At 51.5% G+C, this 51,583-nt stretch carries 40 protein-coding genes and 1 tRNA gene; 21 read left to right on the plus strand and 20 right to left on the minus strand.

Annotation, left to right across the window (positions count from 1 at the left end):
* Window positions 1–346 precede the first annotated feature (346 nt).
* Window positions 347–5,134: a hypothetical protein gene (locus JNJ77_21315; GenBank protein MBL8825141.1), complete on the plus strand. Its 4,788-nt coding sequence runs from the start codon at window positions 347–349 to the stop codon at window positions 5,132–5,134.
* Window positions 5,135–5,228: 94 nt separating this feature from the next.
* Here JNJ77_21315 and JNJ77_21320 read toward each other — a convergent pair whose 3' ends face one another.
* Genes JNJ77_21320 through xseA form a run of 3 tightly spaced genes read right to left on the minus strand, consistent with a single transcriptional unit; the run spans window position 5,229 to window position 7,625 of the window.
* Window positions 5,229–6,134: a polyprenyl synthetase family protein gene (locus JNJ77_21320; protein ID MBL8825142.1), complete on the minus strand. Its 906-nt coding sequence runs from the start codon at window positions 6,132–6,134 to the stop codon at window positions 5,229–5,231.
* Window positions 6,135–6,140: 6 nt separating this feature from the next.
* The gene (xseB, locus tag JNJ77_21325; GenBank protein ID MBL8825143.1) at window positions 6,141–6,392 is read right to left on the minus strand and encodes an exodeoxyribonuclease VII small subunit; all 252 of its coding nucleotides are present in this window, start codon (window positions 6,390–6,392) and stop codon (window positions 6,141–6,143) included.
* 9 nt (window positions 6,393–6,401) lie between these two features.
* Window positions 6,402–7,625: an exodeoxyribonuclease VII large subunit gene (gene xseA / locus JNJ77_21330; protein ID MBL8825144.1), complete on the minus strand. Its 1,224-nt coding sequence runs from the start codon at window positions 7,623–7,625 to the stop codon at window positions 6,402–6,404.
* A gap of 102 nt (window positions 7,626–7,727) precedes the next feature.
* On the opposite strand from xseA, the gene JNJ77_21335 reads away from it, so the two are divergent.
* Both JNJ77_21335 and JNJ77_21340 read left to right on the plus strand, forming a co-directional pair.
* Complete coding sequence (locus tag JNJ77_21335; GenBank protein ID MBL8825145.1) at window positions 7,728–8,033, plus strand: hypothetical protein; 306 nt, start codon at window positions 7,728–7,730, stop codon at window positions 8,031–8,033.
* Complete coding sequence (locus JNJ77_21340; protein ID MBL8825146.1) at window positions 8,033–8,449, plus strand: type II toxin-antitoxin system VapC family toxin; 417 nt, start codon at window positions 8,033–8,035, stop codon at window positions 8,447–8,449. The genes JNJ77_21335 and JNJ77_21340 overlap by 1 nt, the downstream gene beginning before the upstream one ends.
* Here JNJ77_21340 and JNJ77_21345 read toward each other — a convergent pair.
* Window positions 8,441–8,776: a hypothetical protein gene (locus JNJ77_21345; GenBank protein MBL8825147.1), complete on the minus strand. Its 336-nt coding sequence runs from the start codon at window positions 8,774–8,776 to the stop codon at window positions 8,441–8,443. The two genes, JNJ77_21340 and JNJ77_21345, sit on opposite strands and share 9 nt — an antisense overlap.
* The gene (gene pruA / locus JNJ77_21350) at window positions 8,773–11,847 is read right to left on the minus strand and encodes an L-glutamate gamma-semialdehyde dehydrogenase (protein MBL8825148.1); all 3,075 of its coding nucleotides are present in this window, start codon (window positions 11,845–11,847) and stop codon (window positions 8,773–8,775) included. Before pruA ends, JNJ77_21345 begins: the two co-directional genes overlap by 4 nt.
* A gap of 118 nt (window positions 11,848–11,965) precedes the next feature.
* Here pruA and JNJ77_21355 point away from each other — a divergent pair, with 118 nt between their 5' ends.
* The 3 genes from JNJ77_21355 (at window position 11,966) to JNJ77_21365 (ending at window position 14,826) form a co-directional block, all read left to right on the plus strand.
* The gene (locus JNJ77_21355; GenBank protein ID MBL8825149.1) at window positions 11,966–12,832 is read left to right on the plus strand and encodes a serine/threonine protein kinase; all 867 of its coding nucleotides are present in this window, start codon (window positions 11,966–11,968) and stop codon (window positions 12,830–12,832) included.
* Window positions 12,833–12,878: 46 nt separating this feature from the next.
* Complete coding sequence (locus JNJ77_21360; protein ID MBL8825150.1) at window positions 12,879–14,135, plus strand: DUF3754 domain-containing protein; 1,257 nt, start codon at window positions 12,879–12,881, stop codon at window positions 14,133–14,135.
* Between the two features lie 508 nt (window positions 14,136–14,643).
* The gene (locus tag JNJ77_21365) at window positions 14,644–14,826 is read left to right on the plus strand and encodes a hypothetical protein (GenBank protein ID MBL8825151.1); all 183 of its coding nucleotides are present in this window, start codon (window positions 14,644–14,646) and stop codon (window positions 14,824–14,826) included.
* Window positions 14,827–14,985: 159 nt separating this feature from the next.
* Here JNJ77_21365 and JNJ77_21370 read toward each other — a convergent pair whose 3' ends face one another.
* On the minus strand, window positions 14,986–15,165 hold the full coding sequence (locus JNJ77_21370; GenBank protein ID MBL8825152.1) for a hypothetical protein: 180 nt from the start codon (window positions 15,163–15,165) through the stop codon (window positions 14,986–14,988).
* A gap of 150 nt (window positions 15,166–15,315) precedes the next feature.
* Here JNJ77_21370 and JNJ77_21375 point away from each other — a divergent pair, with 150 nt between their 5' ends.
* Entirely contained in the window at window positions 15,316–16,314 is a 999-nt protein-coding gene (locus tag JNJ77_21375; GenBank protein ID MBL8825153.1) for a trypsin-like serine protease, read from the plus strand.
* Between the two features lie 3 nt (window positions 16,315–16,317).
* On the opposite strand, the gene JNJ77_21380 is transcribed toward JNJ77_21375, so the two are convergent.
* Entirely contained in the window at window positions 16,318–18,057 is a 1,740-nt protein-coding gene (locus JNJ77_21380; GenBank protein MBL8825154.1) for an FHA domain-containing protein, read from the minus strand.
* 167 nt (window positions 18,058–18,224) lie between these two features.
* Here JNJ77_21380 and JNJ77_21385 point away from each other — a divergent pair, with 167 nt between their 5' ends.
* The 4 genes from JNJ77_21385 (at window position 18,225) to JNJ77_21400 (ending at window position 21,118) form a co-directional block, all read left to right on the plus strand.
* Window positions 18,225–18,629, plus strand: coding sequence for a DUF4440 domain-containing protein (locus JNJ77_21385; protein ID MBL8825155.1), 405 nt, complete (start codon window positions 18,225–18,227; stop codon window positions 18,627–18,629).
* A gap of 100 nt (window positions 18,630–18,729) precedes the next feature.
* Window positions 18,730–18,816 (plus strand) — tRNA-Ser (locus JNJ77_21390).
* Between the two features lie 183 nt (window positions 18,817–18,999).
* Window positions 19,000–20,583, plus strand: a complete 1,584-nt coding sequence (locus tag JNJ77_21395) for a glycerol-3-phosphate dehydrogenase/oxidase (protein MBL8825156.1) — start codon at window positions 19,000–19,002, stop codon at window positions 20,581–20,583.
* Entirely contained in the window at window positions 20,567–21,118 is a 552-nt protein-coding gene (locus JNJ77_21400) for a DNA-3-methyladenine glycosylase (protein MBL8825157.1), read from the plus strand. Before JNJ77_21395 ends, JNJ77_21400 begins: the two co-directional genes overlap by 17 nt.
* Before the next feature lies 1 nt (window position 21,119).
* On the opposite strand, the gene JNJ77_21405 is transcribed toward JNJ77_21400, so the two are convergent.
* A complete protein-coding gene (locus tag JNJ77_21405; GenBank protein ID MBL8825158.1) occupies window positions 21,120–21,323 on the minus strand; it encodes a hypothetical protein in 204 nt (67 codons plus the stop codon).
* A 166-nt stretch (window positions 21,324–21,489) separates the two neighbouring features.
* On the opposite strand from JNJ77_21405, the gene JNJ77_21410 reads away from it, so the two are divergent.
* Window positions 21,490–22,332, plus strand: coding sequence for a sugar phosphate isomerase/epimerase (locus JNJ77_21410; protein MBL8825159.1), 843 nt, complete (start codon window positions 21,490–21,492; stop codon window positions 22,330–22,332).
* A gap of 32 nt (window positions 22,333–22,364) precedes the next feature.
* Window positions 22,365–23,369: an ATP-grasp domain-containing protein gene (locus JNJ77_21415; protein ID MBL8825160.1), complete on the plus strand. Its 1,005-nt coding sequence runs from the start codon at window positions 22,365–22,367 to the stop codon at window positions 23,367–23,369.
* Between the two features lie 83 nt (window positions 23,370–23,452).
* Here JNJ77_21415 and JNJ77_21420 read toward each other — a convergent pair whose 3' ends face one another.
* On the minus strand, window positions 23,453–24,325 hold the full coding sequence (locus JNJ77_21420; protein MBL8825161.1) for an alpha/beta hydrolase: 873 nt from the start codon (window positions 24,323–24,325) through the stop codon (window positions 23,453–23,455).
* A 219-nt stretch (window positions 24,326–24,544) separates the two neighbouring features.
* On the opposite strand from JNJ77_21420, the gene JNJ77_21425 reads away from it, so the two are divergent.
* Window positions 24,545–27,577, plus strand: a complete 3,033-nt coding sequence (locus JNJ77_21425) for a sigma 54-interacting transcriptional regulator (protein ID MBL8825162.1) — start codon at window positions 24,545–24,547, stop codon at window positions 27,575–27,577.
* Between the two features lie 109 nt (window positions 27,578–27,686).
* On the opposite strand, the gene tsf is transcribed toward JNJ77_21425, so the two are convergent.
* Together tsf and rpsB are read right to left on the minus strand one after the other, a co-directional pair.
* Entirely contained in the window at window positions 27,687–28,535 is an 849-nt protein-coding gene (gene tsf, locus JNJ77_21430; protein ID MBL8825163.1) for a translation elongation factor Ts, read from the minus strand.
* Between the two features lie 182 nt (window positions 28,536–28,717).
* Window positions 28,718–29,650, minus strand: coding sequence for a 30S ribosomal protein S2 (rpsB, locus tag JNJ77_21435; GenBank protein MBL8825164.1), 933 nt, complete (start codon window positions 29,648–29,650; stop codon window positions 28,718–28,720).
* Between the two features lie 210 nt (window positions 29,651–29,860).
* Here rpsB and ligA point away from each other — a divergent pair, with 210 nt between their 5' ends.
* Window positions 29,861–31,867 (plus strand): NAD-dependent DNA ligase LigA, encoded by a 2,007-nt coding sequence (ligA, locus tag JNJ77_21440; GenBank protein ID MBL8825165.1) that lies wholly within the window; start codon window positions 29,861–29,863, stop codon window positions 31,865–31,867.
* Between the two features lie 43 nt (window positions 31,868–31,910).
* Here the strand turns inward: ligA and JNJ77_21445 are convergent, their stop codons facing one another.
* The 3 genes from JNJ77_21445 to JNJ77_21455 all read right to left on the minus strand — a co-directional run bounded on the left by JNJ77_21445 (window position 31,911) and on the right by JNJ77_21455 (window position 34,751).
* On the minus strand, window positions 31,911–33,971 hold the full coding sequence (locus JNJ77_21445; protein MBL8825166.1) for a spermidine synthase: 2,061 nt from the start codon (window positions 33,969–33,971) through the stop codon (window positions 31,911–31,913).
* A gap of 150 nt (window positions 33,972–34,121) precedes the next feature.
* On the minus strand, window positions 34,122–34,403 hold the full coding sequence (locus tag JNJ77_21450; protein ID MBL8825167.1) for a hypothetical protein: 282 nt from the start codon (window positions 34,401–34,403) through the stop codon (window positions 34,122–34,124).
* Window positions 34,404–34,442: 39 nt separating this feature from the next.
* On the minus strand, window positions 34,443–34,751 hold the full coding sequence (locus JNJ77_21455) for a redoxin domain-containing protein (GenBank protein ID MBL8825168.1): 309 nt from the start codon (window positions 34,749–34,751) through the stop codon (window positions 34,443–34,445).
* A 125-nt stretch (window positions 34,752–34,876) separates the two neighbouring features.
* Here JNJ77_21455 and JNJ77_21460 point away from each other — a divergent pair, with 125 nt between their 5' ends.
* Window positions 34,877–35,824: an aldo/keto reductase gene (locus tag JNJ77_21460; GenBank protein ID MBL8825169.1), complete on the plus strand. Its 948-nt coding sequence runs from the start codon at window positions 34,877–34,879 to the stop codon at window positions 35,822–35,824.
* 272 nt (window positions 35,825–36,096) lie between these two features.
* Entirely contained in the window at window positions 36,097–36,516 is a 420-nt protein-coding gene (locus JNJ77_21465) for a hypothetical protein (protein ID MBL8825170.1), read from the plus strand.
* Between the two features lie 10 nt (window positions 36,517–36,526).
* Here JNJ77_21465 and JNJ77_21470 read toward each other — a convergent pair whose 3' ends face one another.
* Window positions 36,527–38,221 carry a helicase-associated domain-containing protein gene (locus JNJ77_21470; protein ID MBL8825171.1) on the minus strand — a complete coding sequence of 565 codons (1,695 nt, stop codon included), beginning with the start codon at window positions 38,219–38,221 and terminating at the stop codon, window positions 36,527–36,529.
* Between the two features lie 35 nt (window positions 38,222–38,256).
* Window positions 38,257–38,718 (minus strand): hypothetical protein, encoded by a 462-nt coding sequence (locus JNJ77_21475; GenBank protein ID MBL8825172.1) that lies wholly within the window; start codon window positions 38,716–38,718, stop codon window positions 38,257–38,259.
* 143 nt (window positions 38,719–38,861) lie between these two features.
* Between JNJ77_21475 and JNJ77_21480 the strand changes: the two genes are divergently transcribed.
* Complete coding sequence (locus tag JNJ77_21480; protein ID MBL8825173.1) at window positions 38,862–39,758, plus strand: HEAT repeat domain-containing protein; 897 nt, start codon at window positions 38,862–38,864, stop codon at window positions 39,756–39,758.
* 1 nt (window position 39,759) lies between these two features.
* On the opposite strand, the gene JNJ77_21485 is transcribed toward JNJ77_21480, so the two are convergent.
* Window positions 39,760–41,001 (minus strand): cysteine desulfurase-like protein, encoded by a 1,242-nt coding sequence (locus JNJ77_21485; protein ID MBL8825174.1) that lies wholly within the window; start codon window positions 40,999–41,001, stop codon window positions 39,760–39,762.
* Window positions 41,002–41,116: 115 nt separating this feature from the next.
* Here JNJ77_21485 and JNJ77_21490 point away from each other — a divergent pair, with 115 nt between their 5' ends.
* The 3 genes from JNJ77_21490 (at window position 41,117) to JNJ77_21500 (ending at window position 48,726) form a co-directional block, all read left to right on the plus strand.
* A complete protein-coding gene (locus tag JNJ77_21490; GenBank protein ID MBL8825175.1) occupies window positions 41,117–42,502 on the plus strand; it encodes a sulfatase in 1,386 nt (461 codons plus the stop codon).
* Window positions 42,503–42,697: 195 nt separating this feature from the next.
* Window positions 42,698–46,147 carry a PQQ-binding-like beta-propeller repeat protein gene (locus JNJ77_21495; GenBank protein MBL8825176.1) on the plus strand — a complete coding sequence of 1,150 codons (3,450 nt, stop codon included), beginning with the start codon at window positions 42,698–42,700 and terminating at the stop codon, window positions 46,145–46,147.
* Window positions 46,148–46,200: 53 nt separating this feature from the next.
* On the plus strand, window positions 46,201–48,726 hold the full coding sequence (locus JNJ77_21500) for an ABC transporter substrate-binding protein (GenBank protein ID MBL8825177.1): 2,526 nt from the start codon (window positions 46,201–46,203) through the stop codon (window positions 48,724–48,726).
* A 50-nt stretch (window positions 48,727–48,776) separates the two neighbouring features.
* Here JNJ77_21500 and nadA read toward each other — a convergent pair whose 3' ends face one another.
* The 3 genes from nadA to JNJ77_21515 all read right to left on the minus strand — a co-directional run.
* A complete protein-coding gene (gene nadA / locus JNJ77_21505; GenBank protein ID MBL8825178.1) occupies window positions 48,777–49,892 on the minus strand; it encodes a quinolinate synthase NadA in 1,116 nt (371 codons plus the stop codon).
* A 519-nt stretch (window positions 49,893–50,411) separates the two neighbouring features.
* A complete protein-coding gene (locus tag JNJ77_21510) occupies window positions 50,412–51,338 on the minus strand; it encodes a hypothetical protein (protein MBL8825179.1) in 927 nt (308 codons plus the stop codon).
* A 130-nt stretch (window positions 51,339–51,468) separates the two neighbouring features.
* The coding region (locus JNJ77_21515; GenBank protein ID MBL8825180.1) for an IS5/IS1182 family transposase at window positions 51,469–51,583 on the minus strand (115 nt) is incomplete at its 5' end.

Below are 51,583 nucleotides of genomic sequence, written 5' to 3' on the forward strand. Positions count from 1 at the left end.
CTCCCAACTGCCAGATTCTCTCGTCGCGTATCAACCCTCTCAACTGCCCGTGCTGGGCAGACGCTGCGATTTCGCCGCTTCGCCATGCCTCTCTCGCTTGCCAGACGATCTTGAGAAATACCGCGGGAAAACGCAGAAAAAGCGCCACTTGCCATTGACCGCCTTGTCAAAGCGGTTATCACCCTGACCCTTGAGTGGGGTTTCTGCGTACGTGTCCAACGGGGCCACTGGCTCGCCGGGGAACGCAACGGGACACCCAGTTTGCTCGGACCACAACTCCGCCTGGGGGAAGGCGACAGTTGCCGAGCGAAGGGAACCGGAAGGTTGGACACGAAAGGAGGCTGCAGTGATTCGGGCTAAATCCTTGGCATGGATCGGCGGAGTGGGCTTGCTGGGATTGACCCCGGCGGCAGTGTTCGCACAGGGGCTGCCCTTACCGCCTGCACCAGATAATACGGTGCCTGTACAAGTCGCGCCACCATCGGCTGATGTGGTGCAAACGGGCGGCGAGAGGTCAACTCGTCCTCGCGACATCCTCAAGGATGGCGTCGAGTATCATCGCAAGTTTGAATTTGAACTCGCGGATGTCTACCTCAAGAAAGCCCAGGAACTGCGCACCAGCCTCAGTGCTGCTGAGCAGAAGGAACTGGATACTTTTGTTCAGAATAATTCCAAAGCGCTGGCCATGCGCAAGCAAGGCCAGGAAATGATCAAGCGCGCCAGCGATTTCATCAATGCTGGCAAGTATCAGGAAGCTGATGCCTTGGTCAAAGGCCTGAAAGCCAACACCTATCTCTCCACGCAGGATCGTCAGAGCGTTGCAACGCTCAGCGATGCCTTGAGCAGATCAACAGGTTCTGTTGCCAATGCCAATCCTGTGGTTGTTGCCCAGCAACAGCCCAGCGTTACTCCTAAGGTTAACACTCCTGCTGACATGTTCGCTGCCGCCCAGGCTGCCTTCAAGCAGGGCAACTACGATGAAGCTCAAGCCTATGCTCTTAGCGCCAAGCAGGCAGGTTACAAGACTCGCTGGCCATGGGAACAGAATCCTGACAAGCTGATGAGCGAAATCGTTGTCGCTCGTTCACGTGCTGCCAAGTCTGGCACCATGACGGCCAGTGCTCCTGCAGACCAGAAGCAGGCTCAGGCCAAGCAGTTGTGCATGCAAGCAATGCAGGCTCTGCAAGCTGGCGATATCGTCACTGCCAAGAAGCTGACCAAGCAGGCGGAAGACCTCAAGGTCAACATGGCCTGGTTTGAAGATTACACTCCTGCCAAGCTGAATGAAGCCATTGCTCGTGCTGAACGGGCTGGTGCTGCCAGCACTAAGGTTGCCAGCAACGTTCCAAGCGATCCACGCGTTGCAGTCAAGGAAGCTCGTGTTGCTCTGGCTCAAGGCAACTTCGATCGCGCTCAGGAACTGTGCAATAGCGCTCGCCTGGCCAAGAAAGACTGGGGCCTCTTTGAAGACAATCCAGACAAGGTTCTGGCTGATGTCATGAAGAGCCGGGAAACTGTCAACGGCAAACGTGCTGGTGAACTCCTTGTTCAGGCTCGTCAGCATCTGAACACAGGCAATCTCGATGAAGCAGAAAAATGCTGTGCTCAATCGAAGATGCTCAAGAGTGAGTATGGCATGTTCGAGGACTTCGGTGGCGAACGTCCCGACAAGCTGATGGCTGAGATTCAGGCCAAGAAGGCAGTGGCAGTCAAGACTAAACCACTGGCTCCACTCAACGAAGTCGCCAAGACTCCAGATGTTAATTCCAAAGTGGTTGCCAGCAATATGACGGCTCCTGCTGTACCTCCAGTCAGCAAGCCGCCCGTCACGACGCCACCTGCTATGCCTCAGCAACCCGTTCCTCAGGTTGCAGCTAATAACGATTCAAAGGTCACTCAGGCTAACCGCCTGATGGCTGAAGCCCGTATGGACCTGAACAAGGGACAGTACGAGGCTGCTCTGCAGAAAGCTGCCACCGTCAAATCGATGGGTGTTGCCACAGCTGATAACCCCGACAGCATCCTGGCTGCAGTCAAAGCCATTGAAGCCACACGCGATGCCAAGGCTAATCCTGCCGTAGCTGATGTCAAGCGAACCAAGGCTCTGCAACTGCTGGCCAATGCCCGTGTGATGACCAAATCTGGTGATATCATGGGCGCCCGCAAGGCTGTCATGGAAGCCAAGGCGCTGGGTGTTGTCTATCAACAGGGCGATGAACTGCCTGAAACCATGCTGGCTGATCTTCAAGTCAAGGCTCGTCAGCAGGTGGATACCTACACTAAAGCTGCTGAGACTCTGGCTCAGCGAGGCAGAACAGGTGAAGCTCAGCAGTATCGCAATTACGTCACCAACCTGGCCATGACCTTTAATGTGCCTGCCCCTCAAATGGGCAACACTACCACAGTGCCTGGCACATTGACTGTCCCTGCTGCAACGGATGTTGCCAGCCAGGGTAAGAAACTCTGCAGCGACATTGAACAGTGCGTCCGCGAAGGACAACTAGTTCAGGCTCGCAAGCTGGCCAATGCACTGTACGAAGGCCCTTACGGCATGAAGACCCAGGCTGGTCAGTACCTGGCACAGCTCGATGCTGCTGACATGAAAGCTGCCATCAAGACTTCTGAGCAGTACTACGACCTGGTCGTCAAGGCCATGAACCGCAAGGAATTTGATCTGGCTAAGAGCTATGCCGAAAAAATCGACCGCAAACTGCTCGATGAAGCCAAGAGCAAACATCTGAACGAACTCCTCTCCAGCCCTGTGTTCCAGACTGAAAAAAGTCTGATCCAGATGGCAGGCGGAGTGCAGGATGTTCCCAATAAAGCCAGTGGTCAGAGTGCCTTGCTCGACGATGTCCGCAAGAAGCACGAAATTGAATCCCAGCGATTGAATGAACTCAAGAATACGAGCATTGCTCGTGCTCAGAAACTGTCCCAGCAGGGCAACTTCGATGGCGCCATTGTTGAACTGAAGAGCACGCTGGAAACCGTCAAGAAAGCCGATGTCGATGTTCCCAAGGCAGCTGAAATGGCTCGCCAGCTCGAGTTCAAGCTCAAGAACTATGAACGAGTCAACGAACAGGTTGCCTTCGAACGCGAAGCTCGCGAGAAGCTGGATTCCAAACAGAATGCCAAGCTCCGCAAGGTCGCTGACGAGGAAAACCGCCGTAACCAGGTCACTTCACTGATGACCGAGTACAGGAACTTCATGAAGGAAGGCAAGTTTGCCGAGGCGGAAGCCCGTGCAGAACGTGCCCTGGCTATTGATCCTGACAACGTCGCCATCGACGCTGCCCGTGAACAGGCCAGGACGATTCGTAATCTTTCAGAAGAAAAACGCATTGTTCGTACCGGACAGGATCAGTTCGTACGTGCAATGGATGACTTAGGCAGTAAAGCCGTGGTAAGTGATGATAATCCTGTTCAGTTCACCCCTGACTTCCAGTCAAAGTCCATGGGACGTATTCAAAAAGTCGTGGAACGCATGAACCGCGACAAGAAGGACGAACTGCCCAGTAACAGCAAGTTGTATTCCAATGTAAGCGTCGACTTCCGCAATAAGCCTCTGGTGGAAGTGGTTGATGAACTGCGAACTCTCAGCCAGACCAACATGCTGATTGAAGCTTTCGCCCTGGAATATGCTGGCATCGATCCCAAGATGCCCATCTCTGTGACACTGAACAACGTGCCACTGAAGACAGTTCTGAACGCTGTACTCAGCAACGCACAGTTGACCTACTACGTCAAGGATGGTGTGATCAACATCACCACCAGGGAAGCCCGTTCCAGCCATAAAATACGCCGCAGCTATGCGGTGCACGATATCATCGTCCCACGCGATGACATGGCGAATCTGCCTAACCTGAACAATCAGCAGGCAGTACCGGTTTCCACCACAGGTGTAAGTGATTTCAATGCCTTCGCTGGCCAGGGTGGCAATCGGGATAGCTACAACCCACCCGCGCAGAATCTCAACGGCGCTCAGTTGCAGCCTCGCCGTACAGGCCAGACGCTGGAAAAGCAGTTGATTCATCTCATCACCAGCAGTATCGAACCGGAAAGCTGGAAGGGTTCTGCTTCTGGTGGTACAGGCACCATTGAATACTATCCCATGGGTATGACTCTGGTGGTTTCTCAATCTTCCGACATACAGGAACAGATTGATGAACTGATCAAGCGTCTCCGTGAGCTGCAGGAAGTGCAGATCACCGTCGAAGTCCGTATCCTCACGCTGACGGATGATTTCTTCGAACGCATGGGTGTGGACTTCAATGTCTCCATACCGGACAAGCAGACCCAGTTTGATCAGCAGGTGGCTTCTGCCAACTTCGCCCCCAACGGCATGCTCAATTATCCTGATCATACCAGTGGTGTGGTGGTGGGTCTGACTCCTGCCGGTAACTTTACCAACAATCTGAACATCCCCATCTCCAATGACAGCTACCGTGCAGCTCGTCTGCCTACCGGTTTCGCTGGAATCGGTGCTCCGGGACAAACAGGTGGTCTGGATGTGGGTGTAGCGTTCCTCAGCAGTATCCAGGTGTTCCTGGTGATGGAAGCTGTTCAGGGTGATATCCGCAACAGTACGCTGCAGGCACCTAAGATCACCATGTTCAATGGGCAGGCTGCCTCGATCAGCACTGTCCAACAGGAACTGTTCGTGACTGCAGTCACTGCTACGCCTAATTTCTTCAACGGTATTCCAGTGTTCACTCCTGTTCAACAGGCGTTCAATTCTGGAATCACGCTGACAGTTCAGGCGGTTGTTACCAACGACCGTCGATATGTGCAGTTGACCATGCAGCCTGTCATTCAGCGTGTGACAGATGGTTCAAGAGTCTTTAATGCTGTGGCAGGCATTAGCGTACAACAGCCTGTTACAGAAACCATTACCCTGGCAACTACGGTCATGGTGCCTGATGGCGGTACGATTCTTGTTGGTGGATTGAAAACGATGCGTGAACAACGCCGCGAATTCGGTCCTCCTATCCTCAGCAAGATTCCATATGTCAATCGCCTATTCCGCAATCAGTCATATGGTAAGTCAGCTAACTCACTGATGTTCATGGTGACTCCACGCATCATCATCAATGAAGAAGAGGAAGAAAAGATCGGTAACACCTTTGTTCAGTAAGCTGAACAGAACCTGATAATTTGAAAGCCGGTAACTGAAAGTTACCGGCTTTTTTCGTGTCGTGGGTCACGATTGTATCGTGACAATTCACACTTTAACGATCTCTCTCTACCACAAACCGCAGCACCTCACGCAAGACAGCAGCCCGTTCCCCCAGTTGATCCACTGCCATCATTCCCCGTTCGTAAGCTGCTTGCAACTCTTGTCTGGTTCTTTCAATTCCCAAGAGTCCCGGATACGTCAGCTTGCCCTTGTCCGCATCCTTCTGAGTCGCTTTCCCCAGTTGTTCAGGCTGGCTTTGTACGTCGAGCAGATCGTCAGTAATCTGAAATGCCAAGCCCAGCGATTCTGCAAACCGGTTCAAATGAGCCAGTTTTTCGGAGTCGTATTTTCCCTGCCAGGCTGTAAGTGCCCCCAGCCGAACCGATACTCGCAACAGTGCCCCAGTCTTTCGCTCGTGGATTGACTGCAATTGTTGTAATGAACCCGCTTTGCCTTCCTGCAGGATGTCATCCATCTGCCCACCGATCATGCCAGTAAGGCCCGCAGCCTGGGACAACTCTTTGATGCAGTTCCGCGAAAGTTCAGACGAAGCCACTTCTTCAGCAAGCACCTGAAACGCGAGTGTCAGCAGGGCATCACCCGTCAGGATGGCCGTCGCTTCATCAAACTGCTTATGACAGGTGGGCCGGCCTCGCCGAAGGTCATCATCATCCATTGCAGGTAGATCATCATGGATGAGCGAATAGTTATGAATCATCTCCACCGCTGCTGCCGCTGGCAATGCTGTGATTCGTGTTCCGCCCATGGCTTCGCAGGTCATCAGCACCAGGGCAGGTCGGATGCGTTTGCCTGGCGCCAGCAGACAATACCGTATCGATTCGATCAATCGCTTCTGTACAACTTGCTGCTGTTCCAGTCGATCCACGTAAGCCGTCAGCCAGAAATCTATCTCGATCTGGAGTGTTTTCAGATATTGTGGAAACGAATCTACAGTCATGGCGACCTACATCCTGGAATCTGGATCGGAAAGGAAAGGTTCCAGGATTGGCTTGCCGGTTTCATCCGTACCAGTCAGTTTGATGATCTTCGCTTCACCAGTCTTCAGCAAGCCATGACAATGCTTAATCAGGCCGATGCCATCCTCATAAGCTTTCAGCGAATCCGCCAGAGGCAACTGGCCCGTTTCCATGCGGCGAACCAGTTCTTCCAGCTTGCCAATGGCATCTTCGAATGTGGTGTTTTTTTTGATTTCCATGCTGCTATCTTATTCCCTGCTGATGACCGTGCTTCTGATTTTTCCCTGATGAAGGACAGTTTCCAGTGTTTCCCCCGGCTCAACCTCATTACTCCGACTGACAGTATCGCCGTTTTCCAGTTTACGGGTCAGGCTGTAGCCTCGTGAGAGTACCTGTAGTGGAGACAAGGCTGCCAGCATCGATGCTTGCCGAGCCAGGTCTTTCTGCAGCTGAACCAGCCTCGTTGTCGTAGCTCGCACCAGTCGTTCGTTCCAATCGTCCACATTTTCCCTTGCATCGGTCAGTTGCTGCATAGGACGCGCAAACAGGCGATGTTGACGCAATCGCTGAAGTCTTTCCCATTCCCAGCGTAACTGATCCACGGTGTTGTGTCGCAAGGTTCGATAGAGTGCTGTCAGCCGCTCATGCCAATCTGATCTTGATGGAACAGCAAGGCCTGCTGCAGCGGTAGGTGTGGGGGCACGCAAGTCCGCCACCATATCTGCAATCGTCGTATCAGGCTCGTGGCCTATGCCGGTAATGATGGGAATGCTTGAACGATGGATGGCTTCAGCCAGCACTTCTTCGTTGAAAGCCCAGAGGTCTTCCAAACTGCCACCACCACGGGCGAGGATGAGCAGATCGGGCTGCGGATCAAGGCTGTTGAGCCGAGTAATAGTCTTGGCGATGTTTCCCGCTGCAGTTTCACCTTGCACAGGCACCGGCACCACCCAGATTTCTGTCAGCGCCCAGCGTTCCCGGATAATGCGTAACATATCCCGCAGCACAGCCCCGCTTTCGCTGGTGACCAGCCCCAACCGCTTGGGAAATGTTGGAATGGGCTTCTTGTGTTCGGGGCTAAACCACCCCTTGGCTTCGAGCTTTTCGTACAGTTGCCTGAACGCCAGTTCGAGTGGCCCGATGCCTTGCGGCACTATCGAGGAGGCAATCAGCGAGCATTCGCCGTACGGCGCATAGAAATCGAGCTGTCCTTTTACGATGATGGTCAAGCCATTCTTCATCTCGAACTTGAGACGCTTGACCGAGCTTGACCACATCTTGCACTTAAGCGTGGCAGAAGCATCTTTGATCGAAAAGTAATAGTGCCCGCTGATATGCTTGTTGAGGTTGGTCACTTCGCCAATGACCGAAACATCGGCATAGGTTTCGTTCAACAGATCCCGCAGTTCGCCTGTAATCTGGCTGACAGTGACCGGAGCATCGGTGAAGAGGGTGGGTTGCTTGGTTGGCATGGAAGTATGGTACGGATATCGCTTGCATATTTGAGATGGAATTGGTGTATACTAATATTGGCTGAGGCATGTATGTTTGACAGACGTTCTTGGAGCAGAGTGATGGAAATTCCAGTGCTGGTAGAACCTATCGCGGGGAGCAAGATCCGCTTTCGCGCCAAATCAGGGGAGCCTTGGGTAGTCAGCGCTGAAGGGGATACCGTGGACGAAGCGGTTTCTCACGTGCAGAGCATGGTGCGAGCCCGACTGGCAGCAGGCGCACGTATGATGATGATTCCCATCGATGAAAGCAGCAACCCCTGGGTGGAAATGGCGGGTACGTTGCCTAACAATGCCCTTACCCGATCATGGAAACAGTCGATGAAAGAATATCGAGATGAGGTCAATTGTCGGGAGTCATTGGATTAATGCTCTATTTGCTGGACACCGATACGTTAACGCTCTTGGCAGATGGGCATCCACGTGTTAAGCATCACGTCAAACAACATTCACCAACTGACCTTTGCATCTCAGTGATCAGTGTCGAAGAGCAATTGACTGGCTGGTATTCAGAAATCCGCCGTGCCAAAACCAAGTCAGATGTTGCCGAAGCTTATCTTCATCTGCAGCATACAACTCACTTCCTGGGTAGAATTAACATCATGCCTTATACGGAAAAGGCCATTGACCGATGGAATGATTTGCGGAAAGCCAAACTCAACGTCGGCTCCATGGATTTGAAAATTGCAGCAATTGCATTGGAACATCAAGCCGTGGTTGTTACCCGAAATCTCAGAGACTTCAAACGAGTGACTGGTCTTGAATTAGAAGATTGGTCAGTTTGAAAGGCAGGACTGAATCTTATCCACCATAGCTTTTGCATGGTCTGCACTCATATCAACTGGATCTCCAAAAACCGTGACACAAATCACTTGGACTGCCCCGTTGTCATTCCAGACATCAGCGCGCTGATAAGCTTCGATTGCTTTGGAATTCAGTTGCGTAAGGATTGATTGAAGAAATGCCCTAGTCACTCCAAGTCTTGTTCGGAACTCTGAGTCATCAATATGGACACCATTGCAAACTTCGTTCAAGGCATTGGAGATGCCCTTGAGTTCATCTCTGCCAAGGGAAAGCAGTAGACAATCACTTGTTTGAAGAACTTTATTCATAGATTTTTTCTGGTTGTGGTGACCAACTCCCCCTTCTCCACACTCGGCGCAAACCCATGCCGCATCGTATTCTCGGTAATGCAACGCGGATTGACAAACTGCAGCAAGTAATCAGGCCCGCCGGCTTTGGAGCCGATGCCGCTCATCTTGAAGCCGCCAAAGGGTTGGCGATCAACGATGGCGCCAGTGATCTTGCGATTGATGTAAAGGTTGCCAACACGGAATTCGCGACGAATGCGGGCGATGTTGGCTGGGCTGCGTGAGAAGAGACCGCCGGTCAGTGCGTACTCGGTACCGTTGGCGATCTTGAGCGCCTCGTCTATGTCTTTGGCCTTGATGATGGCAAGGACAGGTCCGAAGATTTCTTCTTGTGCAATCTTGGCGTTTGCAGGCACATCGGCAAAGATATGTGGCCCGACAAAGTAACCCTGTTCAGCCAGGTTGCCAATGTCGGTGGCATGCACCAGTCGGGCTTCTTGTTTGCCTATTTCAATGTACTTCAGAATCCGCTGTCGGCTTTCGTCATCGATCACCGGGCCAACGAAACTGCCTGGCTCTTCCGCAGGCATCACCCGAATCGCCTTGGCTGCTTCCACCAGGCGATTGAGGAAAGTGTCATAGACCGACTGCAGCACAATCACGCGTGACGCAGCAGAGCACTTCTGCCCCTGGAATCCGAAGGCTGCAGCCAGCGTGCCTGCCACTGCCTGATCGAGATCAGCATCATCATCAACAATGATGGCATTCTTGCCACCCATTTCCGTAATCACCTTCTTCACAAAAGGCTGGCCTGGAGGTGTCTCAGCAGCCTGGCGATTGATCATTAACCCGACGGCTCGTGAACCGGTAAAGACAATCAGTGCCACTTCAGGATGACTGACTAGCACAGGCCCAATCTCTTCACCAACACCGGGTAGATAGTGCAATACATCTTTAGGTACACCAGCTTCATGCAGAATGTTAACCATGTGTGCTGCGATGACTGACGTTTGTTCCGCAGGCTTGTAGATCACCGGGTTGCCAGTGACCAGTGCTGCCACGGTCATGCCACATGGAATGGCCAGCGGGAAATTCCACGGGCCAATAACCGTGGTAACTCCACGTGGCTCGTAGAAATATTCATTCTCTTCGCCCATCAGATCGCGACGTTGTGGCTTGGCCAGCTTGCGCATCTCGGCTGCATAATAGCGGCAGAAATCAATCGCTTCACACAGTTCACCATCAGCCTCCCGCCATTGCTTTCCTGCTTCCAGAATAAACCAGGCACAGAGTTCGAAGCGACGTTCGTGCATCAGGTCTGCCGCTCGATCCATGATGGCACAACGTTCTTCAACAGAAGTATCACGCCAGGCGGCAAAGGCTTTACTGGCAGCAGCCACCGCTTGCTTCGCTTGTTCTGGCGATGCCTTGGCAACCTTGCCAACAACTTGAGAGGTGTTCCCCGGATTCAGGGAAGCAATAGTCTCTTTGGTTTCAATCGCTTTGCCTGCAATGAGTAGAGGGTAAGTCTTTCCCAGTTGCGTTTTCACGCGGGCGAGTGCTTCCCGTTGCTTTGCTCGGCCTGCTTCCTGGCTGAAATCTATCGGGGCTTCGTTTTTGAACATGGGGTCAACATTCTTGGGGGATGAGTTAGTCGAAGGAGTCACATGATGATTTTGCAATGATGCACCATAGTCTGCAGGATTCTGAAGAAGTTCCGATTCGGAAACATGCTCGATGAAGCTGGCCCGCAGGAAGGACTGGTTCGCGGTGTTCTCCAGAAGTCGGCGAACAAGGTAAGCCATACCCGGCAATAGTTGGCCGTAAGGTGTATACACCCGAACCCGGTGCCCCATTTCCACCAGAGCATCCTTGATCTGATCTGCCATGCCATACAGCAATTGAAACTCAATGCACTGCTTGGGCAGACCGAGCGTGTCAGCTACCGCCAGTGCGTGCGAAATGCTGCGGATGTTATGGCTGCCAAAAGCAGGGCGAAGAAGTTGATAGTTTTCGAGCAGAAACCGTGTCTGCTTCTCGTAATTGACATCGCTTTCCCACTTGTTCATGAAGACCGGCGGTTCCCAGTCATTCTGATCTGCGATGGCTGTTTCGTAATCCCAATAAGCGCCTTTCACCAGTCGCACCCAGAACGGTGTGCCTCGCCGCTGGGAAAAATCACGCAGTCGAGCCAGGTCTTCCGTGCATGATTTCAGATATGCCTGTATTGCAATTCCAACATGAGGCCAGTTGCGGAATTCCGGTTCATTGAACACTTCTTCGAAGATGCGTAGCGTGGTTTCCTTATAGGAAAACTGCTCCATATCAATGTTAACGAATGCACCACGATCACGAATCATTCGCAGGATAGGCAGCAGCCTGACTTTCACTGCCGCTGCAGATGCATCCGGATCAATCGGATCAAACTGGCTGTACAGACTCGAAATCTTGATGGAGATATTGACCTTGGGCATTGGCCCCAGGTGATCGCAATCCATTTGTGGATCGGTTCGCCATTGTGCAGCGTTGGTTAACCCTTCCACCAGTTCCAGGTATTGATGCTGGTAATGATCCGCCTCAGCTTCGGTCAGCACCGCTTCACCAAGCAAATCAATCGTGAAGGCACAATCCTTCTTGCGAAGTGCTTCAATAGCCACGAGGGCTTCAGGAACATTGCTCCCGGCTATGAACCGTTTGGCCAGGCGAATAGCATTGGTCTTGGCAGTGCTGGCAACCAACCCGGCAATGGGTCCACGCTTGGGGAGTACATTCAGCCCCCAACGGGCCACCATGGGTAAACGGTGCTTGGCCAGGCCGAAGTATTCCTTGACATGCTGCACGATATTGGCATTGGATCCCAACAACGCTGGCAACACATCAATAAACCGGAAGAGCTGGACTTTCACCAGTTCATCTTCCATGCTCCACGCCATGAGCTGGTCGTCAAACCATTTCGGTGAAAACACCGTGGGCTTGCCGCCTTCGAGCCTGGCAAAGAGATCCTGGCCGATGCGCCGGGTCAGGCGTTCTTCAGTTACATGTTCCTGGGCTTGCTTCGTGTATCGAGCAACACCAGCTTGGAGGAGAGGCATTACTGGTCCTGGTTGAAAATCTTGATGTTCTGCGAAATTGCCGCCTCACAGCATTACTCTGATTTGTTATAATCCCCTATCGCATCGACTGCCAATTGCTTCTGCCGGATTCCCGATAATGTCTGAAAAAATTGGTACATTTCAGGTACTGAACAAATTGGGGGTAGGCGCTCACAGTTCGATTCTGCAAATACGACGAAACAGCGATGGCCGACAATATGCCCTTAAAATCGTTAAGATCGAATCAGAAGACGATTTGAAATTCCTCGATCAGGCAGAACATGAATTTGAAGTAGCCAAAAAACTCGATCACCCCAACCTGATCAAAATACATGCTCTGGAAAAACAGAAATCGTTTGGTTTCTTCGGCGGTGTCAAGGAAGTCAAGCAACTCATCGAGTTTGTCAATGGTAAGACACTCGACCAGTTTAAAATCATTCCACCGCCCGTTCAGTTACAGATTTTCCGGGATATCGCCTCAGCACTTGAGATGATGCATCGCCGCAACATCTGCCATGGTGATATCAAACCTAACAACATCATGCTCAGTCGCAGTGGTCAGGTGAAAGTCATTGATTATGGCCTGGCTTGGATTAAAGGGCAGGATAAACATCGTATCCAGGGCACGCCAGAATACATGGCTCCCGAACAAGTCAAAATGCAGGTCAGTGAAAAGTCTGACATGTTCAATTTCGGCGCTACCATGTACCGTTTGCTGACATGGCAACATATTCCACTGGTATTACCTCAAGGCGACAATTCTGTTCCCCTTGATGAGGATGGATGGAAACGGCATTACAAACCGGTAGCTGCACGCAATCCACAATGCATACCCGCCCTGGCGCAACTGGTTGACAGGTGCCTGGCTTATCGGTCCAGCCATCGTCCGGAAAACATGCATGAGGTACATCAGAATCTGCAACTTCTGGTTTCCAAACATGTTCTTAACGAAGATGATCAACTTTCCTGCTGGGAATGGCCGTGATCGATTTTAGATTCCCCAGTACGGTAGGGGTCTTAGAATAATTCTCATGGCAGAATACACGGACCGCGAGCATTACATCCCCGTTCGCCGAAACGAACTGATTGACCTGCTGTGCAACGTTGAGGGTGTCACTCCCGAACAGCAAAAACAGTGGCGCATCATTTCCAATCTGCTGGCCTCGCTGTTTCACTTCGAATTCCTGCGAATCATTGAAGAATTAGCGGAAGATTATGCACCTTTCGATCCTGATCGTGAAACGACGCTATTGCGATCGGTCAGTACGATGGATCGCTCTATTCAGTTGGGAAAACTGTTCTCTACGTTCTCCCATATGCTCATACGGGCTAATTTCCACCATGTCACGGAAGAAGAACTGACCGCTGCCCTCCAAGGTCGCAGCCGCTGGGGCCTGAGCATGGATGTCGATTTCGGTATCTTTGACCGCTTATCGGTCTATGTTCGCGGAAAAACTACCGGCAAACGCAGTTTCCGTAACTGGAAACGCATGTGGAAAATGGAGGAAGTGGAAGTTCCGATATATCGTCGACTGGTCATTATGCTCAAGCTGCGGGAAGATTCCAAGACACGCATCGGCCCCGAGGTAAACAGTTCCGGTGTTTACATGAAAGCCTTCAAGGACATTCCACAGGAAGATATGGAAATGCTCCTGCCCGGCGCCAGGCTCAAGATGAGCAATATTGACAAGACCAAGCTCAGCTTTCCACTGCTCACGTTTTTTATTCTCACTGCCTGGAATGCGGTGATCGTTCCCATTCTGAAACTGGTGGGATTGGCCTTCATCAAAGGTCCGGTCGGTGCCGGGGCGCTTGGCATATGGAGCTTGGCTGCTGCTTCCGGCACGTACGGCTACCGCAGCTACTATTCCTACAATTTCACACGAAATCAGTACAGTTTGCAACTGACTCGCAGCTTGTATTATCAGAACCTAGATAACAATGCAGGCGTGCTCTACAACCTGCTCAACGAAGCGGAACATCAGGAATGGCGGGAAGCCATCCTGGGCTACTTCTGCCTATGGAAATTTGCACCGCAGGAAGGTTGGACCGCAGAACAATTAGACGACTTCATTGAAGATTTTCTGGAGAAACAGACTGGGCAGATCGTGGACTTTGAAATTCATGATTCACTGGCCAAGCTGGAACGCTTCGGATTGGTAACTCGTCACGGTGATCAGATTCGAATTGTTCCACTGGAGAAAGCGATCGACACGCTGCATGAGGCCTGGGATAAGGAATTCGAAAAAGCGATTCACGGTGCAGAATCGATGGAAAACGAATCCTGATGGTGTGGAACAAGATTCCAATCCTGTTCGCAGTGCAGAATCCATGAAAAACCATCTCTGATGCTGATTGTCACCCTCATGACAACGTAATCGTTTGAAAAATGCAGTTATTTTTCCATCTATGAATTCGAGAAATATCTTCCTGATGAAGGCATCCTCATTAAGGCTGTCATCGCCCGAACAGACGGTATTGTTGGTGTCAATGGATGAGCATGAATGGATAGACCAACCGGACTTTACTCATGAGAGAAGCTTGGAAGTTGTGGCAAACTCTGTGGTGTAGTCAAAGCCAGAGGTCGATACACTTTGGCACGACGCGGCTTCATGGCTGGGTGCCTCGGTTGGAGGTTGCTTCCCACGCCTGGCAATTGCACCTTGAGGATGTTCATCTATGTCGCCAGGATCGAATTGGTTCCAAAGAAGCAGCTTTCTTACTACGCGCTTCCGCCATGAATGGTATACTTCATGGATTCCTTCACCCCTGATTCACACCTTAGATTGTCACCTTATGTTCACCACACCGCGTGATGCTGCTGTGCCTCGGCTGCGTTGGGACCTGGTCGTACGTGTACGCCGGGAAATTGAAGCGGGCACCTACGATACTCCTGAAAAGTGGGCCATTGCCCTGGCTCGCTTACAGGATGATCTCGAACAGGGTGAGTTCAATCCTGAACAACAACCCGCCCAATAACCCTTGCAATCTGCACAGTAACGAAAGCCGGTTTAACCATCACAAGTTAAACCGGCTTTCTGCTTGATTGCTCCTCCCCTTACCAAGGGGAGGTTGGGTGGGGTCTCTTTCTGCTGAATCAATCCCCTCCAACTCCCCCTTGGTATGGGGGAGAGAAAATTACGGCCGCCCAATCGCATCCTCCGCAGCCGCCAGGTACACCGGGTCTGGAGCAATCGCATACTCGTTCAGCATCACATCGGTGAACTTGATGGCATGTTCATTGCCACTTTTCAACGCACGCTCAGCCAGTTTTTGAGGCGTGCTGCGGCTCTCTTCCTTGTGATCCGGATTGCACATGGGCACAGAGTACAAGTACGATAATCGAATCAAAGCAAAGATGAAGAAACTGATTTAACCGGTGCCTGGCCATTGACCGGTAACCTGCTTTTGTTATCGTGAACAGCACTTGATGCTGCCCGCCATCAAGTGCTTTTTAAGGAATGAACCGTGAACACGATGCTTCGCTCAGGTCTCGTTTTCAGCCTGTTTTTCGTTGTTTTCTCAACATCACAGGCCGGGGTCATCCGGCATGACCGCCCCGATGCATCCTACACCAACCTAGCTGCTCAGCCTCAGTTTAATGGTATCGGAACCGTTGAATTCTTTTCACCCTCCGCAGGTACCCTGATCGCACCGAACTGGCTGCTGACGGCTGGACACCTTCCCGGTATTACTGAAGTTACCTTTGGATTAGGGACACCCAATCAAACTTCTTACCAGGTCTTGCAGAATGTCCCCCATCCCAACTGGACTGGCAGCGTCATCAATGGTAACGATTTTCGACTGATTCAGCTGAACGGCAACCCCATTGCTGACGGTGTGGCAACGCAGGTCTATTCGCTCTACCGCGGACCTATTCTCGATCAGGTTGTTACCAACGTTGGCTATGGAGCAACGGGGAACGGAGTCACCGGGTATGACCCCAACTCCTTCGGCACCCGGCGCGCCGGTAACATGATGATCCGCAGCTACTTCATCGAAGGCAATAACGTCTTTAACAATACCACCCTGACGCGAACCACTCCCACCACCATTATGCTGGCTGATTTCATCAGTCCCGATACCAATCTTTCAACCTTGCTTTCAATCATCAATGGATTCAATACCACTGCTGCACCACAAGATCTGGAGTACATGCTCGGACCACGCGACAGCGGCAGCCCCGTCTTTTTTTTCGATAATGGTGTGTGGAAGATTGCCGGCGTCAGCAGTTTCATTGCAACGCAAAATGCACAAGGGCAAGGCCCGCAGGGAATCTATGGTGATGTATCAGGCTTTGCAGTTTTCGATGATTTCACCGCCAACTGGATTCATACCACAGCCATTCCCGAACCAGGCACGATAATCTTGACTTCACTGTTGGTCGCTGCAGGGCTTGGCGCTGGCTGGTATCGATATCGTTCACGCCAGAGGGATGAACAACAGTTGATCGACATGCCTGAATAACTGTTATGCCCCTGCTGGGCTTTCATCAATCAGCATCGTACGACGCTGCCCGGCTGCATCGCTGGCCGGCAGTGGCAGTCGCATAATAAACTTCGCGCCATGACCAAGAGAACTGTGCAAGATCACATCACCACCATGTTCCCGCATGATCTTGCGTGAAACCGCCAGGCCAAGCCCCGTGCCTTTGGAACCTTTGGTGGAGACAAACGGCTTGAAAATATTCGCCTGGATTTCTGGAGGGATTCCTGGGCCATTGTCCTGGACTACCAGTTGTGCCCAGCGGCCATTGTTTTCCAGTACGGTGGATATCGTAATTGTTGCGTCATTTGTCTCCTGCAATGCATCCACCGCATTGCTGACGATGTTGAGCAGCGCTTTATGCAATCCCTCAGCATCGGCTTGCAAGGGTTTTAACAGCGGATCATATTTCTTTTCAATCGTGATATTCAGTTCCCTGGCTCGCCCTTCCAGCAGGTCGATGACCTCGTTAGCCACAGTAGTCAAATCGGTTTCTTCCAGTGAAGGCTCACGCTCTTTGGAGTAGCTGAGCATATCCATGACCAGGTCGTAAATGCGAACCTGGTTCTTTTCCAGTGTTTTCCAGCCTTGCAGCAACAGCGGTCTGTTGTCTTCGTTGATGCCTAGTTTCAACAGATCGGAACCACTCTTCAGTCCCTGCAGAATATTCTTGATGTGATGACTGATCGCTGCAATGGTTTGCCCGACAGCTGCCAGGCGTTCTGACTGCATCATGGCACGATAGTATCGTGTATCTTCCAGCGCCAGTGCAGCCTGGTGAGCAATGGCGGCTGCCAGCATCAGATGATCTTCAGTGAGACGGGTGGTGCCTTCTCCTTGTTGAGCCAGATCAGCCATGTTGGCTTTGACATCAAGATACAACACCCCAATCGTTTCATGCCGACCCTTCATGGGCACGCACAATGCTTCCCGAATACCCTGCTCCTGCACACTGGGGCCTGCACGGAACCGTTTGTCATGGGCTGCATCGGAAGTGAGTACCCCCAGGCCTTTTTTCAGCACGTGATCCATGATCGTCTTGCTGATCGTGATCTTTTCACGCTGTTCCTTGCCTTCACGAAAACGAATCGACTTGGCCTCAAAACGGTCGTTGTCATGCCGAAGCATGAAACAACCCCGGTCCGCTTGAATCGTTTCAAAGATCAAATCCATGATCCGGTCGAGCAGTTGATCGTTATCGACAATGTGGCTGACTGCCTGCGTGGCCTGGTACATTACGCTCAAGTTAGCCAGGGCGTTTCGCAGCCAGGGGTTGGCTGCGGTTTCTGTCGGCTTGGCCAGCAACCGGGCGCCTGCGGTATCACTGACAGTTTTTACGATGGCTGACGGAACATCGTCGGCAGGCTTACCAACGAGGTCTACTTCTGCTGACTTGTTTTTAGGTTGCTCTACCGTTACGGTCTCTTCGTTGCCACTGAGTGCAAGATAAACAAGCGTGGTCTGGCCGATGCGGATTTCATCGCCCGGCTTGAGCACCACATCCTTGATCATCTTTCCATTGACGAAAGTGCCGTTGCTGCTGCCGAGGTCGAGTAATTGATGCGTGCCATTGGGCAGTAACCTCAATTCAGAATGACGCCGTGAGGCTTCAGTATCATGAAGACGTACGGTGTTATTCGCTTCACGCCCCAAGCCGACTACCTGGGTAGTCAGTTCAAAACGCTTGCCTTCATCAGAACCTTGAATGACGTACAGCGAAGCCACTCGGTTTCCTGTTCATGCACTATGAATTGTCTGCAAACAGCAGAGCCTGTCCGCCAGCGAATGGAGTTGCATATGCTGGTGTCTTTTCCTGACGTGCCAGGCACTATGATAATATAGCTTACCACGTTTCAATGTCCTCCCACAATCAGGCAGACGGAACAAGTATCATGTCGCTCTCATCAGAAGAACTGAACCTGATCCAACTCACACAAAAGCTGCTGGATGCCATCACAGCGAAAGACTGGGCGGTCTATCAGGCACTCACCAATTCCTCGATAACCTGTTTTGAACCAGAAGCATGTGGAAACCTGGTGCAGGGTATGCCCTTTCATCAGTTCTATTTCCAACTGGGAGGCGGTTCACGGCCCGGCCTGGTCACACTGGTTCAGCCACATGTTCGCATCATGGGCGATGTGGCCGTGGTCAGTTACATTCGTCTGATTCAAAGCGTAGCCGACACGGGGCCACAGACCGTTGCTTTTGAAGAAACACGGATCTGGCAGAAAAATGGCTCTGCCTGGAAACAGGTACACTTTCACCGTTCTGCTGCAGGTTCCACCCGAAAGGAATGAACCAATCGTAACTTTCAGGCATCACAATGTAGGTTGACTTCTGGTTCTCGACTGCTGGCTTCTTGATGCAGACGTTGTAGAATTTCAGAGCTATGCACCCGGAGAGGTGGCAGAGTGGTTGATTGTGCAGCACTGGAAATGCTGTGTCCATGAAAGTGGACCGGGGGTTCGAATCCCCCCCTCTCCGCTGGTTTTGTTTTACTATTGCAGGTTATAGAGATGTAAGATTCTTAATGCCGCAATGTGACAGGTCTATCATAAACCGAAAATTCGATTTCCGTAGCGGATGGAACAATCAGTCTGGTAGTGTCACTCCATAGAATTCCACAAGCTGCAATGAAATTCATGTTCAGATGGAGGAACCTCCACGATGAACCGCACCAGTATGATGCAACGTGGTCTGGCTCGTACAGAACCGTGGGACATGATCATCATTGGTGGCGGTGCAACCGGTGTGGGCATTGCAGTTGATGCCGCTTCGCGGGGCTATCAGATCATCCTGCTGGAACAGCACGATTTTGGTAAAGGGACTTCGAGCCGAAGCACCAAGCTTGTGCATGGCGGTGTGCGATATCTGGAACAGGGCAATCTGTCTCTGGTGATGGAGGCACTGAAAGAACGTGGCTTGCTCCGTCAAAACGCTCCACATCTGGTTTGCGACTTGGCATTTGTTGTTCCCAGCTACACCTGGTGGGAATCGCCTTTTTATGGCTTCGGTCTGAAAGTCTACAATCTGCTATCAGGCAAGTACAAGTTTGGCCCCACCGAACGACTTTCCAAAGAAGAAACCCTGCAACGACTGCCCAACATCAAGACGGAGGGACTGCGAGGTGGAGTGGTTTATTACGATGGCCAGTTTGACGATGCTCGCTTGTTGATCAATCTGGTAACCACCGCGGCAGAGCAGGGTGCCACCCTCCTCAATTATGTTGCAGTGACAGGATTGCTTCAGGATGACGATGGCTTTCTTCAGGGTGTGCGGGCACGCGACATGGAAACAGGTCGCGAACACACCCTTCAAGGAAAAGTTGTCATCAATGCGACTGGAGCTTTCAGTGATTCCATCCGCCAAATGGCTGATCCAGATGCCAGGAACATGATTGTACCCAGCCAGGGTATTCATCTGGTGTTTGATCGTTCCTTCCTTCCCGGCGACAGTGCCATCATGGTACCTCACACGACCGATGGTCGCGTCATGTTTGCTATCCCCTGGCACGGACATACTCTCGTGGGTACCACCGATGTTGCCATCGAAAAGGCAACGCTGGAACCGCAGGCCACCCAGCAGGAAATCGAGTTCATCCTCGAAACCTCGGGACGTTATTTGCAGAAGGCACCAACGCGAAGTGATATCCTCAGTGTGTTTACTGGCATCCGGCCGCTGGTGCAATCGGGGCATGGCAAGAACACTGCTGCACTTTCCCGCGATCATACCATCCACATTGATAACTCCGGGTTACTCACCATCGCAGGGGGCAAATGGACCACTTATCGCAACATGGCACAGGACGCGGTCGATCAAGCCATCACCCTGGCTCAATTGGAAGAGGAGCCCTGCATCACCCGAACACTGCAGATTCATGGTTACCATCAGAATGCAGAACAATTCGGACCATTGGGTGTTTACGGTGCCGATGCACCAGCCATTCTTGATCTTGGTCGTCAGGATGTTTCACTGAAAGTAAAACTACATCCTGATTTGCCTTACATACGTGCCGAGGTGGTGTGGGCTACCCGTTATGAAATGGCACGAACCGTGGAAGATGTGCTGGCACGACGCACCCGAGCTCTCTTTCTGAATGCCCACGCTGCTTGTGCGATGGCTCCTGCTGTTGCGTCGATCATGGCAAAAGAACTCGGATATGATGCGGCTTGGGAAGCTGACCAGGTCAAACAATTCGAAGCAACTGCCAGCCAGTATTTGCCGATGGAGCAACATGCCCGGAAAGGATAAGCCTTTAGTCAGATCGTTTTACCAAGTACCAGCAGAAGTGCTGGCGCCGGCTCTGTTGGGTACTATTCTGGTCAGACAATCGGGGAACCGGCTGTTCCGTGCACGCATTGTTGAAACCGAAGCGTATGTCGGAACCCACGACCTGGCGTGTCATGCAGCCAAGGGGCGGACGAAACGCACTGAAATCATGTTTGGCCCGGCAGGTATTGCCTATGTCTACCTTATTTACGGCATGTATCACATGTTGAACATCGTTGCCAGCCGTGAGGAAGATGCCCAGGCTGTGTTGATCCGTGGTGCAGTGCCACTGGATGACTGGAATGCTGATCTATCGGGGCCGGGCAAACTCGCCCGCCAGTTTGGGATTACCAGAGAACACAACGGCTGGGATTTAACGCATCCTGATTTCTGTCTACATCCCGGTGGAACCGATCGGCCGGTTATCCAAATCACGAAACGCATCGGCATCGACTATGCGGGCGAATGGAAAGATAAGTTATTGCGGTTCATTGATGGTCGATATGTCAAACGGTGAGTTATGGATTGGTGCCACCCATCCGCCTGACGCCAATTTCCACTTTCTCTAACTGTTGATTAGCCCTAGCCAGTTGTTTGTTGGTTTCTTCCAGTTGTGAATTAACATGATTCAACTCAGCCTGGAGCGAATCAAGTCTGTCTGTGACAGGCGACAGGCAGCCTGCGAGCATTGGCATCAACAAGCAAATCATCAGCTTTTTCATGGTGATACCCCCTCGCATCGTTCATCGTCCAGTAGCCCGTTCCTTCTTGATTTTCTTCTACCCTATGGTGAAAAAAGTTCTTGGCTAGAATCAGATACCTTTCAGAGGCTTCCTTCATATGAAAGTCTCTGCCAGTTGGTGCACGTCATTCCTATGAGATGGAAGCATGGCAGCATTTATCAAGCTCAGTGCATTTGCAGATGAAATCAGTCCTGATCCGGTCGAGCAGTTCGATTTGCTCGCTCGCTGCAAGGTGCGACATGTTGAGTTACGCTCAGCCTGGAAAACCAATGTGCTCGATCTGAGCGAAGAACAGATCAGTACAATTGAAAAGCTGCTCAAAGAACGAGGCATGGCTCTGTCTGCGATCGGTTCACCGATTGGCAAAGTGAAAATCACCGACCCGTGGGAGCCTCATTGGAAACGATTTCAGCGTGCTGTCGAACTGGCAAAACGATTTAACACGCCGAACATCAGAATCTTCAGCTATTATCCCGCAGACGATGGCAAACCCTGGTCGGATCATCGCCCTGCCGTGTTGGACAGAATGCAGCAGAAAGTTGAATATGCAGAAAAAGCAGGCGTTCGATTAGTGCATGAAAATGAGTCACGCATCTACGGAGAAGATCCTGTCCGCGTGCTCGATCTGTTCCGTTCCATCGACAGCCCTGCATTCAAGGCAGTCTACGATGCTGCCAACTATGTGCATGGTGGCTACGAGCCGCTCAATGCCTGGCACATGACCAAATCCTTTACAACGCATCTCCACATTAAAGACTGGATTCACGGCCAGGAAAAAGGTGTGCTGGCAGGAACAGGTCAGGGACGTATCCCCGAATCGCTGGCTGATGCATGGCAGCTTGGCTACGAAGGTTTCGCTACCCTGGAGCCGCATCTGCTCGGCGGCGGTCCAACTGGTGGCATCACCGGACCGGAGCTATTCCCCAATGCTATTGAAGCACTGGTGAAAATTCTTAATCAACTGGGCTACCCTCACGATGCCCGTTAAATTTCCGATGAAGTAAAGAGTGCAGGCACCTTATGAAATTCGGCATTACCTATACGCTCAAAGACCATGAACTCGATACGCGTCATCTCCCCGATGACTGGCAGGAAGAACTCGATAGTCCAGTAACCATTGATGCTATAGCACAGGTTTTAGCGAAGATGGGCCACGAGGTCGTCAAACTGGGCGATGGTCCAGACCTGATCCAACTGCTGGGGCGCGAGAAGCCTGACATGGTGTTCAACCTGGCAGAAGGCCGTGGCGTTTCTCGATCACGCGAAGCCTGGGTTCCCTCCATTCTGGAAATGCTGGGTATTCCCTTTACCGCATCTGATCCTTTGACCTGTGCTGTGACTCTGGAAAAAGACTATGCCAAACGATTGGCAGCTGCTGCAGGAGTGCAGGTTCCTCCGGGTGTTGTCTTGCAGCCTGGCGATCCATTGCCTGATCCCCATTCATTGGGATTAACTTATCCGCTGCTCATTAAGCCAGCCTGGGAAGGATCGAGCAAAGGCATCCGACTGCGATGTCTGGTTCACCAACCCAATGAACTTCTGGCTGTCATTAAAGAAGTTCGAGGCGATTACGCTCAACCCGTTTTGATCGAAGAGTTCATTCAAGGCGATGAGGTAACAGTGGGATTAGTGGGCAATGGTCAAGAACTGGCATGTATTGGGATGATGCACATACAACCGAAACAACATAACAATCACTTTATTTACAGTCTGGAAGTGAAGCGCGATTGGGAAAACCAGGTCACCTACCACTCGCCGCCCAATCTGCCTGCAACAGTGCTGGAGAAGACAGCGAACGCAGCCAAACAGGCATTTCTGGCCCTGGGCTGCAGAGATTTAGCCCGTGCCGATTTCCGTATTCGAAATGGAATACCTTACTTTATCGAGATCAATCCACTGCCAGGCCTGAATCCCGACTACAGCGATCTGGTGATATTATCCCGCCAGATGGGAATCGATTACGAATCACTGATCAAATCGATCGTGGAAGCTGCACTTAAACGTTGTCAGAGTTCACTCAAATAATGTCATGCGGAACGGGTGTCACGGTTTGCCCGTACGCACACTAACCATGCGAATTCACTGATTAGTTATTACTGCAATCTCACTTAGACCGCAGGCAGTTGCATCGGCACGCCCAGACGACGGCTGGCAAAGCGTTCAATCTGCGATGCTACCGATTCACCGTGCGTCAGAAAGGCAAAGTGGCCTGCAAAATCAATCGTTTGCAATGCCATGCGAGGCAGCATACGCCGCCAGGGCTTCCAGGACTCCGGAGTCCCGAACACATCATGCGTGGCAGACTGTATCAATAACGGAACCTGTCGAAGGCGATCGATGTAATGATCTATATCAAACTGCGATAGCAGTTCCAGGCGACGGGAAACCACGCCGATGTCAGTGCGTCGGCAAAGCGTTACCGCCAGTTCCAGTAGTTGCGGAAGTATCCAGCGTGTTCCAAACATGAGGGAAAACAGATTCTCGCTGCTGGCATTTTGATGAGCTGGCTGCAACACCTGCTGGAGCAGCAATTCGTTGAGAAGGGTCGAATATGAAGGAGCAATTCCCTGGGCAATAATCCCAGCGATTCTGCCTGGGCACTGTCGAGCTGCTTCTAAGGCACTAATGGCACCAAAGCCGTGACCAAAAATCAAGGGCCGTTCCAGCCCAAGAGCCTTCTGAAACTCAATGCAGTCTGTTCCTAATTGCTCCATGCCTGTTCGAACCGAAAGATCGTAAGGCGAATCTTCGCCACGGCTTTGCAGAACATAGACACAGAATTGCTGACTCAGTCTGCTGGCAAGAGGCAACGATATATCCATTCCACCAGCCAAACCGCTCAGCACAATAAGGGGAGGAGAATCTGGATTGCCTATCACAAAATAGCGAGCGAGGTAACCTGGAAGATGGGCAATTTTGCTGCCGTATGCAATTGGTTCGCTAGCCAATCCTTGGCGATTCCATTTCTCAGTCTGAAGCATAAAATCATCCTTGCTCTGAACGTCTATACTTTAAAGCACTAACTGTGCCAAACTAGGTTTTTAGATTATTCCCCTTATTTAAGCAAAACATCAACCGTTAATGTTTATCGAACATTGGCGATTCATTAACGATTATTACCGGATAACCATTTAAAGCCTGATTACATTCACCTATAATCAGATTAACGAGAGTTCGTTACCGAATGTGAATGCCAAATTATGCTGCTGAAGAAGTGGATTCTGATCGCACTGGGTTTTCTCATATTTATTTATGGGTTAGTCGTAATCATTTATTCTAACAGCACAAAGGAAATTGGTGTTCGATGCGCTTTCGACACTCAAATCCAGGCTGTTTATCCCAGCCATCTTGTTGATGGACTGGCACCGCAAGGTAAGCCAGCCAAAGACGATACCATCACAGCTATCGCTGGTGTTCCAATCAGAAACTGGTCGGATTACCTCCGAACATTAGATTCCTTACGTCGAATCGAAGGTCGAGGCGTCGCGGATACCTCCAGTTTCCAGGAACTGGAAGAAGTTGCCAGGCAGGGAAATTATGTCGTATCTCGAGATCACAAAACTCTTGTGCATATTCGCTTTCTTTCCAACGGTGTTGAAAAGCAGGCTTGGTGCGTCAGCACGGGCCCGCCTCCTTCAGAATTTCTCCCTTCGCTGACATGGTTCCTGATCAAGCTTACCCTCTTGCTGATCGGTGCTGCAGTTTTCTGGAAGCGGAGCAATGACACGGTAGCAGTGCAGTTTTACCTTCTCTGCATCTGCAATGTCGGCGCTTTCATGGGCGGCTATCACTGGCTGCGCGTTTCGCAAGATCCAATTCTGACAGTCATCTTCATGACCAGTGCCGTTCTGCTGCCTGCAGTCAGTCTGCATTTTTATCTGGTTTTCCCTCGCCCCAAGAAGTTGGTTGAGAAACATCGAGGCTTATCTCTTGTACTCCTTTATAGTCCAGCCCTGATACTGCTGGCGACAATGCTGATTACCATGATTTCAGCCATTGTCGTGCATCGCCTGCAGCGAGATCCTGAACTCGTTCGCGATCTGCAGGGCGCATTACTGAAAGAAATCTATATTGCCTTGGGGTTGGCTGCGGCCCAGTTCGCTGGTTGCATCCTCAGCCTGGCACATAGTTTCTGGTCAAGTAAATCGGGCAGTCAGGAAAGGCAACAGGTGAAGTGGATTCTTGCTGGAGCCAGCGCTGCTGCTGTGCCTATTGCCTATACACTCTGGCTGGCAGCTACCGATTCCGAAGCCTTCGGTATGGGTGGAGCTACCTGGCCCATGTTCCTGGCATCACTTTCCATCACGCTCGCCTATGGAGTCGGTATTTCCAGGTATGGTTTGCTCGATGTAGGTGCCATCCTCAGTCGATCCCTGCTCCCTTTGGCTGTCAGTCTCGGCGTGGGCTTGTCCTATGCCCTGGTTGTCTTCACTGGCATGCTCATCATGGGAGAGCAGGGCATCTTCACTGCTCCTTTAAGGCAGGCAACGTGGGTCAGCGTATCTGCCATCGTCATGCTGACTATTCTTGATCTGGCACGCAACCGCATACGTACTATTCTCGATCGAAGACTGGACAAGACTCGAATATTGCTTGATCAGACACTGCAGAGGATGAATCTGACAGTGGAACAACAGCTCGATACGACGACATTAGCCAGGCGTTTTCTGCATGCCATTGCCGAGTTGATCGATCTGGAGGAAGGTTCCATTTTCCTCAAGCAAAAAAATGGAAGCGAGTACAAGCTGGTGGCTCATCTGGGCGCCATTCCCCGGCAGAATTCCCTCATCGCGGGCACTCCGCTGGTTGATACGCTGAAAGAATTGCCGATGATCCGTATTCGTCAGGCGGGCAGTCTGTCACCGGAGCCAGCACAGCGTCAACTCAAAGAACTGCATGGTGAGCTTGCCTTGCCCCTGCGTTATGAAAATGACCTCTTAGCCATTCTGATCATTGGCCATCGCGAAGGCAGGCAGCTCGATATACCCACGCTGCACCTGCTGACGACGTTTTCCCAGATTGCCGGGCTGGCGCTTCATGGTGCTGAAGGCCATGCTGCCATGGATTCGTTGAACCGCGATCTACAGGAGAAAGTTCAAAAGATTTCTGAACAGCAACGGCGAATCGTCACATTGCAAAGCCAGTTGTCGCAGTTGGGTGCCAGCAAAACATCTTCAGCTGATCTGCAACTTCCTGCACCAGTTCCTTTTGCCAGTAAAGACCCCATTTCCGTGCAGGCTCCCAGTCTTGATGGGATTGTGGGCAGCAGCAGGGTTATGAAAAAACTGCAGAACGCTGTCCGCAAAGTTGCACACAGTCAATCTGCTGTCCTTATTCGTGGTGAAAGTGGAACAGGCAAGGAACTCTTTGCCAAAGCCTTGCACGATGGTAGTCCTCGGGTCAAAGGGCCTTTTGTCAAGGTGCATTGTGCAGCGCTGGCTCCCGGATTGCTCGAAAGCGAGCTCTTTGGCCATGTAAAAGGTGCGTTCACCGGCGCCATCAAAGATAAGCCAGGCCGGTTTGAACTCGCCGATAAGGGTACTTTATTCCTTGACGAAATTGGTGATATCAATCTTGAAGTGCAGACCAAGTTGCTGCGCGTGCTGCAGGAAATGACGTTTGAACGCGTTGGCTCTACGGTTTCCCAGACGGTGGATGTCCGCATCATTGCCGCCACCAATCAGGATCTTGAAAGGCTGATGAAGGAAGGCAAATTCCGTGAAGACCTCTTTTTCCGACTGAATGTCATCACCATTCGCACTCCATCACTTCGCGAACGCCCCGAAGATATCCTTGAACTGGCCGATCACTTCCTCAAGATTTATGCAACCAAGTCAAACATCCCTGTACCAGCACTCGACGATGATGCTGCTCTGGCACTCAAAGCCTATGCATGGCCGGGCAATGTGCGAGAGCTGGAAAATGTCATCGAACGTGCCGTGGTTCTTGTGGAAGGGAACAGTATCACACTCAACGAATTGCCTACAGAAGTAACAGCAGTTGCAACAACGCCGGCGCGAATGTTTTCAGACTTGAATGAAGCAAACACCAGTTGGAACAGTGACGATGCAGACTGGGCTGCTCGGTATGAATCGGAAGAACGTCAGCGATTGATCCAGGCGATGTCACAAGCGGGTGGCAATAAATCGAAAGCAGCCCGCCTTTTGAACATGCCTCGCAGCACTTTTGTCAGCAAGATGGAAAAGCATGGCTTGCTGCCACGCCGGGTGTAAACTTACTTTAAACAGACCTGGAAGATTTCCCTTCACAAAAAAAACACTCGCAGTATTGAGACTACGAGTGTTTGAGTTCAACTTTTCCCCTCGTGGAAAAGGGAACCCCTTAACTCAGTTCACCAACCTTGTAGCGTTTGAAACCAACTACTTCAAGCTTGGTTGGAGCCAGCACATCCGTGATTGACTTGCTATCGTCTTTAACGAATTTCTGTTCGAGCAGTACGTTTTCGCTGATCCAGGTTTTCACCTTGTTCTCAACGATCATCTGGACCACCTTTTCAGGCTTACCAGTTGCTTTGGCCTGGGCTTCAGCAATTTCCCGTTCCTTGGCGATGACATCTTCAGGAATGTCGCTGCGAAGAGCATACTTGGTCTGAGCAGCAGTGATGTGCATGCTCACTTCCTTGAGCAGATCTTCGTTCACGCCCGAAGTGGCACCCTTCAGTTGCAGCAGCGTTCCGACTGTGCCATCGTGATGCACGTACTGGCCAAATGGGCCGCCATTGAGAACAGCAAATCGTGCCACTTTCATATTTTCGCGAATCAGACCGATCAGTTCTTCAATACGATCCTTGATGGTGCGCTTGCCATCAAAGGAAGCAGCATTGAGTTCATCCACCGAACCAGGAACCTTGGGAGCTTTCACCAGGTACTCGGCAATTTCATTGCCCAGCTTCAGGAAGCCATCAGCCTTGGTGACAGGTGCACTTTCGCAGCGCAACTCCACAATGGCTGCCTTGCTGTGGTCAGGCGAGATGCGAACAAATACGCGACCTTCGGCAGCTTCACGATCAGCCTTGCCTGCTGCAATGTTGGCATTGCGTTTGCGCAGTTCATCCATCGCCTTCTGGAAATCTCCACCGGCTTCGGTCAGGGCCTTTTTGCATTCCATCATCGGGCGATCAGTCATGTTTCTCAGCCGCATTACGTCAGCGGCATTGATTGCAGTGCTCATGCGTCAATCCTTGTGAGGAAAAGTAGCCAGCAATCTTGCCAATAGCCCGACGGGGCATCAGCGGGAAGACTGCTGACCATCGTAGTTCATTTTAGCAATGGTTATTAGAGAAGAGCAGGAAGCCAGTGAAGATGTTCATGCAAAGATGCAGTTCGGTACTGGCTTCAAGCTCCTTGTCTTCGTTATTCAGCGGCAGCAGTGGCTGTCTCAGCGGGTGCCACTTCGGGTTTTTCGCTGCTCCCGTCAGACTGCTGCTGACCGCGATCGCTACTTCGGCCACCACGATCACCGCCCCGGTTACCACGGTCGCCACCTCGGCCACCGCGATCACCACCCCGGCCACCGCCTTTGCGGTCGCCTCGGCCTCGGCCACGCTCGCCTCGTTCTTCACGCGCGGGCTTTTCTTCCAGTTGCTTCAGCAGTTCGGGTGGAATGGCTGCCTTGCCTTCGATCACGGCCTGGGCCAGCTTTGATAAAATCAGTTCGATGGATCGGATGCTGTCATCGTTGCCGGGAATGGGCAGATCGACGGTGTCAGGGTCGCTGTCGGTATCAATGAGAGCAACAACCGTAACACCCATCTTGCGGGCTTCCTTCACCGCAATGTGTTCCTTGTGCGGATCAATCACGATTAACGCTTCAGGTATGCGGTTCATGTCGCGAATACCCGACAGATTGCGGAAAATCTTCTTCCGTTCGCGGGTAATCGAAGAGATCATTTTCTTGCTGTAGGTGTGAATCTGGCCGGTTTCCTCGAGCGATTCAAGATTGGCCAATCGCTGGAGTCGGCTGCGGATGGTGCGGAAGTTGGTCAGCGTGCCGCCCAGCCAGCGTTCGTTCACGCAAGGCATGCCGCAACGCTTGGCTTCGCGTTCCACAATTTCCTTGGCTTGTCGCTTGGTGCCAACGAACATCACCAGTTTGCCCTGGCTGACGATCTTGGTCACATATTTGTAAGCTCGTAATAAACCACGCAGGGTTTCCCGAAGATCAATGATGTGGATGAGGTTGCGTTTGCCGTAGATATAAGGCCTCATCTTCGGGTTCCAGCGGCTTGAACGGTGTCCATAATGCACGCCGGCTTCGACTAATTCCTTCACTTCGATCAGTGCCACAAATCCCTCCAGGCCCTGTGAGTAGGGCTGTCTGTTGTTCCCTCAGGTCACGGCGGCTTGTACGAAGCCAGGCCGTTACGCTTTATGCACAACCACGGGCCAGTTAATGTAGGGTTGAAACACTACCTTGGACAGGGTATCTTGTTTCTCACTGTAGCTTTAACTGCATTCCCTGACTGGATATGGGATTACGCCCATACAGGATTCTTTATGCCCAGCATTACCCATGAACTCTCCAAACTTCGTGAAGAAATAAGCAAACATGATCGCCTTTATTATGTAGATGCTACCCCCGTTATTTCTGATCGTGAATACGACAAACTCATGCAGAAGCTGCTGGAACTCGAAAAGCAGCATCCCGAATTGATCACGCCTGACAGTCCATCGCAGCGGGTAGGTGGCGAACCCATCGCAGGTTTTGTGCAGGTTCGCCACAGCGTGCCCATGCTTTCGATTGACAACACCTACAACGAAAGCGAACTGCGTGAGTTCGACCAGCGAGTTCGCAAACTGCTGGGCACCGATGACTTCCTCTATATCGTTGAGCAGAAGGTGGATGGCGTCTCTGCATCGCTGGTTTACGAAAACGGCATCCTCGTGCAGGCAGCCACCCGTGGTGATGGCGTTACTGGCGATGACATCACCCACAACGTCCGGACCATTCGCCAGATTCCACTGAAACTGCAGGGTAAGCCGCCGGCCCGTCTGGAAGTCCGAGGCGAAATCTACATGACCAACGCGGAGCTTTCCCGGCTCAATGTCATCCAGAAGGAACGCGGGGAGAACATTTTGAAGAATCCGCGCAACGTCACCGCGGGTACTTTGAAACTGCTCGATTCCCGTATCGCAGCGGAACGCAAACTCCATTTCTTCGCCTACGGCGAAGGCTCGCTCGATGGCTTGCCTGTCAAAGCCCACAGTGGCTTTCTCGACTTCATCAAATCGCTGGGCATTCCTGCTGTCTCGCATAGTCAGCCGGTGAAGACCATTGATGAAGTACTCGCCTATTGCCAGACTGATCTGGAAAACAAGCACAGCCTCGATTACGAAACTGATGGCATGGTCATCAAGGTTGATCGGTACGATCAACGCATGAAACTGGGGGTGACCACCAAATCTCCTCGCTGGGTGATTGCCTACAAAGTAGAACTCTGGCAGGCGAGCACCACGATTAACAGTGTCACGCTGCAGGTAGGCAAAACGGGTATGATCACCCCGGTAGCAGAACTGGAACCGGTAGAAATTGATGGCACCACGGTGAGCCGGGTCAGTCTGCATAATTTCGATGACATTGCACACAAGGATATCCGTGTGGGCGACTGTGTAGTTGTTGAAAAAGCAGGGAAGATCATTCCGCATGTGGTTCGCGTGGAATTGGAAAAACGACCTGCCAAAAGCAAGCCACTGTTGCCTCCAACACATTGTCCAGTTTGTAAGGGAAATGTTGCCAAGGATGAAGGTGGCACCTATCTCCGGTGTATCAACCCCAGTTGCCCGGCACAACTCAAAGAACGCATTCGCTTCTTTGCCACTCGGCAAGCCATGGATGTGGAAGGCCTTGGACCTGCGGTCATTGATCAACTGGTGGATCAGAATCTGGTGAAATCACTGCCTGATTTGTATGAGCTTACACTCGATTCGCTGATGACGTTGGAACGAATGGGAACGAAGTCAGCTCAGAATCTGCTCGATGGCATTGCGAAAAGCAAAGAGCAGGGGCTGGCCCGCGTGCTCACGGGCTTAACCATCCGGCATGTGGGTGTCAGCACAGCCAGGCTGCTGGCGAGCGAGTTCGGCTCGATAGATGAACTGGCCCAGGCAGGGGAAGATCGCATCTCGCGCATCGAAGGCATTGGGCCGATCGTCGCCGAGAGCATCGCCGAATTCTTCCAGCAGAAATCAAACCGGGAACTGATTGACCGTCTCAAAGCTTCTGGCGTGAAACTCACTGAAGATCGAAAGGCACCTGCCGCTGGCACCGACGATTCTCCCATCGCAGGCAAATCGTTCGTCGTCACTGGCACACTCGAAACCATGGGCCGCGATGACATCGAACAGCTTATCCGCGATCACGGCGGCAAAACGTCATCCAGTGTCAGCAAGAAAACCAACTACGTGGTAGCAGGGGACAAAGCAGGCAGCAAGCTGGATAAAGCCAAAGAACTCGGAGTTGAAGTGCTCAGCGAGAAAGAGTTTCTGGCGATGATCAAAAAATAAACCTCGTCACAACATGACGAGGTTGTGGAATGTGGATAATGGTCTACTTAATCGCCTTCAGAAGTTCGTCCACGAAGGCATCTTCGTCTTCCTGCTGCTGTTTCACCTGGGCAGCCTTTTTGCGATATCCAAAACGCTTTTCAAACAGCGGAGCGGTCAGGTTATCAACCGGTGCATAATCATCAGTCAGAATGATTGGTGTCCATGGCAGAATTTTGTCCTTCTTATACAGACTTTCCAGCCAGGTGGGATCACGCCAGCGTGTGTTCAGATAGGTTGTCAGTGTTTCTGGTCGGATCACATGGGAAACCGTATGCTTTGGAGACTTTTCTTCTTCGTACTTCTTGTCCAGCTCGCCGAGATACTTTTCATAGTCATCCCAGTTCTGCTTCGTGGCGCTGCCGACCACAATTACGGTGTCGTGACCAGTGAAGTAATCAAGATCGGTCGGCTTGAGATAGGGTGAGTGTTCATCATGCTGCCTTTTCTTCAGCCAGGCAATTTGCGTCGCATATTTGGTGGCATCCAGGTCTTTGATGGCATCTTCCAGCAGCCCCTTGGACAAGGGTTCGATGTACTTTTCCAGTTCATTCTTCTTCAGGTATTCAATGATCTTCTGGCGATCCCTGGCAGCTTCGGTCAGAATCAGCACGACATTGTCATCACCAAATGCCTTTCGCATGGTCGCGATAAAACTGGGAAGGAATTTGCCGATGGAAACATGGTCAATGACTAATGACATCACCAGTCCATTCGGTGTCAGCAGGTTTTTCATCTGCTGATCGAATTCGAGTGTGGTCAGGTGGAACGGAACCGACAGATCATTGAAGGCATCACCGAAGATGAACTCATACTTGTCATTGGTCTTTTGCTTGTCAAGCACGTACAGCCGAGCATCTTCGTTCTTGGTAACCAGGCGTGGGTCATTTTTGGGGGCACCCATGAATCTTTCAGCTACATAGGTGACTTTCGGGTCGATCTCCGCCACCTCGATGTGGCAATCCTTGTAGGTGTGATGAAAAAAACGCTGCATGGTGTACCCACCGCCACCAATGAACAATTCGCTGTGCTTGGTACTGCCTTTGCGATTGAGTTGCCAGCCTACCAGTTCTTCGTAAATGCGAAGGTATTCATATTCAAGGTAAGCGGGGTCTGAGACATCAGAATGGGAATGCGTGAGGTTGTCCAGAATCAGGTAGTTCAGTTCTCGAACCTCCTGTGTCATGGCATCGGTGTGATCATCCGTGATAACTCGCAAGGTGTAATAGTTGCTTTCCTTGAAATACGGAGCGTTTTCATACAGTCTTGATATTTCAGCATCCTTGATGCGTTGAAACAGCGACCTAGGTCTTTTCGGATCATATTCGTCGATATTCAGGTAAGCAGGTCGCCCCAGTTTGTCGATGAGTGTATCGCGAGTCTGGACATACTTATCTGGAAACAGAAAACCCAGCGTGGCTATGGCCAGCACCAGGCCTGCTACAGCTCCCCCCACATACTTCGTGCCAGAATAAAACAGTCCACCCGCCAATGGTGCCATGACAATCAACAGCGTGCCTACACCATAAAGGAGTACACGGGTACTGAACTCTTCGATCAGGAAGAAACCGGTGGCAAAGGTTCCCAGAATCGAACCAATGGTGCTGAATGCATAGATACGTCCAACTATGGAGCCGGTGTTCTTCAGGTCTCGAATGATGAGCTTGATAACCATCGGCGAAATCATGCCCAGCACAATGGTGGCAGGAAGGAAGATGATCGAGGTGTACACCACGATTCGCCACATCAGGCTGACTTCGCCCTTTTCATAAATCTTCCAGTTGCAGATGGTATCTGCCAGGATAGGAATCGCCATGCTGAGCAGCCCGGCAAAGAGGAGAAACCAGCCGAGCGTTGCCCGTCGTGGAAACCTGTCCGCCAGCCAGCCTCCCAGCCAGGCACCGATACTGATGCCACCTAGGCATACACCAATGATGCTGGTCCAACTGTAAAGATGCTGGCCGATGTAGGGCGCCAGGATACGACCTGCTACCAGTTCAATTACCATGATGCAGAAGCTGGCCGTAAACGTGACAAAGTAGGCGAACAACGTACCCGATTTCATGGTTTATCCTTCAATGATTCCGATGGGTCGATGCTACGCTCAAGGGCAAACCGCGTCAAGTAATGGAAGCAAATAAGCTGATAGCTGGCAGCAGTAAGCTGTCAGCTATCAGCTATGAAAGTGCACTCATATAAACAGCGAGCTGCCAAATTACTGGGTTGTTTTTTCCATCTCGGCAAGCAACTGGTCTACTGCCTTGTCCATCGCCTGGCCGCGTACATTGGTAAAGCGAATCTTTCCCGTGTGATCCAGAACATAAATGGTGGGGAAGCTGCGGACTTTCCATTCCCGGCATATTGGGCCACTGGTAGTCTTGTCGTAAAACGAACGCCACGTGACCTGATCCTTCTTGCTCCGCTCTTTGACCATGTCGCGGTTCTGGTCAGTATTGATGCCAATCAGTGCAAAGGGTTTGCCTTCGAGCCTCTTCACAAGCGACCGCTCGTGAGGAATCATGGCTACACAGGGTGGTCACCAGAAACCCCAGAAATCGAGGACAACCACCTTGCCTCGATAATCACTCAGCTTGAATGCGACGCCGTCTACATCTTCACCTGAAATTTGTGGAGCCATTTGGCCAATGCTGGTGCCAACGGGCACGCTGGGGTCAGCTATGGGCGGGGCATCTTCCGGCGCGGGATTAGTCTTAACAACCTTGGGTGGGACATCGTTCTTCTGGGCAACAGGCTTTTCGCCATCGCCTTTGAAGATCAGATAACCCATAAACCCGATCAGAACCAGAAACACCACCGCTGCTAACGAAAGCAGTGCTTTTTGCATGGGCGGATACCTCCCGGAGGAAATGGATACTCAGCAAGCTATACCATACACTTGTCCCGCCATAGACACAATGGGCTGGATGCGGACAATAGCATTATCATCGAAATTCCATTCTGGATGACATCATGAAAACCCGGCAACTGGGTAACTCCGATCTGCACATCACGAAAATCGGCTTGGGTGCCTGGGCTATTGGCGGAGGCAACTGGGCCTTCGGATGGGGGCCTCAAGACGATGCTGACTCCATCGCTTGCATACACGAAGCGGTCGATGCGGGTATCAACTGGATCGATACTGCACCGGTGTATGGCTTGGGGTATTCCGAAGAAATTGTCACGAAGGCGCTCAAAGGAATGGCACAGAAACCCTATATCTTCACCAAGTGTGGACGCATCTGGGATGACAAGCGGCAAGTTGGCAAAAGCCTGAAACGGGATTCCGTGCGTCGCGAATGCGAAGCCAGCTTGAAGCGGCTCAACATCGAGAGGATCGATCTCTATCAGATGCACTGGCCTGAGCCTGATGAAGATGTCGAAGAAGGCTGGGAAACCATGGTCAAACTGAAAGAGGAAGGCAAGGTTCGCTGGATAGGTGTTTCCAATTTCAATGTGAGTCAGTTAAAACGAGCTGAGCGGATAGCGCCGATCACTTCGCTCCAGCCACCCTATTCACTGATTCGCCCGGAAGTTGGTGCGGAGGTACTGCCTTATTGTCTTAAGCAAAACATAGGAGTGATTGCCTACTCGCCAATGGGTTCAGGCTTGCTTACGGGGACCATGACGAGAGAACGCATTGCCCAATTCCCGGAAGATGATTTTCGGCGAAACAGCAAGTTTTACCAAGAGCCACAATTATCCAAAAACTTGCAGCTTGCTGAACTCTGCAAAGAGATAGGCCAGCGACATGGCAAAAATGCTGGCGAAGTAGCCATCGCCTGGGTGCTGGCTAACCCCGCAGTCACCGGTGCCATCGTCGGCGCTCGCAAGCCCGGACAGGTCGCAGGCTTCATCGGCGCCATGGATTGGCAACTGCCTGAAAGTGAATTGGTGGGACTCGATGGTATAGTGTCATGATGCTACATCTGTATCATTCTCGATCAAACAATACATTTCACTGGCTCAAGAACTTTCGTTCTCCAACATCAATGCAACTCTGCCACGGTGTCGATCAATACGAACTTGGTTTCTTTTCGTGCAGCGTAATGCCATTGGCACACTGATTGCTTTGATGCGAAATACCTGAAGTGTTTCGCTTGGCATCCGCCTCTTGATCTCTCCTCGGCATGCAGGTGATCTGCTTTCAGACTCGCTGATGCAAACACTTTTCCTGTTTCAAGGAGTCTGTCATGAGACGATGGCTGCGGTGCGCGCTGATGATGAGCCTGCTTACAGGCCCGATACCGATTCTGGCCCAGGGCCAAGGACAGCAGAAAACCTGTCCAACGAATGCCTCCACCAGCGGCAGCACAACAGGGAGCACGGCTTCAGCAACAGGGTCGGCAAACAACCAGGGCATGATGAATCCACAGCAGATCATCAACCAGATCAATCGGTTGGAGCAGTTGCTGCTTCAATTGCAATCTGGCCAGGTTACCCCGCCTGCAAATAGTGGCATCTCAACAGTCCAAGCCATTCAGATGATCAGGCAACGCATTACGATGCTGCGTACCCAGTTGGCACAGTTGCAGACGTCAGGGAATGCAAACTCTGCCATCATGTCCCAGAGCAGGCCACAACAAGGCGCTGGCTTTGGAAAAAGGAAGTGATGAAGTGAGGCTACTCCGATGCTGTTGGAACCAGATCCGCAGCATCGACAATCGTGTAACTGTATCCCTGTTCGGTCAGAAACAGTTGCCGATGGTGGGCAAAGTCGATCTCGCGGGTATCACGAGTGACGACGGTGTAGAAATGGGCTGATTCGCCACCAGCTTTCGGGCGCAAGATGCGTCCGAGCCGCTGGGCCTCTTCCTGGCGGGAGCCAAACGCACCGCTGATCTGAATCAACACATTGGCATCGGGCAGATCGATGGCAAAGTTGCCTACTTTGGAAAGGATCAGTTGCTTCACTTCGCCGGTGCGAAATTGTTTATACAACTGTTCCCGTTCCTCCTGTGGCGTAGCACCGGTGATCAAAGGCATGTTGAAACGATCACGCAGTTCGCGAAGCTGTTTGAGATACTGGCCAATGATGAGAACCTTGGCTGTCGGATAGCGTTTCAAGAGTGCTTCCACCACATCGAGCTTGGCTGGATTCTCGCTGGCTACCCTGTACTTATTGCGCAGTTCCGCAACGGCGTATTCCATCCGCAGTTCCTGGGGCAGCCCCAGCCGAACTTCAGTGCATTGTGCTTCTGCGATCCAACCCTGGCCTTCCAGTTCCCGCCAGGGCACATCGTACTTTTTGGGCCCGATCAGGGTGAAGACATCAGATTCTCTGCCATCTTCCCGAATCAGGGTTGCAGTGAGCCCAAGTCGGCGGCGGGCCTGTATCTGGGCGGTAATGCGAAAGACCGGGGCGGGCAACAGATGCACTTCATCATAGATGATCAACCCCCAGTCTCGCTGATCAAAAATCTTGAAATGGGGAAACTCATCAGTCTTGCTGTCGCGATAGGTGAGAATCTGGTAGGTGGCCAGCGTGACCGGGGCAATGGTTTTCGTCTCGCCGGTGTATTCACCGACGTCCGCTTCGGAGAGAGAAGTCTTGTCAAGAATCTCCCGATGCCATTGCTTGACTGCAGTGGTACCCGTGGTGAGCACCAGGGTCGATTTCTGCATCAAAGCCATCGTCGATAATCCGACAATGGTTTTCCCAGCGCCGCAAGGCAGCACAATCACACCAGAGCCGCCTCGCACATCGCCGCCTGCATAGAACACATCGCAGGCTTCCTGCTGATAGTCACGCACACCGAACGACAAACCGCCTCTGGTGATAGTTCGTAGCTGCAGAGCCAGGTCAGCGCCTTCAGTGTAACCTGCGAGATCTTCGGCAGGATAACCTACTGCGATGAGTGCCTGTTTCAAAACACCCCGGAAGCCGGTATCAACGGTGAAGCTGTCCGGCGTGAGGCGATCTCCCAGATAGACTGCAACTTTCTTTTGTCGCAACAGTTCGGTGAGCAGTGGTTTATCGGGGCAGACCAGTTTCAAATGTTCGCCATGCCGTTCCAGGCGAACCCGCCCGTATCGCTGCACCACTTCTTCAATATCGGGAGCGACGTTATGCGGTATCGGGAACTTGGTGAACTTCTGCAGGACTTCCACCATCTGGGTTGCGGTCATGCCTGCTGCAGCAGCGTTCCAGAGCGACAGGTTGGTCAAACGGTAGGTATGAATATGTTCCGGGCTTTTTTCGAGCTCAGCAAACGGAGCCAAGGCATCGCGCGCAGCGGCATACTTGGGATTATTGACTTCTACCAGGATCGTACGGTCACCCTGGATGATGAGCGGATTCAGCGGATCGTAATGCATCTGGATATGATAGGAGACGGTAAAGTACCAGAGCGTTATTCAGCCGGAGTTTGTGGGGTTGGAAGCTCCACAAAATCCGACTTGCTGCGTTGATATGCCAGATACGCTCGTATGGAAGGCATCAGAAAACAGAGTGTGATTACCAGGTGGAACGCTATCAGTGCAACCAGAGGCCACCAGGCAGGCAGATACTTGCTGAAAAATAACGACTGCTCACTGGCTTCCAGCTTGCGATATCGGTCCACCAGCATGTAGGCAAAACTGCTCGTCGTAATGATCCCCCACATGATCACCAGCCAGTAGATCAGCATGTCGGAAGTGAAGATCAGAAATACCGCAACTGCAATATGCGTTAAAGGCAAAACAACAGAAGTCCAGTTGAGTTGCTGGGTGTTGAAATTGGAGAGTGCCAGACCAGCGATGGCCAGCCGCTCCAGAATCAGAAGTGCCACCGCTATCATGAACAGCAACCGGCCGCGTTGTACCGTGGGATTCATGGTCAGTCCTGTTCCGACCGGGAGAGTGAAGAAGTCACACGAAGTCTCTTGTATACTTCATCATCCGATGAAATACTAGAGAATAGCTGGTGTTTTCTAGTGGTAGTGTAACGGGCAGCTTTACCGAAGGAAAGAGAGCGCGCTTGTACGGTCTTCTTTTTCTCATGGGTTCATCAGTTCTGCTCTTCTCGCAGGTCAGCGACGAAGGCATATATCTGAAGCGCAATGCGTCATCGTGGGCTGGTGACCTGCAACATCAGGATGTGCGAGTGCGAAGGGCAGCAGCCTATGCACTCGGGAAACTGAATAAGCATACCTTGCCCTACATCAACAGCTTGAACAAGGTTCTGCTGCAGGATACCGATGCAACAGTGCGAGCCAGTGTTGCCAACACTTTGGGAGAATTAGGTGGTCTGGCTCCAACAGAAGTTACTGCTGGCTTAAAGCAATCAATGGAAAAGGAAAAGGAAGTTGCAGTTCAACGTGCCGTCGTCCTGGCGTTAGGCAAACAGGGACAGCAGGCAGCATCAGTAGAAGCACAGATCAGAGCTTTTCTGTCGCACAGCGATGTCAACCTGCGCAAAAACGCTGCTTGGACCCTGGGACAACTGGGGCCGGTTGCTGAAGCGTCGATTCCAGCGCTCATCAAGGCAAACTCTGATTCGGATGCATCAGTACGTGCTGAGGCAATTTCCTCGCTAGGCAACCTGGGCATCCTTGCACAGGATGCTATCCCCGGCATTGTCAACGGGTTATCAGATAAAGAGAGCCTGGTCCAGGAACAAAGCATACTGGCGATTCGCAAGATGGGGCCTGCAGCTTCTGCAGGCATTTCACCATTACTGTCAGTCGCGGAATCGGATCAGAAACAAATCACACTCAGGCAGGCTGCCCTGGTCAGTCTTGAAGCGATTTGGCCTACCGGGCATAAAGATCCCGCATCCTGGCAGCGGTTGCAGGCTCTGGTACAATCCGCACCTTCGGAACTGCAGCCTACTGCACAACGCACCGAAAAGAAAATCGGTGCGATTCGACAATAATTCATGACCTTTCGTCGCTGCCGATTTCCTGTAAAGCCATCAGCACCCGATCGACTTCTTCAATGGTGTTGTAATGGAGAAATCCGATTCTCAGCATGCCATCGGGTTCCAAGCCCAATCGTTCTGTCAGGGGCTGTGCATAGAAATTTCCCGCCCAACTGTAGATTCCCCGTGCTGCCAGTTCAGTGCTGAGTTGCTGGGCTGTCAGACGTTCATGCAGTATTCCAAAAGTACTGACACGATCCTGCATCGTGCCATGCCCCACCACTCGGTAGCCATCCATCATGGCTACACCTTGCAGGAAATGTGAACCGAGCCGGTGTTCGTGGCTTGCTATGACATTGTAAGCGGAAACAAGCATATCCCGTAATGAACTGCCCGAACTGGCAAGCGAAGCCAGGTAATCAATGGCTGCTCCCACACCGGCAATGCCTTCGTGATTTTGCGTGCCAGTCATCCAGCGATCGGGAACAGTATTGCTGGCTGGTCTGACTTTGTAGGGTTGGATTTCTTCAAGAAGATGCCGATGACCCCAGACGATGCCCACATGCGGGCCAAAGAACTTGTATGCTGAGCAGGCAATGAAATCAGCACCAGTGGCTGGTGCATCAATCAACAAGTGCGGTGCATAATGGACTGCATCGAGAAATACCAATGCACCAGCTGCATGTGCCAGTTCTGCAATCTTCGTTACTGGATGCACGGTGCCTACCGCGTTGGATGCCATGCCAACGGCAACCAATCTCGTTCGGCTGCTGAGTGATTTCTGCAATGTGTCAAGGTTCAGAGCACACGTCGTTGGATCAATGTCGATCCATCGAACTGTGACACCTCGATCCCTTGCTGCCAATGCCCAGGGTGTTACGTTTGCATCATGGTCACAATGACTCAGAATGATCTCATCGCCTTCGTTCCAGGTTTGTGCAATTGCCCGACTTAGCGCAAAAGTAAGCGAAGTCATGTTGTTGCCAAACACGATGCAATCTGGATCGCTGACATTCAGGAATGCAGCCAGCTTGCGCCGGACTTCCAGCAGCAGGGCATCGCTCTCGATACTCGTTGCAAAGTAGCCACCATGATTGGCATTGCGATGCATCAGATAGTGATGCATCGCCTGTGCCACAGATAGCGGAACCTGGCTGCCTGCCGGGCCATCAGTGTAGATCACATAATTCTGATCATGCTTTCGATTCAGCGCCGGGAACTGCTGGCGAATTCGCTGAAGATTCAGGCTGGTGCTCATGCATATCTCGCAGGCTTTTGGTTGCTCAGGGCAGAACTGTTGTTACAGTATGGAACAGTTATACTGATTGGCGGAAAAGAACATGCAACGATCCTTGCCTTATGTCTTGCTGGTGATGTTGTCGCTGCAAGAGGTTGGCTGGGGACAGCCTGCTGATACGGAAAAGCATCCCAATATTATTCTGATTTATGCTGACGATATGGGTTATGCAGACCTGGGCTGTTTTGGCAGTACGAAACATCGTACGCCACATCTGGATAGCCTCGCAAAAGAGGGAGCCAGGCTCACACAGTTTTATACCGCACAAGCAGTTTGCTCAGCATCGCGGGCAGCATTGCTTACCGGGTGTTATCCCAACCGCATCGGGATTCTCGGCGCACTGAATCACCGTAGTACGCATGGCATTAACAATCAGGAACTGACCTTGCCTGAAATGCTGAAATCCGTCGGATACCAGACGGCACATTTCGGAAAATGGCACCTGGGACATTTACTTGAATTTCTACCCACCAGACATGGATTCGATATCTACTTCGGCATTCCCTATTCCAACGACATGTGGCCGAACCATCCGACAGCAGGGAAATATTATCCTGATCTTCCCTTATACGATGGCACCACGGTTATTGAAACGAATCCCGATCAACGCATGTTAACGAGCAGGTTCACCCAGCGTGCCGTCGACTTCATTCAGCAACAAAAGGACAAACGATTCTTTATTTACCTGGCACATCCGATGCCTCATGTGCCTTTGCATGTTTCTCCTGAACGGGCAGGCAAATCTGCGGGCGGGTTATATGGCGACGTCATTGAAGAAATTGACTGGTCGACAGGGCAGATTCTTGCGACTCTTTCCAAGCTGGGTCTTGATGAGAAAACACTGGTCATCTTTGCTTCTGATAACGGCCCCTGGCTGTCGTATGGAAATCATGCAGGCAGCGCAGGGAAGTTGCGTGAAGGGAAGGGCACCAGTTTCGAAGGAGGCGTTCGTGTCCCATTCCTGGCACGTTGGCCCGACAAGATTCCCGCAGGCCTAGTCAGTAACGAACCAGCCATGACGATCGATATATTGCCAACTTTGGCCAAGCTGACTGGCGCTTCCCTGCCAACTCATCCGATTGATGGCAAAGATATTATGCCTTTACTGACCTCATTCGGAGCAAAGTCTCCTCACGAAGCCCTCAATTACTTTTGGGATAGGGAATTGCAGGCTGTGCGCAGCGGGCCATGGAAACTGCATCTGCCCCATCGGTATCAGACGCTGAAAGGTAAGCCGGGCAAGGATGGTAAACCTGATGCCTATGAGGTCAAGCAGTTGGAGAAATCCCTCTTTAACATCGAAAATGATCCTGAAGAAAAGAACAATCTCCTTGCTCTATATCCCGATGTGGTAGTTAAATTAATGCGATATGTTGATGCAGCGAGGAAGGATCTGGGCGATTCGCAAGAATCAATCAAGGGAACAGGAGTGCGTGAGCCGGGAAAGCTTAAGTTCCAGTGAAGAATGCCAAGTAGGGAAAAAGAGGTAAACCGCTGAGGTTTGCTGTGACAATCGGTCTAATCAGAACATATAATGGCATGTATTGCATGAACCATGGTTCAAATGCAAATCTGTATATTGAGTAAGCTTCCCTCGCTTACTAAACTGTGTTTTCCGTTCCGGATGCGTTCAAGCCTGTTCTGATGAGGTTTGCGTGTGGCTATTATCGTAAACTGTCCCGCCTGTGGTACTCCAGCCAGTATCGAACCCCAGTTCTTTGGCAAAAAGCTCCGCTGTGCCAATCAATCATGCCGCCAGACCTTCCGTGTACAAGCGGATGGCAGTGTGATGATGGAAGGTGGAAGGCCGGAAACTCCGCGCACTTTCGATTGGCAAAACAACCCACCTGCCCAGGAAGCCCAGGAAGGCGATTGGCTATCAGCTCCACCTCCCATTCCTGGCTCTGAACCTGAAGGTGGAAATCCCCAATATCAACAGGCAGAAATTTATCCCTCTCAAGAGGGTGAAGAAGGCGATGAAGAGGAAAGCAGCTATACTCCAGGCGATTACGGATACGGCAGAAAGAAAAACAAGTTCCTGGTCATCCTGATTTTCCTTGTCATTCTCCTCATCGGCGCCAGTGCCTTTGGCTTCTGGCTGTATCAGCAGAACATCAACCGGGCAGTTGCTGAACTCAAAAAGCGATTGAACGAAAATATGGATAAAAAACGCTGGGAAGAAGCAGTTGATGCCGGCTCCCAGTATCGGGATAAGATCAAAGACGCTGCTGAAATTAAGGAAGTTGATTTTTCACTAGGCTGGGCTCAACTGCAGCAGGATCTGGCCGGAAGCAAGTTGAACAGCAAAGAAACAATCACCAAAGCCGTCAACAATATTCAGAACTTCTACAAGACATATCGAGGCGATGCGAACTTCAGGCCTCTCCGCAAGGATATGACCGAATCAGCCTATGCTCTCGTGAAAGCAGCCTCAGATTTCCTGATGGAAAATCCTGACTCGAGCATGCACGATGCCCTGCAGCCTGTTCTCGATCTGGCTAAGGAAGTCGGAAACAGCGTTTCCGATCAGGATCAGGTGAAAATCTGGGCAGAAGAATCCGAGAGCAAGTATAAGGAAGCGAGAACCTTCATTGATGCCAGCCTGGCGAAAGCCAATTGGGTGGTACGGATGGATGATGTGCTGGCAAAGGAAAACCTTGGTCAGATTGATGCCTTGCAGAATGAATATCTCGAACTGGTCAAAAAACATCCACTCCTGAGCAAAGACAACGACCTGACCGCCAAGGCGGGTAACCTCAAAACCGTGGAACCAGGCTGGGTCAAATACAGCAATAGCAACAGTGCACCTTCACCAAATAAGCCCTCGTTTGGCCCCAGCATACGCATCTGTCCGCCCGTGAAAACTCCCGAAGGCACTCAGGATGATCAAAACGTCGTTCTGGCAATGGCTCGTGGAACTCTCTATGGTCTCTCAGCCAAAACCGGAAAAGATCGCTGGGCCTTGCGCGTCGGGCAGGATGTGCGTGAACTTCCCCCCCGCATTTCACTCGGTGGTGAAGTGCCTGACATTGCTTTCGTGGTGACCACCGAAGATGCAGGCCAGACCTACTTAAGTCAGATGAATCTGATGACGGGTGAACGAAGCTGGACTCGACGTCTGGCTGGTGCCTGTTCCGTCGGGCCGGTGCTGATCAGCAATAACCGTCTGGTAGTTCCCATGAAGGAAACCGTGGCTCTGGTGGAAGCGGGAACCGGGAAGATGACAGGCTTCTTTACCCTATCCGGTTACGACATCAGCTCGCAACCTGCTCACGACAGGGTCCGTGACAGGCTCTTCGTCCCCGTCGATCGTGGCCGAATTTTCGTTCTCGATCTGGCGAATCGTAAATGTATTGGCGTCATCTACACTGAACATTGGTCAGGACAGATGAAAGGCTCTCCTTTGATAATCGACGATTTAATGGTTGCCTGCATTGCAACCGGCTCAGGCACCGGTACCACGCGCATACGCGGCTACGATATTTCCAGCAAAAGTGCAACGCCCCAGTTTGATCAGATTGGCAGTTACGATCTGCCCGGACATGCCTCCACCACTCCTTACGTTGACGGCAACGAAACGCTGGGTATCGTTTCAGATCAGGGACTTCTCTGGCTGTTTGGCATTGGTAAATCCAGTACTATCGGCACTTCGCAGAGCAAGGGGAGCACGCCATTCTATCCGCTCACCCCCAAACCCATGCCGCTGAAACTGCAGGCCAACACCGAACTGAAGAAAGATCAGCCCCGGCCTCGCGTTCAGGTGGCCCATGTTGCCCTGAACGACTGGTGGGTTTTTACACATGACCACCTGGTGCGTAATGTCTATGATCCGTTCCGGGGTGTCATGAATCCTTCGCCACTTGGCTCCTTGCCATTGGGAAGTCCGCTCCATCGTGCAGAAGTTTCACCCGATGCACGACTGGTCGTCATGGTCACACAGCCTAAAGGCCAGGCTCAGATGATGGCCAGCGGCATTGACCGCACCACGGGCAAAATTGTCTGGCAGACTCAACTTGGCACCGAAGCCTCCCAGGCTCCTGTAGCACTGGCTGGCGCGGTTGCCATGCTGGATCGTGGTGGCGCTATCTTTTCGGTGAAGATCAATGACATCAATGCCGATGCCCAATGGCAGGTGTGTGGCACCTGGCCGGCGCTGCCACTGGTCGCTGCATCACATCGCCTGGTTAAGACCATGAATGGTAAATCACTGGTCAGTGTTTCGTACGATCCAGCCAGGGCCCGCATCATCCTTCGCAAGATTGACCCGACAGGCCAGGACAAAACGGAAACTCGAGAATTTCCCCATAACATTGCTCCTGCTGGAACACCCATTGCCCTTGATGATGGCAACACCCTGGTACCATGCAAAGATGGCAATATCTATCTGTTCAATTTTACCTCAGGCAACACGGTCACCAATTCACTCTTCTCCTGGCGTGATCCCCATGCCTTCACCAATGCAAGCGGTCATCTGCTGGCTCCTTCGATGAACCAGTTGATTGCTACCAACGGATTGAACAAGGTTTTACGCTGGCAGCGAGATGCTCAAGGCACCTGGAAGAAAGTACCTAACGATCTGGAACTGCCTGATCGTATTGTTACCCCTGTCATTCTGCTGCCTGAAAACCGCGTTGCAGTGGGAGATCAATCAGGCAACATGCACTGCTTGTCACTGGCTACGCTGGGAACCTCCAGGCAGTGGGCCGTGAAGGGCAATATCACCAAAGGCCCTTTCCCGGTGGGAACTCAGGGGTTCGGCTGCGTGGTCGATGGCAAGCGACTCTGGTGGGTCAATTCCCCGGATGACGAAGAAGGGAAAGTGTTTACCAGCAGAGAGATATCCTCCATCATTGGTGAAGCCAGTCCGATGGGTAATGAACTCCTGGTTGCTGTTCTCAAGCGCGATGCTGGCACCGGAATGCTGGCGAGCTACCTTTGGATTGATGCAGCCAGCGGCAAGGTCACGCAGACCGAGAGGCTGCCTGAAGGTCTGGCACCAGCTTCGGGTGCAACCGCACTTGGCAAGAACCGAGCCTTTGCTCCACTTTCGGATGGCACCATTCGCATTCTGATCAAGCCTGAACCCGCGACGGCTTCTCGTCCATAATAACCTGCTCTGATAAGCCTTTATCCAAATCAAGCCCGATTGAGAACGTAAACATGTCCCGCCTACTGAAACGATGCTTGTTGATTGGCTGGCTGCTGATAGCTGGTAGTTGCCTGGTACTGGCTCAGCCACCCGCTTCCCCACAATCACTGGGTTGGGGGCCTTTCAACCTGGCTGAAGAAGCCAAGGCTGCCACGATTCCCGAGGTCAAAAAATACCTCGAAGATATGAGCCAGACTACTGATGAAGTGGTCACCACCGCTGGCAAAGTGTATCGTACGGCGCCAATTCCCAGAAAATATGATCCCAAGGAAGGCAAGCAACTCGATTTCACACCGATTGAAGGTCAAAGACTGACCCTCGAAGCCAGCCAGATCCGCGAAGTCACTCATTACGAACAGCGGGTTCTGGAAAAGACCAGACAGTTCCTCGAAAAGCGATTGGACACTCCGGGAACCCCAACGCCTCTGTCCCGTTTTCTTCAATTGCGTACTGCGGAAATGGTCCTGACGGAAGCATTTCGATATCACCAGTCGCTACGGTCACAAGGCACTCGCGACAGCGCTACCTGGTCTGGTATGGATACTGAGCTCAAGAACAAGCTCTTTGCCATCCGCATTGATGAACTCCGTGCCCTGACCGCTGAGCGTGATTACGTCACCGCTGAAGCACTTTCTCAGAAAATGTTTCAGTCTGCACCAGGCGATCGCGTATTGCTTGATGTCATTGAGCAGTTTTACATCAAGATGTGTGATGATCACTTTGGGGAAAACAACACGCTACAGGCGCGTTTGACTCTCGAAAAACTGCGTGATCGTTACCGAAATCCGTGGACTTCCATGTCGACCCGCCGCATTATCGAACGTTTGGAGGAAGAAGCACGCAAAAATTTCGAAAAGTCCAGAGCTGCGGTTGAGGAAAAGAACCGCAGTGGTGCATTGGCTTCGCTGGAAGCAGCAGAACAGGCCTGGCCAACACTGCCTGGCTTGCGCGAATTCCGAGTGAAACTGCTCGGTGAATTTTCCGTACTGCGGGTCGGCGTCCGAACACTGCCTGCGGTCATGTCACCACTCACCGCCATCACCGATGCGGACAAGATGGCCTGCCGACTGCTCTACGAACCACTGGTTGGCGCTCGCCATGCGCCTTCAGGAAGCGATGGCTACTTTACCTCACTTACCGAATCGCCTCGCCGCATTGCCAAAGGCTGGGAATTTGTTCTTCCAACCGGGCTGAAATGGTCGGATGGCAGCCCGGTGAAGTCCGATGATATTCTCCGCAGTTACGAGTTCATCAGCCAGCCAGGCACCCCGGCGTTCAATCCTTCCCTCGATAACGATGGCCTTTTTGTTGTCAATCAGATTGATGAAACCCGCTTCACCATCACATTCAAAGCGCCGGTCCTCGACCCGTTGGCATTTCTCAATTTCCCGATTCTGCCTTCAAGCAGGCTGCCTCGCGATCAATCAAGTTCAGCCGCTGCGACGGCTTTTGCCAAGAATCCGCTCGGCACCGGACCATACATGTTCGCCAGTGCTGAAGGCGATGAAGTGATTTTCAAGGTAAATCCCCACTATCAGAGAGCTTCTGCTCCACAGGGCCCTGCAATCAAGGAAATCCGCTTCATCAAGTACAGCGACTGGGGGGTAGCACACAAAGCCCTGCTCGATGGCCGCTGGCAGATGCTGCTCGATGCTACTTCCAAGGAAATGGATGAAATCACAGGCAACCCGCAGGCTGTCGTGTTTACCCCCACCGAAACCCGAGCTGCTGATGGCTCTGCTACTCCCAAGTTGACCAACCCACGCATCTATTATCTGGGTTTCAATTACCGCAAGCCTCACTTCCAGAAGAAGGAAGCCCGTGAAGCCATTTCCATGGCCATCAATCGTGACGACATCATCGAAAAAATCTTCCGGGGAAAAACCAGGACCAACCATGCGTCACTCAATGGCCCGTTCCCGCTGAACAGTTGGGCGTACGATACGGCCAGCTTCGGCCAATCTGCTTACGGATCCGTGCAGGCAGCAGCTAAGGCACGTGCCGCAGGCCGCATCCCCGATTTGAAACTTGCAGTGCTCGCAGAAGATATGCATGGCATCCAGGCCTGCAACATGATTGCTGCTGACCTCAAGAAGATTGGCATCAACTGTACCGTTGTTCCCACTCCCGCGAACACCCTGTTTGTAGACATGTATAAACCAGTGCCCGAGTTTGATCTGCTTTACACCACGTGGGATTATGGCAACGAAAGTCTGAACCTGCGACCGCTGGTCGATGTCACCGCTGCCAATGGCGCAGGAGCCAACTACATGGGTTACCAGGTATCACCTGCACCGCAGGATCCCACGTTGATGCGCTACCTCAGCAACAGTCTCAATAACCGCGAGTTGGAAAACGCCCGACGACAGATGTATTCCATACACAAGCACATGAACGACAATGCAGTGATCGCTCCGCTCTACCAACTCGATAAGCACATTGCAGTGCACCGCAGCCTGGATCAATACGAACGCTTCCACCCGGTCTACGTCTTCGACGGTGTCGAGAAATGGGTCATTAAATCCGGCGGACAGTAGAAAGTACTTTAAGTTTGGATAAGCCCACGGACTACTGTCCGTGGGTTTTGTCACTTCACCTGCAGCATCCTGTCCAGCGCCAGTTTCGCATCTCGTGCCACATCCTTGGGCACCACAATCTCATTTACCACTTTCCCATTCACCAGGTTCTCCAGCACCCAGCACAGGTGAGGCAGATCAATCCGGTACATGGTGGCACACATGCACACCATCGTCGACAGGAAATGAATCTCCTGCTCCGGATGCTCCTGCTTCAGGCGATTGACCAGGTGCAGTTCCGTTCCAATGGCCCATTTGCTGCCCGGCGGCGAACCAGCCACCGTCTTCAGGATGTATTCCGTAGAGCCTACCAAGTCAGCCTGGTCTATCACTTCCATCATACATTCAGGGTGCACCAGCACTTTGATCCCGGGATGCTGCTTGCGGAAGAAATCCACATGCTGCGGCTTGAACATTTGATGCACGCTGCAGTGCCCTTTCCACAGAAGGACTTTGGCTTTTCGCAAGGCATCAATGCTGTTGCCTCCATGTCTTTTCGATGGATCCCAGACGATCATTTCATCGAGCGGTATGCCCATCTTTTTGGCAGTGTTGCGGCCCAGATGCTGATCGGGGAAGAACAGCACCTTGCTCCGCTGGGCAAATGACCATTCGAGCGCAGCCCGGGCATTGCTGCTCGTGCAGACGATGCCGCCTCGCGATCCACAAAACGCTTTCAGGTTGGCTGCAGAGTTGATGTAGGTCACTGGCATGATGTCATTGGTATCTACTGCATCGCCTAGTTGATCCCAGCAATCCTCCACCATGTCAATATCTGCCATGTCCGCCATGCTGCAACCGGCAGCCAGGTCAGGCAGAACGACCCGCACTTCCTCGCGTGCCAGGATGTCTGCTGTCTCGGCCATGAAATGCACGCCGCAGAACACGATGTACTGGCAATCGCCACTCTGAGCCGCCAGCGTGGCCAGCTTGTAGCTGTCGCCTCGCAGGTCAGCAAAGGCAATCACTTCATCCTGCTGATAGTGATGCCCCAGAATCAGACATTTCCCGCCCAACGTTTTCTTGGCCGCCTGGCAGCGCGCGGTGAGTTCATCATCCGAAAGCGAACGGTAAGGCTGAAAGCTCGGATCGAGCGTCTTTTGCGTAGGCAACGGTGTATCGATCATATCGAGAGTCATGGCTGACTCCTAGTTAATTTGTGGTGAAGGTATTCTACGGGGTGGGTGGGGGTTGTATTTGTAGCATTCTACGGGATGGGGCAATGTACTGGGTGTCAGCGTTTCGGTGCTCCGTAACAATGGAATCTTTGGGCTCGTAGTAGATTTTAAAAGACAATATTACAGAGGAGAGTGGGCATAGTCGATGACAGTTACTGAGAATCAGTGTCACTGTAAAACCTCGTAAGCAATGCATTTAGCTACGAAGTAGGCTTATCATCCTGAACTTTAGTAACTGCTCTGCGGATGACAGTGCTCTTGAGATTCTCCCAATATCGACCGAGTCTGCTGCTAGGTGGAGGAGGCTTTGATGAGATAACAAAATGGTTCTTGCAAAAAGCACACTTCACTTTTGTGCCAGCAGGTATCTGATCAGGCACAGACAGAATTTTCAGGCATTGGGGGCAGCAGATGGTGGCTTTCATGGGTCACTCCAGTTCAAGATAAACAATCGATGGATATCGCTCATCATTTTGTAGGCATGGCAACTTGCTCAATATATCCGTCACCAACAACAACAAAACTTTTTTCGTCCGGAGCAAGTGCTAAGTCCCATGGTATAGCTTCGAACTTCTTTATACCAATTACGCTACGAGTTTTCAAATCAACCACGCGAACACATTTGTCGGCACTGGCTTTTCTCTCTATATCAGTAGCAAATTTCTTGCTGCCACTTCCTATTACACCGAATGAAGCATCTCTTGTAATAGCACATGATGTCAAGCCAGAAGAAAACCTAATTGCGCTAAGCTGATGACCATTATCCAAGCTGTATAATCTTGCTGTACCATCAAGGCTTACAGACAACAGCATTTTGTCATCGGGAGTTATCATACATCTCTCGGAACCATTTTTTAGATCGTGACCACACAATCGCATGCACTCTCTTTGCGACATGACATCCCAGACACGAATAGGACTAGAAAATGCATCTCCAGCAATGATTTTTTTCCCATCTGAAGTCGCCCTCATTGCTTTGACTAGGAAGCCATCAAAGCTATATTTACGTATACACCTTCTTGAATCAATGTCCCAAACTCTAATGTTGTTTGACTGAATCCCTTCCCACTTTCTACCTCCTGCGATCAATTGTCTTCCATCTGAAGTGAATTCTATTGCTTCAATTTGATCCTCCATCTCATTGCCTGAAATATCAAACAGAAACTTATCATTCTTGAGTTCCCATACTCGTATGATTGCTTCATTTTTGAAGCCACACGATGACGCGACATATTTTCCATCATTTGAAATTGCTAGACCAATGCATCCAGTTTTGTTCTTGTATCTCTTAACTATTATTGCTTCATGATAGTCCCATACTGTTACGTATCCGTCTTTTCCACCCGTCACTAATAAATTTCCGTCTTTTGAAATTCTAACGCTATTAATGTTCATATTTGGTAGCCTAAATCGCTTTATAGATTTAAGGGCAGCAGGATCTCTCTCGGTGACATGGGGAACAGGAACATCGGGGTATGATATGTATGGCTCATTTATGTACTTAGAGCATCTAACAAAAAGAACATTAGAGGAAATAGCCGCAGATGACGATGCACCCGAGTAGCATGAACGCTTCGTGGATGTCATCGCGTCGTTCATAGCGAACCCGTAAGCGTCGAAATTGATGTAGCCAACTGATG

This window comes from Planctomycetia bacterium (assembly GCA_016795155.1).
In the GTDB taxonomy this organism is placed as follows: domain Bacteria; phylum Planctomycetota; class Planctomycetia; order Gemmatales; family HRBIN36; genus JAEUIE01.

Coding starts and splice junctions, on each gene's coding strand:
- JNJ77_21320 (MBL8825142.1), bottom strand. CDS start 6,134: ATGACTGTAGATTCGTTTCCACAATATCTGAAAACACTCCAGATCGAG.
- xseB (MBL8825143.1), bottom strand. CDS start 6,392: ATGGAAATCAAAAAAAACACCACATTCGAAGATGCCATTGGCAAGCTG.
- xseA (MBL8825144.1), bottom strand. CDS start 7,625: ATGCCAACCAAGCAACCCACCCTCTTCACCGATGCTCCGGTCACTGTC.
- JNJ77_21335 (MBL8825145.1), top strand. CDS start 7,728: ATGGAAATTCCAGTGCTGGTAGAACCTATCGCGGGGAGCAAGATCCGC.
- JNJ77_21340 (MBL8825146.1), top strand. CDS start 8,033: ATGCTCTATTTGCTGGACACCGATACGTTAACGCTCTTGGCAGATGGG.
- JNJ77_21345 (MBL8825147.1), bottom strand. CDS start 8,776: ATGAATAAAGTTCTTCAAACAAGTGATTGTCTACTGCTTTCCCTTGGC.
- pruA (MBL8825148.1), bottom strand. CDS start 11,847: ATGCCTCTCCTCCAAGCTGGTGTTGCTCGATACACGAAGCAAGCCCAG.
- JNJ77_21355 (MBL8825149.1), top strand. CDS start 11,966: ATGTCTGAAAAAATTGGTACATTTCAGGTACTGAACAAATTGGGGGTA.
- JNJ77_21360 (MBL8825150.1), top strand. CDS start 12,879: ATGGCAGAATACACGGACCGCGAGCATTACATCCCCGTTCGCCGAAAC.
- JNJ77_21365 (MBL8825151.1), top strand. CDS start 14,644: ATGTTCACCACACCGCGTGATGCTGCTGTGCCTCGGCTGCGTTGGGAC.
- JNJ77_21370 (MBL8825152.1), bottom strand. CDS start 15,165: ATGTGCAATCCGGATCACAAGGAAGAGAGCCGCAGCACGCCTCAAAAA.
- JNJ77_21385 (MBL8825155.1), top strand. CDS start 18,225: ATGTCGCTCTCATCAGAAGAACTGAACCTGATCCAACTCACACAAAAG.
- JNJ77_21395 (MBL8825156.1), top strand. CDS start 19,000: ATGAACCGCACCAGTATGATGCAACGTGGTCTGGCTCGTACAGAACCG.
- JNJ77_21400 (MBL8825157.1), top strand. CDS start 20,567: ATGCCCGGAAAGGATAAGCCTTTAGTCAGATCGTTTTACCAAGTACCA.
- JNJ77_21405 (MBL8825158.1), bottom strand. CDS start 21,323: ATGAAAAAGCTGATGATTTGCTTGTTGATGCCAATGCTCGCAGGCTGC.
- JNJ77_21410 (MBL8825159.1), top strand. CDS start 21,490: ATGGCAGCATTTATCAAGCTCAGTGCATTTGCAGATGAAATCAGTCCT.
- JNJ77_21415 (MBL8825160.1), top strand. CDS start 22,365: ATGAAATTCGGCATTACCTATACGCTCAAAGACCATGAACTCGATACG.
- JNJ77_21420 (MBL8825161.1), bottom strand. CDS start 24,325: ATGCTTCAGACTGAGAAATGGAATCGCCAAGGATTGGCTAGCGAACCA.
- JNJ77_21425 (MBL8825162.1), top strand. CDS start 24,545: ATGCTGCTGAAGAAGTGGATTCTGATCGCACTGGGTTTTCTCATATTT.
- tsf (MBL8825163.1), bottom strand. CDS start 28,535: ATGAGCACTGCAATCAATGCCGCTGACGTAATGCGGCTGAGAAACATG.
- ligA (MBL8825165.1), top strand. CDS start 29,861: ATGCCCAGCATTACCCATGAACTCTCCAAACTTCGTGAAGAAATAAGC.
- JNJ77_21445 (MBL8825166.1), bottom strand. CDS start 33,971: ATGAAATCGGGTACGTTGTTCGCCTACTTTGTCACGTTTACGGCCAGC.
- JNJ77_21455 (MBL8825168.1), bottom strand. CDS start 34,751: ATGCAAAAAGCACTGCTTTCGTTAGCAGCGGTGGTGTTTCTGGTTCTG.
- JNJ77_21460 (MBL8825169.1), top strand. CDS start 34,877: ATGAAAACCCGGCAACTGGGTAACTCCGATCTGCACATCACGAAAATC.
- JNJ77_21465 (MBL8825170.1), top strand. CDS start 36,097: ATGAGACGATGGCTGCGGTGCGCGCTGATGATGAGCCTGCTTACAGGC.
- JNJ77_21470 (MBL8825171.1), bottom strand. CDS start 38,221: ATGCATTACGATCCGCTGAATCCGCTCATCATCCAGGGTGACCGTACG.
- JNJ77_21475 (MBL8825172.1), bottom strand. CDS start 38,718: ATGAATCCCACGGTACAACGCGGCCGGTTGCTGTTCATGATAGCGGTG.
- JNJ77_21485 (MBL8825174.1), bottom strand. CDS start 41,001: ATGAGCACCAGCCTGAATCTTCAGCGAATTCGCCAGCAGTTCCCGGCG.
- JNJ77_21490 (MBL8825175.1), top strand. CDS start 41,117: ATGTTGTCGCTGCAAGAGGTTGGCTGGGGACAGCCTGCTGATACGGAA.
- JNJ77_21500 (MBL8825177.1), top strand. CDS start 46,201: ATGTCCCGCCTACTGAAACGATGCTTGTTGATTGGCTGGCTGCTGATA.
- nadA (MBL8825178.1), bottom strand. CDS start 49,892: ATGATCGATACACCGTTGCCTACGCAAAAGACGCTCGATCCGAGCTTT.
- JNJ77_21510 (MBL8825179.1), bottom strand. CDS start 51,338: ATGAACATTAATAGCGTTAGAATTTCAAAAGACGGAAATTTATTAGTG.